The organism is Saccharothrix sp. CB00851, from assembly GCF_001905065.1.
Taxonomy (GTDB): Bacteria; Actinomycetota; Actinomycetes; order Mycobacteriales; family Pseudonocardiaceae; genus Actinosynnema.
In genome coordinates this window covers 56,043-113,713 of record NZ_LWLC01000018.1, presented here as the reverse complement: position 1 = coordinate 113,713, position 57,671 = coordinate 56,043, and the positions used below count along the sequence as shown (strand labels likewise).

At 71.2% G+C, this 57,671-nt stretch carries 48 protein-coding genes (2 of these 48 cut by a window edge); 9 read left to right on the top strand and 39 right to left on the bottom strand.

What is annotated here, in order from left to right; all coding sequences use genetic code 11:
• The 8 genes from pglZ to A6A25_RS19080 all read right to left on the bottom strand — a co-directional run.
• A protein-coding gene (pglZ, locus tag A6A25_RS19120; RefSeq protein WP_073891945.1) for a BREX-2 system phosphatase PglZ crosses the window boundary here: on the bottom strand, positions 1–1,524 show its 5' portion. 1,119 nt of this gene lie to the left of the window's left edge; 1,524 of the gene's 2,643 nt are visible here — the first part of the coding sequence; the start codon lies at positions 1,522–1,524; the stop codon falls past the left edge of the window.
• Positions 1,521–5,207 carry a hypothetical protein gene (locus A6A25_RS19115; RefSeq protein WP_073891944.1) on the bottom strand — a complete coding sequence of 1,229 codons (3,687 nt, stop codon included), beginning with the start codon at positions 5,205–5,207 and terminating at the stop codon, positions 1,521–1,523. The genes pglZ and A6A25_RS19115 overlap by 4 nt, the downstream gene beginning before the upstream one ends.
• Positions 5,208–5,374: 167 nt before the next feature.
• Entirely contained in the window at positions 5,375–6,349 is a 975-nt protein-coding gene (locus A6A25_RS19110; protein WP_143193256.1) for a hypothetical protein, read from the bottom strand.
• A gap of 95 nt (positions 6,350–6,444) precedes the next feature.
• Positions 6,445–7,209 (bottom strand): hypothetical protein, encoded by a 765-nt coding sequence (locus A6A25_RS19105; protein ID WP_073891941.1) that lies wholly within the window; start codon positions 7,207–7,209, stop codon positions 6,445–6,447.
• Positions 7,210–7,536: 327 nt separating this feature from the next.
• The gene (locus A6A25_RS19095) at positions 7,537–8,139 is read right to left on the bottom strand and encodes a YbaB/EbfC family nucleoid-associated protein (protein WP_083668460.1); all 603 of its coding nucleotides are present in this window, start codon (positions 8,137–8,139) and stop codon (positions 7,537–7,539) included.
• 215 nt (positions 8,140–8,354) lie between these two features.
• Positions 8,355–9,380 carry a hypothetical protein gene (locus A6A25_RS19090; RefSeq protein WP_143193254.1) on the bottom strand — a complete coding sequence of 342 codons (1,026 nt, stop codon included), beginning with the start codon at positions 9,378–9,380 and terminating at the stop codon, positions 8,355–8,357.
• Positions 9,381–9,728: 348 nt separating this feature from the next.
• Complete coding sequence (locus tag A6A25_RS19085; protein WP_073891937.1) at positions 9,729–9,905, bottom strand: DUF397 domain-containing protein; 177 nt, start codon at positions 9,903–9,905, stop codon at positions 9,729–9,731.
• Positions 9,906–9,917: 12 nt separating this feature from the next.
• On the bottom strand, positions 9,918–10,874 hold the full coding sequence (locus A6A25_RS19080; RefSeq protein WP_158073760.1) for a helix-turn-helix domain-containing protein: 957 nt from the start codon (positions 10,872–10,874) through the stop codon (positions 9,918–9,920).
• 15 nt (positions 10,875–10,889) lie between these two features.
• Between A6A25_RS19080 and A6A25_RS19075 the strand changes: the two genes are divergently transcribed.
• On the top strand, positions 10,890–11,189 hold the full coding sequence (locus A6A25_RS19075; RefSeq protein WP_143193252.1) for a hypothetical protein: 300 nt from the start codon (positions 10,890–10,892) through the stop codon (positions 11,187–11,189).
• A gap of 79 nt (positions 11,190–11,268) precedes the next feature.
• Here A6A25_RS19075 and A6A25_RS19070 read toward each other — a convergent pair whose 3' ends face one another.
• From A6A25_RS19070 to A6A25_RS19025, 10 genes are all read right to left on the bottom strand, one after another.
• Positions 11,269–12,048 (bottom strand): ESX secretion-associated protein EspG, encoded by a 780-nt coding sequence (locus A6A25_RS19070; protein ID WP_073891932.1) that lies wholly within the window; start codon positions 12,046–12,048, stop codon positions 11,269–11,271.
• Complete coding sequence (locus A6A25_RS19065; protein ID WP_073891931.1) at positions 12,045–13,337, bottom strand: PPE family protein; 1,293 nt, start codon at positions 13,335–13,337, stop codon at positions 12,045–12,047. Before A6A25_RS19065 ends, A6A25_RS19070 begins: the two co-directional genes overlap by 4 nt.
• A gap of 12 nt (positions 13,338–13,349) precedes the next feature.
• Positions 13,350–13,913: a DUF3558 domain-containing protein gene (locus A6A25_RS19060; RefSeq protein WP_083668459.1), complete on the bottom strand. Its 564-nt coding sequence runs from the start codon at positions 13,911–13,913 to the stop codon at positions 13,350–13,352.
• Positions 13,914–13,917: 4 nt separating this feature from the next.
• Positions 13,918–14,280 (bottom strand): PE domain-containing protein, encoded by a 363-nt coding sequence (locus A6A25_RS42295; RefSeq protein WP_158073759.1) that lies wholly within the window; start codon positions 14,278–14,280, stop codon positions 13,918–13,920.
• Positions 14,281–14,384: 104 nt separating this feature from the next.
• Positions 14,385–18,602 carry a BREX system serine/threonine kinase PglW gene (gene pglW, locus A6A25_RS19050; RefSeq protein WP_073891926.1) on the bottom strand — a complete coding sequence of 1,406 codons (4,218 nt, stop codon included), beginning with the start codon at positions 18,600–18,602 and terminating at the stop codon, positions 14,385–14,387.
• Between the two features lie 90 nt (positions 18,603–18,692).
• Positions 18,693–20,099, bottom strand: coding sequence for a plasmid pRiA4b ORF-3 family protein (locus tag A6A25_RS42290; protein ID WP_198932764.1), 1,407 nt, complete (start codon positions 20,097–20,099; stop codon positions 18,693–18,695).
• A 77-nt stretch (positions 20,100–20,176) separates the two neighbouring features.
• Entirely contained in the window at positions 20,177–22,288 is a 2,112-nt protein-coding gene (locus A6A25_RS19040; protein WP_073891925.1) for a 3-hydroxyacyl-CoA dehydrogenase NAD-binding domain-containing protein, read from the bottom strand.
• Positions 22,285–23,505 carry a thiolase family protein gene (locus A6A25_RS19035; RefSeq protein WP_073891923.1) on the bottom strand — a complete coding sequence of 407 codons (1,221 nt, stop codon included), beginning with the start codon at positions 23,503–23,505 and terminating at the stop codon, positions 22,285–22,287. Before A6A25_RS19035 ends, A6A25_RS19040 begins: the two co-directional genes overlap by 4 nt.
• A gap of 83 nt (positions 23,506–23,588) precedes the next feature.
• Entirely contained in the window at positions 23,589–23,981 is a 393-nt protein-coding gene (locus A6A25_RS19030) for an ABA4-like family protein (protein ID WP_241828788.1), read from the bottom strand.
• Positions 23,982–24,033: 52 nt separating this feature from the next.
• Positions 24,034–24,930, bottom strand: coding sequence for a hypothetical protein (locus A6A25_RS19025; protein ID WP_073891922.1), 897 nt, complete (start codon positions 24,928–24,930; stop codon positions 24,034–24,036).
• A gap of 91 nt (positions 24,931–25,021) precedes the next feature.
• On the opposite strand from A6A25_RS19025, the gene A6A25_RS19020 reads away from it, so the two are divergent.
• Positions 25,022–25,669, top strand: coding sequence for a MerR family transcriptional regulator (locus A6A25_RS19020; protein WP_073891920.1), 648 nt, complete (start codon positions 25,022–25,024; stop codon positions 25,667–25,669).
• Positions 25,670–25,887: 218 nt separating this feature from the next.
• On the opposite strand, the gene A6A25_RS19015 is transcribed toward A6A25_RS19020, so the two are convergent.
• Positions 25,888–27,132, bottom strand: a complete 1,245-nt coding sequence (locus A6A25_RS19015) for a ribonuclease D (RefSeq protein ID WP_073891919.1) — start codon at positions 27,130–27,132, stop codon at positions 25,888–25,890.
• A 67-nt stretch (positions 27,133–27,199) separates the two neighbouring features.
• Entirely contained in the window at positions 27,200–27,916 is a 717-nt protein-coding gene (locus A6A25_RS19010) for a response regulator (RefSeq protein WP_053718177.1), read from the bottom strand.
• Between the two features lie 254 nt (positions 27,917–28,170).
• On the opposite strand from A6A25_RS19010, the gene A6A25_RS19005 reads away from it, so the two are divergent.
• Positions 28,171–29,334 (top strand): dipeptidase, encoded by a 1,164-nt coding sequence (locus tag A6A25_RS19005; RefSeq protein ID WP_073891917.1) that lies wholly within the window; start codon positions 28,171–28,173, stop codon positions 29,332–29,334.
• Between the two features lie 240 nt (positions 29,335–29,574).
• On the opposite strand, the gene A6A25_RS19000 is transcribed toward A6A25_RS19005, so the two are convergent.
• Entirely contained in the window at positions 29,575–30,111 is a 537-nt protein-coding gene (locus A6A25_RS19000; RefSeq protein ID WP_073891916.1) for a DUF3000 domain-containing protein, read from the bottom strand.
• A 98-nt stretch (positions 30,112–30,209) separates the two neighbouring features.
• On the opposite strand from A6A25_RS19000, the gene hemE reads away from it, so the two are divergent.
• From hemE to hemQ, 3 genes are read left to right on the top strand one after another with little or no spacing between them, the layout of a single operon-like run.
• Positions 30,210–31,262: a uroporphyrinogen decarboxylase gene (gene hemE, locus A6A25_RS18995; protein WP_073891914.1), complete on the top strand. Its 1,053-nt coding sequence runs from the start codon at positions 30,210–30,212 to the stop codon at positions 31,260–31,262.
• Complete coding sequence (hemG, locus tag A6A25_RS18990) at positions 31,259–32,671, top strand: protoporphyrinogen oxidase (RefSeq protein WP_073891913.1); 1,413 nt, start codon at positions 31,259–31,261, stop codon at positions 32,669–32,671. The genes hemE and hemG overlap by 4 nt, the downstream gene beginning before the upstream one ends.
• Before the next feature lie 16 nt (positions 32,672–32,687).
• Entirely contained in the window at positions 32,688–33,380 is a 693-nt protein-coding gene (gene hemQ, locus A6A25_RS18985; RefSeq protein WP_073891912.1) for a hydrogen peroxide-dependent heme synthase, read from the top strand.
• Here hemQ and A6A25_RS18980 read toward each other — a convergent pair.
• Genes A6A25_RS18980 through A6A25_RS44095 form a run of 3 tightly spaced genes read right to left on the bottom strand, consistent with a single transcriptional unit; the run spans position 33,364 to position 35,128 of the window.
• Complete coding sequence (locus tag A6A25_RS18980) at positions 33,364–33,957, bottom strand: hypothetical protein (RefSeq protein WP_073891910.1); 594 nt, start codon at positions 33,955–33,957, stop codon at positions 33,364–33,366. The two genes, hemQ and A6A25_RS18980, sit on opposite strands and share 17 nt — an antisense overlap.
• Positions 33,957–34,781, bottom strand: coding sequence for a WXG100 family type VII secretion target (locus tag A6A25_RS18975; protein ID WP_073891909.1), 825 nt, complete (start codon positions 34,779–34,781; stop codon positions 33,957–33,959). Before A6A25_RS18975 ends, A6A25_RS18980 begins: the two co-directional genes overlap by 1 nt.
• Complete coding sequence (locus tag A6A25_RS44095) at positions 34,778–35,128, bottom strand: hypothetical protein (protein ID WP_073891907.1); 351 nt, start codon at positions 35,126–35,128, stop codon at positions 34,778–34,780. The genes A6A25_RS18975 and A6A25_RS44095 overlap by 4 nt, the downstream gene beginning before the upstream one ends.
• A 127-nt stretch (positions 35,129–35,255) precedes the next feature.
• Between A6A25_RS44095 and A6A25_RS44090 the strand changes: the two genes are divergently transcribed.
• Positions 35,256–35,816: a YbaB/EbfC family nucleoid-associated protein gene (locus A6A25_RS44090; protein WP_073891906.1), complete on the top strand. Its 561-nt coding sequence runs from the start codon at positions 35,256–35,258 to the stop codon at positions 35,814–35,816.
• Between the two features lie 52 nt (positions 35,817–35,868).
• Here the strand turns inward: A6A25_RS44090 and A6A25_RS18960 are convergent, their stop codons facing one another.
• The 12 genes from A6A25_RS18960 to A6A25_RS18905 all read right to left on the bottom strand — a co-directional run bounded on the left by A6A25_RS18960 (position 35,869) and on the right by A6A25_RS18905 (position 52,811).
• On the bottom strand, positions 35,869–39,087 hold the full coding sequence (locus A6A25_RS18960; RefSeq protein ID WP_083668454.1) for a S8 family serine peptidase: 3,219 nt from the start codon (positions 39,085–39,087) through the stop codon (positions 35,869–35,871).
• A gap of 94 nt (positions 39,088–39,181) precedes the next feature.
• A complete protein-coding gene (locus tag A6A25_RS18955; protein WP_241828787.1) occupies positions 39,182–42,382 on the bottom strand; it encodes a S8 family serine peptidase in 3,201 nt (1,066 codons plus the stop codon).
• 279 nt (positions 42,383–42,661) lie between these two features.
• On the bottom strand, positions 42,662–45,883 hold the full coding sequence (locus A6A25_RS18950) for a S8 family serine peptidase (protein WP_073891903.1): 3,222 nt from the start codon (positions 45,881–45,883) through the stop codon (positions 42,662–42,664).
• 190 nt (positions 45,884–46,073) lie between these two features.
• A complete protein-coding gene (locus A6A25_RS18945; RefSeq protein ID WP_143193251.1) occupies positions 46,074–46,610 on the bottom strand; it encodes a hypothetical protein in 537 nt (178 codons plus the stop codon).
• Complete coding sequence (locus A6A25_RS18940; protein ID WP_073891901.1) at positions 46,592–46,936, bottom strand: hypothetical protein; 345 nt, start codon at positions 46,934–46,936, stop codon at positions 46,592–46,594. The genes A6A25_RS18945 and A6A25_RS18940 overlap by 19 nt, the downstream gene beginning before the upstream one ends.
• Positions 46,933–47,730: a DUF692 domain-containing protein gene (locus A6A25_RS18935; RefSeq protein WP_073891900.1), complete on the bottom strand. Its 798-nt coding sequence runs from the start codon at positions 47,728–47,730 to the stop codon at positions 46,933–46,935. Before A6A25_RS18935 ends, A6A25_RS18940 begins: the two co-directional genes overlap by 4 nt.
• Before the next feature lie 300 nt (positions 47,731–48,030).
• Positions 48,031–48,861: a TIGR04222 domain-containing membrane protein gene (locus tag A6A25_RS18930; RefSeq protein WP_073891898.1), complete on the bottom strand. Its 831-nt coding sequence runs from the start codon at positions 48,859–48,861 to the stop codon at positions 48,031–48,033.
• On the bottom strand, positions 48,800–49,738 hold the full coding sequence (locus A6A25_RS18925; protein ID WP_073891897.1) for a TIGR04222 domain-containing membrane protein: 939 nt from the start codon (positions 49,736–49,738) through the stop codon (positions 48,800–48,802). Before A6A25_RS18925 ends, A6A25_RS18930 begins: the two co-directional genes overlap by 62 nt.
• A gap of 114 nt (positions 49,739–49,852) precedes the next feature.
• A complete protein-coding gene (locus A6A25_RS46365; RefSeq protein ID WP_073891895.1) occupies positions 49,853–50,758 on the bottom strand; it encodes a TIGR04222 domain-containing membrane protein in 906 nt (301 codons plus the stop codon).
• A 259-nt stretch (positions 50,759–51,017) separates the two neighbouring features.
• Positions 51,018–51,455 (bottom strand): peptide-methionine (R)-S-oxide reductase MsrB, encoded by a 438-nt coding sequence (gene msrB, locus A6A25_RS18915; RefSeq protein WP_073891893.1) that lies wholly within the window; start codon positions 51,453–51,455, stop codon positions 51,018–51,020.
• 57 nt (positions 51,456–51,512) lie between these two features.
• On the bottom strand, positions 51,513–51,827 hold the full coding sequence (locus A6A25_RS18910; protein WP_073891892.1) for a hypothetical protein: 315 nt from the start codon (positions 51,825–51,827) through the stop codon (positions 51,513–51,515).
• 39 nt (positions 51,828–51,866) lie between these two features.
• Positions 51,867–52,811 carry an asparaginase gene (locus A6A25_RS18905; protein ID WP_073891890.1) on the bottom strand — a complete coding sequence of 315 codons (945 nt, stop codon included), beginning with the start codon at positions 52,809–52,811 and terminating at the stop codon, positions 51,867–51,869.
• Between the two features lie 74 nt (positions 52,812–52,885).
• On the opposite strand from A6A25_RS18905, the gene A6A25_RS18900 reads away from it, so the two are divergent.
• Positions 52,886–53,530, top strand: a complete 645-nt coding sequence (locus A6A25_RS18900; RefSeq protein ID WP_073891889.1) for a GntR family transcriptional regulator — start codon at positions 52,886–52,888, stop codon at positions 53,528–53,530.
• Between the two features lie 589 nt (positions 53,531–54,119).
• Here A6A25_RS18900 and A6A25_RS18895 read toward each other — a convergent pair.
• Together A6A25_RS18895 and A6A25_RS18890 are read right to left on the bottom strand one after the other, a co-directional pair.
• The gene (locus A6A25_RS18895; protein ID WP_073891887.1) at positions 54,120–55,289 is read right to left on the bottom strand and encodes an acyl-CoA dehydrogenase family protein; all 1,170 of its coding nucleotides are present in this window, start codon (positions 55,287–55,289) and stop codon (positions 54,120–54,122) included.
• Between the two features lie 19 nt (positions 55,290–55,308).
• Complete coding sequence (locus A6A25_RS18890; protein ID WP_073891886.1) at positions 55,309–56,460, bottom strand: acyl-CoA dehydrogenase family protein; 1,152 nt, start codon at positions 56,458–56,460, stop codon at positions 55,309–55,311.
• A 77-nt stretch (positions 56,461–56,537) separates the two neighbouring features.
• Here A6A25_RS18890 and A6A25_RS18885 point away from each other — a divergent pair, with 77 nt between their 5' ends.
• On the top strand, positions 56,538–57,152 hold the full coding sequence (locus tag A6A25_RS18885) for a TetR/AcrR family transcriptional regulator (RefSeq protein WP_073891884.1): 615 nt from the start codon (positions 56,538–56,540) through the stop codon (positions 57,150–57,152).
• On the opposite strand, the gene A6A25_RS18880 is transcribed toward A6A25_RS18885, so the two are convergent.
• Positions 57,121–57,671 carry the 3' portion of an ESX secretion-associated protein EspG gene (locus tag A6A25_RS18880; protein ID WP_073891883.1) on the bottom strand. 184 nt of this gene lie beyond the right edge of the window, so 551 of the gene's 735 nt are visible here — the last part of the coding sequence; the start codon falls outside the window, past its right edge; the stop codon is at positions 57,121–57,123. The genes A6A25_RS18885 and A6A25_RS18880 overlap by 32 nt on opposite strands.

Sequence of the window (57,671 nt, the reverse complement as noted above, 5' to 3'; positions counted from 1 at the left end):
GTCGGGTGACCGCACCACCTCGGTCCAGCCGAGACGCGGGTTGTCCTCGACCGAACCGGCGATCTCGGCCGCCGCCGCGCCCGACATGCCGTCGACCACGGCCAGCAGCACCTTGTGCTTGCGGGCGAGCGGTCCGACGACGTCGCGCAGGAGGGTCTCGACGGCGACCACGCCGTCCGGGCGGGTGTAGGCCGCTTCGGGCAGGGCTCGCGCGAACTGCCGGTCCAGTTCTGCGCGTCGGGCTCCCGCGCGCTTGGCGATCCGGCCGAGAGCCTTGGCCACCACCGTGTTCGACGAGCCCCGGCGCACCTGGGTGAGCTCGCCGTCGACCCACGCCAGGTCGCGGGCGTGGCGGCGCAGCCCGTCCGGCACCGTGGTGATGTCGTGCGGTGAGCTGTCGAGCCAGCGGCGCAGCCGAACCGCCGCGCGCAACCTGCGGACCTGTGGTCGTTGGTCGCCTGTGGCGTGGTGCTCCTCGACGGCGAGCAGGTCGGCTTCGTCCAGCGTGGTCGCCGCGCGTTCCATGCGCGAGACGAGCCCGCTGGGCAGCAGTCGGCTGTGGTGCGCCAGCTCCACGGCGTTCAGCTGAGCCAGCAGCGCGTCCGCTTGGCGGACCTGCTGCCAGGCCCGCTGCGTGTCGGAGCGGGAGACGAGTTCCACGGCGGCCGACGCCGCGACCCCCAGGTCGGCGCGGGACGGCTCGTCCGACCCGAACCGCGAGTGCGCGAACGCGCCGAACGCCCGTGCTGCGGTCACGTCGTCCTCGGGAGCACGGGTCAGGACGTCGGCGACGAGGAGTTCGGGGACCACGTCGTCACGACCGGCGGCCAATCGCAGCACCACGTCGGCGGCGCGGCCCAGGCGTTCCACCAGGTGCTCGGTGATGCCCCGGCGTTCGTCGGCGCCGAGTTCGCGCCACCGCGTGACGGTCGCCATGTCGTCCACGGCGGTGATCAACGCGCTGAGGTCCAGCGTCGCGGGGTCCACCGCCAACCGGTTCCGCACGACGTGGCGCAGCGCCACGTCGCGGCCGAACGACAGCCCGGTCGTGTTCGGCAGACCTCCGCCACGGGCCAGTTCCACCAAGGCGTCGACCAGCCAGGTGTTGTCCCGGCCGCGCAGTCGCGGGTCGAGCTGCCTGGTTCGCAGCAGGTCCTGCAGCAGGGTGTACTTGCTCACCTCGTGCAGGTGCTCCCGGTGCAGCCGCGCCACCACCGCGTCGCCGAGTTCCTCCTCGTCGCAGTCGGTCAGCACGACCAGCACTTCGTAGGTCGAGCCGTCCGCCGGCGGCAGAGCCAGCGCGGACAGCACGGACAGCACCGACGGGCAGGCGACGTAGCGGACGGGGTGCCCACGTACTTCGCCTTCGGCCGGTCCGTGCCACACCGGTTCGTGTCGCGTCCGCACACCGATCACGACTCGTCCGGGGTTCGCGTTGGCCGCCGAATCCAGCTTCTCGACGATGTCGGTCACCCGGCTGACGACGGCGTTCTCGATCGCGGAGTCGAGGCCGGTCGCGGTCATCCGCCCTCCACGACGCGGTACGTGACCTCGATGGTCGCGTCGGGGTGCTCTTCGCCGAACTTCCGCAGTTCGCTGAGGACGTCACCGAGCCTGCCCCTGGCCTGGCGCGTACCGGGCGTGGGCTTCGGCGCCGGCGGGGGAGTGGTGCCCCCAGGCGGCTGCGGGGTGGGCTTGGCCGGCCGGAAAAGCGCGATCAAGCGGCGCTTCGCCTGGTCGAGCGCCTTCCGCAAGGGGACGGCGTGCTCATTGGCGTTCGCACCCACGCGTAGCTCGGCCATCACCTCTGAGGCGGCGGGGTCATCGAGCATGTCGAGGATGTCCCAGTCGGCGGTCCGCAACGCGCCCGCCATCTCGCCCGCGGACTCCAGCGACTTGCTGACCAGCATCGGTGTGACTTCGCCGAGGTCGGCGTCCGCGAGTGCCTCGACCAGCTTGGTCGGGTCGTGCACCGCGTGCAGCCCGGTCACCAGGTCGCGCGCGACGACGGCCACCCGGTAACGGCCGTGGGGCGCGTCGAGGTCCAGGCCGAGACGGGCCGCGTGCTGGTCGAGCACCTCCACCAGCTCCACGGCGGGCAGACGCACTTGGTCCACCTTGGCCCGCACGGCTCGCGAGAACTTCGCCACGGCACGCGGGGAGATCACGGCCGTCCGCAGAGACCTGCCGGTGAGGGCGTCCGCGAGCCGGCAGGCAGCCTCCCACTGCTCGGCCGAGGGCAGGGCCTGCCGGTAGAGCACCATGTCGTCGGCGAGGTCCTTCGGCGTCTCCGGCGGGTCCATCCGCACATCGCCGCGCATCCACGCCCGGTGGGTCAGCTCGGCGAACACGGCGATCACCAGGTTCTCGACCACGCGTTCCATGCCCAGGTGCCGCAGCCAGCCACGCACGGTCCGCACGGTCAACTCGCCGTCGCCATGCTCCTGGGCGGCGCGCCGGTCCAACTCGTCGGCCCAGTACCGGCCCAGCACGAACGGTCCGTTGTGCTCCTCGCCGAGCCGGAGCGGGTGTGCGATCCGCCGCAGCGCCTCGCGGTCGCCTCGGTCCACCTCGATGCGGCCCTCTGGCGCGTCGGCGGCCTGCCTGACGAGCGTGAGCGTCGTGCGGAGGTCGGCGTCGCGGACGACGTCGCCCTTGCGCTGCGGGTCGAAGTCGGGGTGGTCCGGGTAGGTTGCGGCGTAGAGCTGGTCCACCAGGGAGCGCAAGGCCTCCGCGAACGACCGACCGGCATCGATCTTGGGGTTGACCGTCGCGTCCAGGCTGACCAGGTGGTCGTTCCAGTCCTGGACGATCTCCTCCTTCGGGCGGCTGATCAGCCCGTAGGCGTTCTTCAACGCGTCACGCAGCTCGGTGCGCAGCGAGCTCTGGAGGTTGCCCAGCAGGTCCTGCGCCCGCCTGCGGTCCTCGGGTCCGATCGTGCGGGTGTGCTCCTCGAGCCTGGCCCGGTCGCCGAGCAGGTAGTTGACCTTGATCAGCCTGCCGAGCTTGTCGAGCACGTCGGAGGTGAAGAATCCCGGCAACCACGCCACGGCCGGGCGGTTGCCCCCCAGCGCCCGCAGTTCGAGCACACGGATGCGGTCCTGCGCCGCGGACTGGTTGTCGGGGTCGAACGGGTAGTCGAGCATCAACCGCCAGCGGCCGTCCACGGACGGTTCGAACAGGTCGTCGCGCAGCTCCTGGCGGTCCCGGACGTTGCCGTACACGATTTCGAGGGTGCGCCTGCTGCCCCGCCACACCACCGGGTGGTCGACCGGGGTCGTGCCCGTGTCGGTCACTTTGAGTTCGGAGAACAGCAACTCGCGGACCAGCTTGCGGCGCGCGGGCTGCTGGTCGAGCGAGACGACCCGGTCGAGGATCGCGTTGACGTTCACCCCGACCAGGTTGAGCCGCACGCTCGGGTCGCTGCCCTCGCCGAGTTGCAGTTCGGCGACGCGGCTGGCCCAGCTGCGCAGGCGGCGGACGACTTCGCCGACCTCTTGGCCCGGGATGAGCGCGGTGATGGTGCCGTGGTTGAGCGCGGCGAGCCGGCGGGCGGTGAGGTCGCGCAGCGCCTCCACGTCCGGCGCGAGCGCTGCCAGCAGCAGCGTCTTGACCAGGCGGTCGTCGCTGCGGAAGGCACGCAGCACGGCCTCGTCCGCGTCCGCCTGACCCGCGACCTGCTCCTCGCGCAGGTTGCGGTCGCGCAGCAGCATCGGCCGGAGTGTGCGCTGGTAGAGGGTGCGGGCTTCCTCGAATTCGTGCTTGAGCTGCTCGGTGAACGGCTGGTCGGCGCCGTCGGCGACCGCGTCGAACAGGTCGCCCAGCGGCACGAGCTGACCCAGGCGGAAGTCCTCGCGCCGGTCCACCAGGATCTGGCGCATCAGCAGCAGCGCGGTGCGTTCCCGCTGCAACGCCGACGACACGTGGACCAGCGTGTCCATGAACGCCGGGCTGAACGGGTAGGTCCGCTCGAACGAGCCGCCGTCACCCGAGCCGATCAGCACGTCCCGCACGGAGCCCGGCAGCGCGAACGTCCGCTGGAACGCCTGTCGCATCTGCTCTTCTTTGCCCGGCAGCGGCTTGAGGACGCGTTCCTGGGCGATCAGCGGCAGGTTGCGGTCTTCGAGCGTGATGCGCTCGATACGGCCGTCCCAGTGGTTGAGCCGGTCGTGGAACGACTGGAGTTCGGCACCAGTGCGCTCGGCACCGATGCCGAGTTCCCGCAGGTCGCGCTGACGCGCGATGAAGCTGATGATCGGCGCGGGCCGGTGCGCGTCACCCGCCTCGACCAGCTTGGCGACCTTCTCCGTCTCCCGGCTGATGAACGCCTGGTCGCCGATCTTGCCCGCCAGCCACAGCACCAGCTCGTCCAGGAACAGCACGATGCCGTCGTAACCGAGCTCCTTCGCGTGCCGGCTGATCTCGGACAAGCCCTGGTCGAGCGGCTTGAACGCGCTGGCCGAGCCCCGCACCGAGTCGACGTAGTTCGGGAAGTACGCCTCGATGACCTTGGTGATCAGGTCGTCGGACGCAGGGCTGCCGATCGGGGCGGCGAACCCCTCGTCCAGCTTCTCCGGGGTCATCGCCTGGCCGAGGTCGCCCCAACCGGTGTCGTCCTCGTTGGGGAACCCGGCGAGGAACCGCTCGTCACCGAGCTTCTCCCGCAGCCTCCGCGCGTCCTCCAGCAACCCCTGGGCGCGGTAGACCTGCGGGATCTTCTTGCCGGGCTCGTGGCGGCGGATGTGCTCCACGTAGCCGCCGAGGATGGCCGCCTCCAGGCTCTCCGACCCGGTCAGGTGGTAGGGGACCAGCAGGAAGCGCTTGGCGCCGAGCCAGGGATGCCGCGTGGTGACCTCGGCCAGGTCGGCCCGGTCCAGCGCGCCGGGGTGGCCGTCGAGCAGGGCGTGAAGCACCGCCATGAAGTGGCTCTTGCCGGAGCCGAACGAGCCGTGCAGGTAGGCGGCCTTCGAGCTGTGCTCGTCCAGTGCCGACTTGATCAGCCCGAGTGCCTCGCCGAACGCCACCCGCAGCTGGGGTGTGACGACGTAGTTGTTCAGCGCCTGGTCGCGCTTGGTGTCGACGCCCTCGGTCAACTTGAGGACGAAGTCGCCCCGGTGGACGCCCGTCGGGATGTCGATCAGTTCCCGGAGCAGCGGCGCGGTGCTCGGCCCGGCGGTGGTCACGCTGGAGAACCCCCTGGTTCGCATTCTGTCGAAACCGACGGTAGCCGCCCCACCGTAGTCGGCCGGATCGCCGCCGGTCAGCCCACCCGGACCAGGCTCGCACGGCGGAGAGGGCGGCCCTGATTGTCGCTATAGGACCGAAGGCCTTCGGCGTTTCAGGTGTCACCCGTTCAGCTCAACGTCGACGTTGGTCATCGTGCGGGGATCGGCGGTGTGAACAGTCGCCGGCCGGTGAAGTACGCGACATCGGTCAGCACCCCTGGCATGACCATGAGCGACAGCACCGCCCACACAGCCGGCGAGTAGCGGACGGCCTCGCCGGTGGCCGTCGCGAGTCCGAGCACCAGGCCGACACCGGAGAACACCGTGCAGAACAGGCCGAATCCCCAGATCACGCCGAGGGACTTGCGCGTCGTCAGCGCCCCGTCCAGGTCCAGGTGCTCGCCGGTCACACACCTGCGTCCACCGCGCACAACGGTGGCCGCGACGAACACCTGCACCAGGCCGATGACCGCGAAGGCCCAGCTCTGGACGCTCAGCGCAGGGTAGAGCGGGGGGAGCTGATAACCGGTCACCACGGCGATCGTGGGTAGCAGGGCACCGGCGGTCAGCAACGCGGCGCCGAGCCGGCCGCACGCCACGCGGACCTCGCGCACCCGCGCCGCCGAGATCCACACGTGACGCTGTGGTGGCGGGTGGGGCGCGGTCGGAGCCGCCGTCACGCCCAGGTGGGCGAGAGGTGGCACCGGTGTCAGGAGCCGGCGGCCCACGAAGAACAGGACACCGCCCAGCACCGCAGGTGAAGCCAACAGGAACAGGTACGCCACGACACCGATCGTGAAGCGCACTTCCGGGTGGTACGGGTCGTCCGATTCCGCCGCGACGGTGACGAGCAGCAGCAGGCAGGAGAAGGACGAGAAGACGATGGAGGTGACCCACATCGCGGCCAACGCCCGCCGGGTCCTCCGGGCGCCGTCGACGTGGAGGTAACCGCCCCGGAGGTAGGGCCGCGCTCCGACCAGGCTCAGCGCGGAGAAGAACGCGGCGAGCACCGAGGTGCCACCGTTGATCCACACCACCTTGCCGAAGAAGTGGTAGGCGATCGGCAGGCGCAGGCCGAGCAGCACGACCGCCGTCCCGAGCACGAGGCTCAGGACGGCGAACAACCGGCCCGTCGAACCGCAGGCGGCGTGGACGTGCCGAGCGCCAGGTTCCGAGATCCACACGTGCGGCGACGGCGGCGGACCGGCCGGCGGGTGGATCACGATCCCGGCCGCCAGTCCGACCCGTCGCCATCGGTGGCGCTGGCGTCCCTCATCGCCCGGGTGTCGGGCATCACCCACTCCGAACCGAGGTCGTGGATCTTCTGCATGATCGTCGTCTGCTCGGTCTCGATGGTGTTGACCTGCGACTGCATGGCGAGCACGGCGGTAGTGAGGAGAGTGAGGGCCACACCGCAGGCCCCGCTCAGCGCGGCGATGCCCACCGGGATGCCCACCACTGAGGCCGCGGTCAAGATCGCCCCGACCGCTCCGACCCCGAAGGAGATGACGGCGAACAGCATTGTGGTTTGGAAGGCCTCGATCGCGTTCGCCAGAGCAGTGAGGGAGCTGCGCATCTGGTTGGCGATGTCCTTGACCGCGTTCAACCCGGCCGCCTGAGCGGGAACCACGGAGTGGTAGGCGCGGGCCGCGCGTCCTTCCCACTCCACAGTCGTCCGGAGCTTGTCGATCGCTACGGTGCCCGCGATGTCGCCCAGCACGTTGCCGACCTGGGCGACCCACTGCTCGCCCACCTGCTTGAGCCGGTCCGGGTCGCCCCACTGATCGATCAGGTGGCCGACGTGGTCCCAGAGTTCCGCCACCTTCTCCGCCAGCAGCCGCATGCCCTGGACGATGGGGTCGATCATGTTCTCCAGCGGGGGCGGCACCCACCTGAGGACGCTCTCGACCTGATCGAAGAACGCCTTCGCCTCCTGCTGGGCGTCCTGCCTCTTCTGCTCCACCTGCTGCGCGAGCGGGTTCACCGCACTCCCCCCTCGTTGTTGATGCGGTCCATCGCCAACCGGTTGGCTTCTTCTTCGCTCTCGTAGGTGTTCGCAGCTGCGTGCAGGCTCTCGCCAAGCCGCGGAACGCCTGGATCGCCTGGATCGCCTGGGCGAGCATGTCCTCCAGCGCGAGCCGCGCGTTGTTATACGTGCGGTGCAAACCTCGGTCGGACGCCCATTCGGACATGTCGGTGTCGGTGACCACGAGCCCACCGATCGCGGAACGAGGGTTCTCCAGGTTTTCCGAGGCCGTGACCCACAGGGCGGCGTCGGAGCGCATGGCTTCGAGCGCGACGGAGATGTCGGTCATGGCAGCAACCCCACTCGGCGTAGCAGCGTGTTCGGATCGCTCACCAGTGCGGTGAGCTCGGCGATGGCCGGGCTCTGCGGCCCTCGTGCCAGGTCAGCGGGAGCGCTGCGGGCTCGCAGTGCCCGGAGCACTTCCAGGAGTTCCTGCTCCAACTCGCTGGTGCGGGCCGTGTGGGCCCAGGCCGGGTCGACGGCGATGTCGAGCACCTGTCCGCTTTGTGCGGTGCCGCGCACGTGCCCGCCTCGGCTCTCGCCGGTCACCGGCCGGGCGACCACCTCGGTGACCTGTCGCTTGAAGTGCTCCAAGTCGGAGGTGACGGCGTCCATGAGGCGTGTCGCCTCTGCGAGCGTGATGCGCGGACCGTCCGGCGGCGGGACCGGCGGTGCGGGTGGTTCTTCGGCCACTGGCCGCTCGACCTGCTTGGCCAGTGCCTGCATGGTTGCCGCGTTCATCGCGGACGTGACGGTCGAGCCCAGTGCCCTGGGATCGACGGCCTGCTTCCACTGCGATGCCAGCGTCACCGACAGCACGTCGGCCGAGTCGTCGACCGTCACGGTCACGACGCCGCCGGAATCGCTCCCCCGCAGGACGTCGGCCACGTCGGCAGCAGCTTCCTGCGTCCGACGTGGCCGGTGGTCCTCTTCGTCACCTTCTTCGAACCCGAATGTGAATGTCTCGCCCACGTCGCCCCTGCGATCCGTAGTCACTCGGCTCCGGACTGTAGCGGGGTGGCGAGGTGCGGCGCAGGCGAACCCGGAACTACGAGCCGGCGGGCACTTCGAAGCGCGTGCCCGCTTTTGAGTGGCGGCTCTGCTCAGCGGCCGTGCCAAACCAGGCGCATGTACCGGCGGCGCTCGTCGGAAGCGTGTTCCGCAGTGAACAGGTCATCGGTGGTTCGGTAGACGCAGTCAATCCCCAGTCGGTGCAGCAGAGCGACGCCGTCGGTGTCAGGACGCTCCGGGAAGAGGGCTACGAGGCGGGTGACTGGCTCCGGGCTGTCCACCGCATAGTCGAGCAGTTGAGCGACAGCCTCGCGCACCTTCCCGTGTGTGGCCAGACTCTTCGCCTCGATGACCACGACATCCGCGTCGTCGTGGTAGTACAGGTCGGCCCGCTTGCCACTCGGCGTGACGAAACTGTGCATCTCGACGTCAGAGCGAAAAGCCTGATAGTTGGCGACCAGTCGAGCCTCGACCCGCTCGTACGCGGTCTGCCGCTCCGCGATCCGGTGCCAAACGACGTCCACGTGGGTTCGTTCGACGGGAATCACGCGGGTGTCGAGCCCGACCAAGTCGGCGGTAGCGTTGAGTCGGGCGCTCAACTCCGCCTCCACGGTGCCCGGGTTGAGGTCGAAAGCGGTGATCAGGCGCGACGACCGGGGCTCCTCGACGACGCGCTGCCCGTACACGTAGTCGCCGGCGGTGAATCCTTCGATGCCCCAGAGGTCAGCGATCGGGTAGTCGGTGAGTCGGACGTTGAGGACGCTGTACACGTTGGTGAAGCTCGAATCATTGGCGTGTTGGTTCCAGAGGAGGTCCGCCAAAGGCTCGTTGCGGAACAGATGTCCGATTTCGCCGGTTGCCTTGATCTTCTTCTCGCCGACGAACAGCACGACGCCACCAGCGCGTAGCCGTTCCATGGGCTTGTCGTGACGGGGGATCGCACCCCAGAAATGCGCCTCACCGGAAGGATGCAACTCCTCCAGCCGGGCCAAATCATCCTCGGACAGAAGCGAGCGGTAGGGCTCCCGTGTGAAGGCGATGGAACCCACGAGCGTTTCGTGGAAGCGCTTCCTCGTGTCGGGATTGCCGTAGCAAGGGGCAAGAAGAGCGAGCGTCATGGACGGTTCCCCACCGGTCGTCACCTGATCGTGTGGGGTTGACCTTAGGTCCCGGCCTTCGTGCTGTCACCATTATGGGTGAGGACGACCTTGAGTGCGCGGCTCTCGGTCGCCGCCGTCGTGGCACTTCGAGTTCTGGAAGCCGACCGCGAGATCAGGGTGGTCGTCCGGCGAACGTCCAGTCGAACTTTGATCCCGACCTGCTCGCGCAGGTCCTCATCAATCGTCAGTACCCGCCTTGCAGGTCAGTCAACAGTCGAGCGCGATCAAGGGAGGGCGACGTCACGAGGAGTCAGGTAGGGGAGCGGGGCGGGGTGGTCGGGACGGCGCGACCACCCCGCTCGCGACTCAGTTGTTCTTCAGCGAGCGCACGAAGGCTTGGAACGAGTCCGCGCTCACGCTGAATCCGCCCGCTTCCGGGCACTTCGAGTCACGCAACCCCACGGCATCCGTCCCCACCGCGACCTCGACGCAGTCGCTGTCGTTGCCACTGTGGCTGCTCTTCCGCCACGTCGACGCGATCACCCGCGCTCCACCTCACTCCTGATCAAGGTCGTGCGCGATGGACGTCATCAACCGGACCGAGTCCTCCTCGTCCAGCGCCACGGCCGCCAGCTTCTCCGCCGTCAGCCTATAGAGCGCGACCCGCGCGGGATCATCCAAGAACAGGCCCGTCGTGCGGTCCTCGATGTGGACGATCGGCTTGTCGTTGGCGAAGTCGAGGATGACGAACTGGCCGAGCAGACCGGCATGGCCGACCACGCTCGACGGGATGACGCGGATGGTGACGTTCGAGCGGTCGGTCAGGTCGATGAGGTGCCTGAGCTGCCGCGCCATCACTTTCGGGCCGCCGATGGGAAGTCGCAGCGCCGCTTCGGTCAGGATCAGGTTCAGCTCCGGCGGCCTGCGGCGAGCCAAGATGGCTTGTCGGGCCATGCGGCGGCCGACGCGGACCTCGATGCTCGGCTCTTCCTCGTCGACCTGGATGGCCGAGATGATCGCGTAGGCGTACTCGGGGGTCTGCGCAAGACCGGGGATCAGCATCAACTGGAAACTTGTTATGACGGTCGCCCGGGTCTCGAAGTTCATGTACGTCCGGCTCTGCACGGTCGGATTGCTGGCCTCGACCAGCCCCGAGCCGTCGCCACCGCGTGCCCGGTCCAGCAGGCGGTTGCGCTCCGGGCCGATCACGCCGATGACGGCCAGGATCGCGGAGACCTCCTCTGCCGTCGGTTCGCGCTTGCCGTTCTCCAACCGGCTGATGGTGCTCGCCGAGACGCCGAGCCCGTCGCCCACGTCTTGCAGCGTGAGCTTGGCGGCGGTGCGAAGACGTTCGAGTTCGAAGCCGATTCCCCTGGTGGTGACACCGGCCATGGGTTTTGCCACGATGTTCTCCTTGCGAGGTGTGCAAACATCGAAGCAGAAAAGTGCTCTGAGCTGGGAAAAGTCACCCGATCGAACGACCCTTTCTCCTTGCTGAGCGTATCGTTCCACTGCAATCCTCGCCGCATGACCACTGTTGAGGAAGATCGAGTGCTACGGCGGCACCTGGCGGCCGTCCTGGTCGGCGTGCTCTACAACTCTGACCGGAAGTCGTTGCAGATGGCTCGGGCGGAGACGCATCGATTGGTCGGCGCGGTGACCACGTGCCTGGGCACGCACCCGCTCGACAAGGCCGGCCGATGCACTGTGTGCGAGTCGTCGGAGTGTGTGCTGCGCAGCGATCTCCGGCTGGCCCTGATGCCGTTCGACGGTGTCGGCGAGGAGAGCGTCCTCGACATCGCCGGGATCGAGCGGAAGAAGCTGTGACGCCGGAGAAACCCGTCGAGGACATGACGATGGCGGAGCTCCTGACCAACCAGGTCGATCAGGAGTCCGTCGAGTCCGATCAGCCGGTCACACCCAGCAGCTCCGACACGGCGTGAACGAGCGGCTGCGGGTCGGCCGGGCTCAGGGTGGACCACTCCCGCCCGTCGCCGGACGGCCGGCGAGTGAACTGCCACCGCCCTTCCGTGGTGTCGTAGAACGACACCGCGTAGGGGCCGCGCTTCCTCGGCCCCGGCCGGCCGTGCAGGGTCGGCCGGACCGCCGCGCCGAACTGGCCCATGCGCACGACGTTGCCGAGCACCGAGCCGACCTTCTGCGCGTCGGACCGGTGCAGGCCCGCGTCCCGCAGGGCGTTCTCCAGGCGGGTGGCGGATTCACCTGCGGCAGCCGCCGCACGTTCCAGGTCGGCGGCGAGGAGGCTGATCGACCGGGAGCGGGGCGTCGGGTGCGGGGGCAGCAGCGACACCATCGACGCGGCGAGCGCGGTTTCGTCTATGCGGCCCACCGTCAACGCCTCCGCGGTCAGGACGGCCGACACGGCGTGCCCGCGCCGGGCCGCCGCGACAGCCCTGACCCGCGGGCCGGAGTCCAGCCGCAGCCGGGCGTCGACCTCGCGTTCGGGGCGGGCCAACAGCTCCAGCGAGCCGGCGAGGCGGGCGTCCAGCTCACCCCGATCGGCCAGGCCGCGTGCCTCCAGCGAGCGCCACGCGTCGTTGAACAGCGCGCGGCGCTCGTCCATCGTCGCGCCGTGGGAGGGGATCGTCAGGATCGTCGGGTATTCGCCCAGCTTCAGGTGGTCCCAGCACAGCTCGAACTCCAGCCGGGACAACGTGACTCTCACTGGCGGTCGTCCCCGATCACCGGAGGCGCCACCAACGGACCGGAGTCGACGCCCCACACGTCTTCCAGTTCCTCCAGGTAGGGCGCGGCCTTGTGCTCGATGTCGTCCTCGCCCTGGCCGCCCTGCGGTGCGCCGGCCATGCCGCCCATCATCGGGCTGCCCGCCGCGCCCCTCGCGCCGGGCGTGCCCTGGGCGGCGGCGCGGGTGGCGTGCTGGTCGCCGGCGACGCTGGAGGAGGAGCCGGGGCCGAACGGCTGGCCGCCGTGACCGGGCATCCCCGGCTGGCCGGGCAGACCGCCGCCGAACCGGGGCGCGCCGCCGGGAGCGCCGGTCGGACCGCCGCCGAAGCCCCTCGGCACGCCCTGGCCGGGCCCTTGACCGGGAGGGTTGCCGCCGGACGGGTTGCGCCGGTCGTAGGGGTTGGGGAGCGGGTTCGGTCGGATCATGCCGGGCGGAGGCACCGCGAGCGGTGGCTGCGGCGGTGCGGGCGTGTAGGGCGGGGGAGCGATCGGCGTGGGCGTGGGGCGTGGGGCGAGGTCCTGCGGTGTCCCGACTCCCGAGGTGTTGGTGTCGCCGCCGATGGGAGCGACGACCGGAGGAGGGCTCACCGGCTGCTGTTGCGGTGTCGACGTGGTCCGACTCGGGTCAGTGGAGGCGGGCGTGCTCCACTGGCCGTCGGAGAACCGCTGCGAGTACTGGCGCTGTGCCTCGGACTGCTCGAACTGGGGCTCGGCGACCTGAGTGGTGATCTGCGGCGGCGGCGCGAACGTGCCCAGGCTGTTCACGGCCGAGGACGCGCCGTCGCGGTAGCCGTTCATCACCCGGACCGCTTCGCGCTTGGCGTCGTTCGCCTGCTGCTCCTGGACGTCCTGGTCGGTCTGGCCGCCGACCAGGTGCGTGAAACCGGCCGGGATGCCGAGGAAGTCGTCGTTCGCGGTGGAGGTGACCTGCACCGGCTCGGGCATCGTCGTCTTCGCGCCGCTGTAGTAGGAGGTCTGTGCGGAGAACGAGTCGTGCGTCTCGACGCCGGCGACACGGGCGTCCTCGGCCCACTGCACCAGCGGAGCCGTGCTGCCCGCGAACTGCTCACCCGCCGCGCCGACCCAGACCGCCCCCGCGTCCCGGACCGCCGACTCCAACTCGCTCTTCGCGTTGCCCATCACCGCGCGGAAGCTGTTCCACGCGTCGTCCACGGCTTGGGCGGCCGAGTGGCCCGGACCGCCGTGAATCTTGTCGTAGAGCTGCTGGTGCGACTGCGCGTCGAAGTTGTGGTTACCTATCCCGCTCAACGTTGTTCCCCCTTACTTCAACAAGTTCTGCATGGCCGCTTCCGCGAGCTTCCGTGCCCCGTCACACGGCTCGGGAAAGCGATCTTCGAAACCGAGGCCAACTGAAAAGGCCACCGCGAGGTACTGGTCGTCCGCAGTGTCGATCATGAGGTCACAGCGGTCGGGGCTGTTCGGGATCGGAACCGTGATGGCAGGGAAGCCAGCGACCGGATCGACTTCCTCAGGTTGTCCGGTGCGTTTGCCGTCGGTCCAGGTTTCGATTCCCTCGTGGAGCACTGGGACTAGGATGTTCGATGCGCCTGTCACGGTCCAAGTGCATCCGGTGGCCTTTAGCGCACTGACTTCCAAAGGACGGCCTGCGCGATCGATCTTCAGGGCCGCAAGCTGCTCGGACCTGAGGAGACTGCACGGCTCTTTGCCGTCCAACGTGACGGGTTGGGGACGTGTGACGGCTGCCGCCGTCGTGGTGACCGGCGCACTGACCGTGGTCGTCGTCTGCGGGGTCGCTGTGCCTCCGGTGCTGCACGCGCCGGTCATGAGAAGTACACAGGCCACCGCCAGCAGGGTTGTGCGCATCGCTTCAGAGGCCCCCGGTCTGCTGGATATTGGTCTTGTTCGTGTCTTCCGCCAAACCGTAGGTGCGTGCGGCCTGGTCGAGTTGTTCGATGTTCAGGTTCAGCTCTCTGATGAAGTGCCTGGCTACTTCGATAGCGGTGTCCGCGTTCTCGCGGAAGACCGAGGCGGCGTCCTCGGACACATCGTCCTCGGCCAGCGGGCTTCCGAGGAGGTTGTACCCCTCAAGGTCCACGAAGGCCTGGATGGTGTCGCGGACGGCTTCGTAGCGGGCCTTCAGTGCCAGGATTTGGCCCGGCTCGACCTGCATGGTGACCGGTCCGGCGGGTGCCGGTGCGCCGGCTCCGCCACCACTTGCCATGAACGGCATGAGTCTCCCCTTCTCCTGCCTTGACCACGGTCTGCAGGTGAGACGTCGCTCTCCGTGTCCAGGTTCCCACATGGCGCAGCCGCCGAGCGGTGGAACCGGGCAACTCAGCCCACGAGCGACTGAAGTATCCCGGCAGGGGGCCACGGAGACCGGGCGATGATCCATTCTTCCGGCGTGTTCACTCGGATGAAGTAGTCGTTGATGCGAGGAACCGTCGTCTCATCGCCGGCCGGACACAGCAGCACCAAGGCATTGGGGCCGGCCGGCCCGTCGCTGACCGCACCGTACCGGGCTCGCTTGGCGAGGCGGTCCAGCAGCGCCTGTCCGGCCGGGTATCGCCCGAGTGGGGTAAGGCTGTCCAGTGCCAACACGGGCTGTCGCGTCCACTCCCGCTCCAGCGCTGCGCACGCCTGCTCCACCACCCGGTGCAGGTTCAGTTGGTCCCTGCTGCCGGGGTCGGCGGCGTCGGCGCGGAGCACGCGGTCGAAGTCGGGGATGCGGTGCTCCCTGGCGACGTTGCGCAAAGCGGCCACGAACGCGGCCGTCACGTCCACCACCGGCACGCCCAGCGCGGCCTCCACCGCGGCCCGCGCCTGCGCCCAGCGCTTGCGGCGCACGGTGATGATCCGCACGCCGCCGCGCTGCGCCGCATCCACCAAGCGGGCATCCACGTCGCTGGCGGCGGTGCCGGAGACGATCGGGTGGTGGCTCAGCGACCCCGTCGAGGACGGCACCCGTGTCACGCCGGTCGTCTCGGGTGTGCGCGGGCGGTAGAGTTCGCCGTCCCAGGTCACCGGGAACCCGGCCTCGGTCAGCAATTCCGCCAGTTCCCGGCCGGTCGGCAGGCGGTCGAGGCCGGGGAACCGGTTGTCCAGCCGCTGCTGCACGCCGTCGGCGGTCAGGCCGCCCTCGGGCATCCCCGCGCCCGCCTGCGCCAGCCGGAGCGCCCGCACCGGGGGCAGACTCCGCGGGTACAGCTCCAGGCGGAGGTTGGCCAGCACCGTGCCCGAGCCCGCTGCCGCCAGCCTGACCAGGCGCTTCTCGTCGAACACCTCACCGGTCCGCTCCGCGCAGGCCGCCAGCTCGCGCACCACGGCGGTCGGGGTCGGCAGCGGGTCCTGGGCGGCCAGCTCACCAGCCTTGTCGGCCAACCGCTCGGCCAGGTCCAGCAACGACTCGTCGGACGGCGTGTCCACCGGGTCGCCCGAGCCGACCTGCAGCGCCAGCAACACCCGCTCGTGGTGGCGGCGCAACGACAACCGCGGCTCGTCGCGCTGCCAGTCCGCCTCGTAGGCGGCGCGCAGCACCGCGTAGGCGTAGGCCATGCGCACCGCGTGCGACTCCACGTCCGAGCAGCCGTGCTGGGCCAGCAGGTGCTCGGCCAACTCCTCGGCGGCGGCGACCCGGCGGAACGACACCAGCGTGTCGATCACCTCGCTGAGCACGGTGTCGAGCACGTCGAGGTTCGACCACGCCCGGCGACGCGCGGATAGAACCTGGCTGATCCGCCCCTGGGTGAGGTTGGTGTCCTTGGCGACCACGACGCTCGTGGGCCACCGGGTCTCCGGCAGCACGCCGTTCTCGTCGGGCAGACCGAGGAGCAGGCGGCTGATCGCGGCCTGGGTGTCGTTGCGGCGCTTGGCCTTCGGCAGGAGCGTCGCGACGATCGCGTCCAGCGGCAGGCGCGAGCCGGTGACGTCGGACGGCAGGTGTCCAGTCGTGATCAGGCCTGGCTCGGTCACGAGCCTGGTCCGCCACGCGGCGATGCGGTCGAGCAACTCGGTCCGCGTCTTGCGGCTCAGCCCACGGGCCTTGCGCACGTCGTTGATCCGCAGGTCGAGCAGGTCACCGACGGTGTCGGCCCCGAGCCGGTTCGCCACCGCGACTGCCCGCAGCGTCAGGCCGGCCGCGTTGAGCGCGGTGCCCAAGGTCGCCCGCTCGGCCGCTTCCTCGCGCAACTCCTCCGGGTCTTCGGAACCCGAGGATGACACAGCCGCCGGTGCGGTCTCGTCCAGCGCGGTGAACACCCGCTGCCACGCCTCGCGCATCTGTGCGGCGGAGGCGAACCGCTTGTCGGCGTCACGGTGCAGCGCCTTGCCGAAGAACTCGCGCAACGGCTCCCGCAGCCCGGCCTCGAACAGCTCGGACGCCAGCGTCACCGGCTCGTTGTGGAACCGGGGGTTCGTGCCGTCCTCACCCCACGACGGCAACTCCAGGCTGGCCATCTCGTGCAGCGTCACGGCCGCCGCGTAGCGCTCGGCGTGCAGGTCGTACACCGGACGGCGGTCGCTGCCCAGGAACGGGTCGATGTACCCGCGGGTGCCCGCGGTCACGTCGTTGAGCGGGGTGCCGGCCAGCGAGAAGTCGAACAGCACCAGTCCCTGCCCGTACTTCGGGTGGCTGCGCAGGCCCAGGTTGTCCGGCTTGATGTCGCGGTGCAGCACGCCCTTGCGCTCCAGGTAGGACAGGGCGTCGAGCAGCTGGTCGCCCAGGAGCTGGAGCTTGTCGGGCAGCAGCGCGCCCTCGTCGCGCAGGATGTGGGCCAGCGACCGGTCGCCCGCGTAGTCGATCTCGATCGCATGCCTGCTGCCCAGCGGGAACAGGCTGCGCCTGCGCACGACGATGTGCTCGTGCCGCAAGTCCTCCAAGGCTGCGGCCTCGTCGGCGAGCCGGTCCACCGCGTCGGCGGACCGCGAAACCTTCAGGACCGTGTCGGTGTTGTCGTGCTCGACCAGGAACGCCCGCGCGGTGGCACCGGTGCCCAGGACACGCTGCACCACGTAGTCGGAGTCGGCGAGCCGCTCGCCAGACGCCGCGTCCCAGGGGTCGACGCGGTCGCCGACAGGCTCGCCGAACCGCTGGAACGCGGTCAACTCCTCCACGAACTGCTCGACGTCGGCGAACCGGTCCCGGACCACCGGGTCGGTGGCCAGCGCGACCACCGCGTCGAGGTCGTCGGGGATGCTGTCGTCCACCGCTCGCGGGTGCAGGCCGCCGTGCCGGGCCAGCTGGTCGAGCAGTTCGGAACGGGTGCCGGCGGGCGGCTGGCCGGTCAGCACCAGGTAGGCGATCGCGCCGACGCCGAACACGTCGATGGCGACGGTGCCGTCCGGGTCGTCGGTGAAGTCCGGTGCCAGGTACGGCGCGGCGGCGGCCTCAACGTGGGCGACCGCGCCCGTGCTGGGCCGCAGCCGGTGCACCGTCGAGGAGCCCGACAGGCCGCGTGCCGCCACCTGCCACTCGCCCACCTGCAACTGCGGTTTCGTCCAGTCGCCCGCGGTCGGCAGGACGATCACCGCGCGGGGCGACAGGGCACGGTGCACCAGCCGCCGCTCGTGCGCGTAGTGCACCGCTTCGGCGAGCTGGCGCACCATGTCCAACCGGGTGGGCAGGTCAAGGTCGGCGTGGTGTTGGGCCATGTAGTGGTCGAGCCGCAGCGCCTCCTTGGGCTGCTCGATCAGCAGCGCGGGACCCGCCTCGTGGTCGACCAGGTCCACCGGGCCGAGTAAACCGGGGTGGCGGATGCCCTGGCAGGCGCGGAACTCGCGCTCGGCGGCGGCGCGGATGGAACGCTGCTTGTCCGAGTCGCCTTCGCGTTCGTAGAGGTAGATCCGGACCCTGCGGTACTCGTCGGGCATGTCCTCGCGGGACGCGTGGTGGTCCTGCCACGTGGGCCCAGTGTCGTACGGGCTGGGCTCGATCTGCCACGGCCCGACCGTGATGCTGCGCCGGGTCGGGTGGATGCCCACCCGCTGCAGCAGGCGCGGCAGCGCGCGGAAGAAGTCCGGGCTCAGCGGCGTCCGGCTGATCGGGCCGGTGAGCAGGTCGGAACCGATCTTGGGCAGCGTCTTGCCGCCTTCGGGACCGTAGACGCCGTGGCGCTGGGAGTCGTCGAGCCGGACTTCCAGCCCGGGCTCGGACAGGAACACCGCGGCCGACAGGTACGGAATGGCGAGCCGATCCTGCCGCGCGGCCTGGACGAGCAGGGCTTTCAGCTCCTTGGCCTTCTGGTCCGCGAGCGGCAGCGGGTTGTCGAACGTGCGCGGGTGGCGGCTGTTCGGTCGGTGCTGCACCCACGTGGCGTGTCGGTTCTCCAACCGGCCCTTCAGGCTCTTGATCTCGACCAGGTACAGGCCGCCAGGGGTGGCGACCAGCAGGTCGACCTCACGGATGTGCCCGTGGGAGGAGATGAAGGTGAAGTTCGACCACGCCTCGTACGGGTGCCGGTCGGGCAGCAGCTCGCGCACCTGCCGCAGCGCCGCCCGCTCCCGCCGGAACGCGGACTGCGTGATCTCGTGCCACCTGCTCGACTGCTCGTCCACCCCGCACCCTTCGACTCGACGCCCCATCATCCTCGATCGCGCGACCGGCGGGCACGTGTTACCCGCCGGACCGGCACGACGGAGTGAACGTCATGGCTTGATCGGCACCTTCGCCTGGCGCGAGAGGTAGTCGTTCACCTCGTCGGCGTCGAAGGCGGCCGGGTCGAAGTCGGTGGCGGAGTCCAGGTCCAGCCACTCCAGTCGCTCCGCGTGCTCTGGGTGCTTCGGGTCGGCCAGCACGTCGCACAGGTGCGCGTAGCCCCAGATGCCGCCGCTGTCCTCCGGCGGTGCGGCACGGCGGCCGGTGAGGCAGCGGGGGTAGGCGACACCCGGCTCGGCCTGCACGACGTCCTCCACCACGATGTCGTGGTCCCAGGCGTCCCCGAAGTCGTACAGGTAGCCGATGCGGTCCTTGGGGTCGCGCGCCACGTCGGCCAAGGTCACGGTGGCAGCGTCGCCGTGGCCCAGATCCTGGTCGGGCATCCCGTACTCGCCCTGCGGCGTGTCGAAGACCCAGAGGTGGTAGTCCTCCCAGCCGAACAAGTCCTGGATGGTCTGGTGCAGTCGCACCAGCGGCGTGGACGACAGCACCTCCACCCGGCGCCAGATCGGCGGCTTCGACCCGCGCAGGGTGACCTTCAGCCGGTGCACGCTGGTGTCGAGAGCGGTCGGCGGCGCCTCCGGGAGCAGTTCCAGCCGCTGCTCCAACAGTGCCAGGGTCCTCGTCACGTCCTCCACCTGATCCGGCTCGACCGGGCACGGCTCGCGTTCGAGCGCGTCCGCCGCGATCCTGCGCGCCTGTTCGGGCGTGTACTCGCGAAACGGGAAGCCCAGCTCCGCGGCCGCGTGGGCGTACCCGGCCCGGATCCTCTTGGGCTGGTCGCTGACGAAGCAGTCCTTGAGGCCGCCGAGGTCGTGGTCGATCAACAGGACGAGGACGTGCGACTTGCGGCCGTACGAGAACGTCAGCGCCAACCCCTCTTGAGCGCCGCGCGGGTCCGCGTAGCCGAAGCAAGCGTCAACGGTCGGCTTGCCCACTGTCCTCGCCCACTTCGGGTCGCGCAGCCCGCTCGCGACGAGGCGGTCGGCGGCCTGGGACGCGATCGGCCGCACCTCCGGCGGCGCGAGCACCGCGAACGCCCTGGCCAGCGCGAGGGCTTCCGGCCTGCCCGTGGCCTCCGCGTCGGAGATCATGGCGGCCACCATGTCCGGGAAGTCCTCCGGATCGGTGCTCTCGGCCATCGCGCCCAGGAACTCGGAAGCGGCCAGTTCGGCGTCCAGCGGTCCGCGATCCGGCTCCAGCAGCGGTGAGAAGCCGTCGAGGAACGCCATCGCCAGTTCGGCCACCGGCTGCACGAAACCGGCGGTGGTCAGGCGCTCCAACGCGTCGGGCACGTCACGAGCGGCGTCGACCAGCCGCAGCACCTCATCGGGGGCTCCTTGGTCAGCGAGCATCGCGCGGAGGTCGGACAGAGTGGGCTCGACATCGTTCGACACCCACATCATCGTGCCACCCACGCGAAAAGCACCGCGCCCCGGCTGCGGGAGCAACCGGGGCGCGGGGGTCTGGTGGGTCAGGCAGGCACGGAGGCGATGCCGGGCGCGAGGAAGCGCTTGCCCGTCACCTTCTCCGAGATGCCCGAACGGTCCAGGTAGGGGGTGATGCCGCCCAGCCAGAACGGCCAGCCGGCGCCCAGGATCATGCACAGGTCGATGTCCTGCGCCTCCGCCACCACGCCCTCGTCGAGCATGATCCGGATCTCCTCGGCCAACGCCTCCAGCGCACGCGCGAAGACCTCGTCACCGGTCAGTGGCTGGTCGCCGAACGACCACAGCGCCTGCACCTCGGGGTCGACGGTCTGCTTGCCCGTCGAGTCCCACTGGTACACAGCGGTCTTGCCGGCGGCCACGAACTTCTTCATGTTCTCCGACACGCCGAAGCGGTCGGGGAAGGCCGCGTGCATGGTCTCGGCCACGTGCAGCGCCACGGCGGGGCCGACGAGCTGCAGCAGGATCAGCGGCGACATCGGCAGGCCCAGTGGCTCGGTGGCCTTGTCCGCCACCTCGAACGGGGTGCCCTCGTCGATCGACTTCACGACCTCGCCCATGAACCGCGTCAGCAGCCGGTTCACCACGAACGCGGGCGCGTCCTTCACCAGCACCGAGGACTTCTTCAGCTGCTTGCCCACCGCGAACGCGGTCGCCAGCGTCGCGTCGTCGGTCTGCCCGGCCCGCACGATCTCGAGCAGCGGCATGATCGCGACCGGGTTGAAGAAGTGGAAGCCCACGACCCGCTCGGGGTGCTTGAGGCCCGACGCCATCTCGGTGATCGACAGCGACGACGTGTTGGTCGCCAGCACCGCCTCGGCCGAGACGAACTCCTCGACCTCGGCGAACACCTTCTGCTTCACGCCCAGGTCCTCGAACACGGCCTCGATGACGAAGTCCGCGTCCGAGAACGCCGCCTTGTCCAGGGATCCGGTCACCAGCGCCTTGAGCCGGTTCGCCTTGTCCGCCGACACCCGCCCCTTGCCGAGCAGCTTGTCGACCTCGGCGTGCACGTACCCGACGCCCTTGTCCACCCGCGCCTGGTCGATGTCGGTGAGCACCACCGGCACCTCCAGCCGCCGCGCGAACAGCAGCGCCATCTGCGACGCCATCAGGCCCGCGCCGACGATGCCGACCTTGGTGACCTTGCGCGCCAACGACTTGTCCGGCGCACCCGCCGGCCGCTTGGCCCGCTTCTGCACCAGGTTGAACGAGTACAGCCCGGCCCGCAGCTCGTCGCTCATCACGACGTCCGCCAGCGCCTCGGTCTCCGCCGCGTACCCGGCGTCCAAGTCGTTGGCACGGGCCAGCTCCAGCAGCTCCAGAGCCTTCAGCGCACCCGGTGCCGCACCCTTGGTCTTGCCCTCGACGATCGCGCGGGCCCGCGCCACGGCGGCGTCCCAGCCCGCACCGCGGTCGATCTCACGGCGAGCCGGCACGACATCGCCGCGCACCACGGAAGACAGCCACAGCAGCGACTGCTCCAGGTAGTCCGCCGAGTCGAACAGCACGTCCGCGATGCCCAGGTCCAGCGCCTGCTTGGGGTTGAGCATCTTGTTCTGGTTCAACGCGTTCTCGAAGATCACGGTGACCGCGTCGTTCGGGCCGATCAGGTTCGGCAGCAGCTGCGTGCCGCCCCAACCCGGGAACAGGCCGAGGAACACCTCGGGCAGCGCGATGGCCGCCGCGTTGGACGCCAGCGTCCGGTAGTGGCACGACAGCGCCAGCTCCAGGCCGCCGCCCATCACCGCGCCGTTGACGAACGCGAAGGTCGGCACCTTCGACTCGGTGAACTTGCGGAACACGTCGTGCCCGAGCCGGCCGATCGTCACGGCCTGCTCGCGCCGCGACGCGCCCTCGACGGCCGTCAGGTCCGCGCCCACGGCGAACACGAACGGCTTGCCGGTCACCGCGATCGCGACCGGGGACGCCGCCGCGGCCTCGTCGAACGCGGCACTCAGGCTCACCAGCGACTGCGGGCCGAACGTGGACGGCCGGGTGTGGTCGTGGCCGTTGTCGATGGTGATGAGGGCGACCTGGCCGTCCAGGCCCGGCACCGTGACGAGCTTGGTGCGGGCGTGGGTCACGACCTCGTCGGGGAACAGGGCCTTGGCCTCGTCAGCGGTCAACGCGGTCACTTCGACTCTCCGTTCCAGTGCGGGTTCTCCCAGATGACGGTCCCGCCCATGCCGATGCCGATGCACATGGTGGTGATGCCGTAGCGCACGTCGGGGCGCTCGGCGAACTGCCGCGACAACTGGGTCATCAAGCGCACGCCCGAGGACGCCAGCGGGTGGCCGGTGGCGATCGCGCCACCCCACTGGTTGACCCGCGGGTCGTCGTCGGCGATGCCGAAGTGGTCGAGGAAGGCGAGCACCTGCACGGCGAACGCCTCGTTGATCTCGAACAGGCCGATGTCGTCGATGGTCAGGCCCGCGCGCTTGAGGGCCTTCTCCGTCGCCGGGACCGGGCCGATGCCCATGACCTCGGGCTCGACGCCCAGGAACGAGTAGCCGACCAGCCTCATGCCGACCGGCAGGCCCAGCTCGCGCGCGGTCTCCTCCTCGGCCAGGATGCAGCCGGTCGCGCCGTCGTTCAGGCCCGCCGCGTTGCCCGCGGTGACCCGGCCGTGCGGGCGGAACGGCGTCTTCAGCTTGGCCAGGTCCTCGACCGTGGTGCCGGGACGGGGCGGCTCGTCGGCCGTGGCCAGGTCCCAGCCGTGCTCCGCCGAACGGGTCGCGACCGGCACCAGCTCCGGGCCGATCTTGCCGTTCTTCACCGCGTCGGCGTACTTGGCCTGCGACGCCGCCGCGTACGCGTCCGTGCGCTCCTTGGTGATGTGCGGGAACCGGTCGTGCAGGTTCTCCGCCGTCGAGCCCATGACGAGCGCGGACGGGTCCACGATCTTGTCGGACAGGAACCGCGGGTTCGGGTCGACGCCCTCGCCCATCGGGTGGCGGCCCATGTGCTCGACACCGCCCGCGATCACCACGTCGTACGCGCCGAACGCGATGCCGCTGGCCGACGTCGTCACGGCCGTCATCGCACCCGCGCACATGCGGTCGATGGCGTAGCCGGGCACCGACTTGGGCAGGCCCGCCAGCAGCGCCGCGGTGCGGCCGATGGTCAGGCCCTGGTCGCCGATCTGCGTGGTGGCGGCGATGGCCACCTCGTCGACCCGCTCCGGCGGCAGTTCGGGGTGGCGGCGCAGCAGCTCGCGGATCACCTTGACGACCAGGTCGTCGGCACGGGTCTCCGCGAAGATTCCCTTGGGGCCGGCCTTGCCGAACGGCGTGCGCACGCCGTCCACGAAGACCACGTTTCGAACGCGTGCCGGCGCTACTGGTGCGGCCACGGCGTCTCCTCCGCTTGTGGTGACGATTCGCCCGAGCGGTCGGGCGCGACTCCTACCGATCGGTAACCCAACTCTAGCCCCTGTTACTGGCCGGTAACCACCGAGGTCGCCCTGTCTGATCGGTCACAGAACGCCCGGATGGCCAGGAACAGTCCGAACCCGAACGGGGACAGGACGATCGTGAGCACCAGCAGTGGGCCCATGAGCAGCGGGTGCAGCCCCAAGCGGCGGCTCTCCCGGTACATCCACGCGCCGATCAGCAGGTCCCAGGCGATCACCTGTGCCCAGACCGCCGAGGCGCCCCAGGCGGTGGCCAGGAACTCCCTGAGCGTGTCCAGGTCCGGACTGCTCATCGTGGCCCACAACTCGGGCAGGTGCGCGGCGACCAGGACCGTGTAGACGACCAGTGGCGGCACCGCGATCAGCGGGGACGACACGACCCGGGCCGTCAGCGGTGACTTGGGGGCGAAGATCATCAGGCTCAGAACGGGATGGTGAGCCAGAACGTGATCTCGAACAGGAACCCGGTCATGCGTGCACGATCTCCTTCGGCGTGGTGGTGGCGCGCAGGGTCCTCGCGACCACCGCGGCGGTCCAGGTGAGCACGGCCAGCGCGCCGAGTGCGGTGAGCAGGTCCGGGCGCAGCAACGGCTGCCCGCGCAGCGCCTGCCACGTGACCAGGGTCATCAGGCCCGCGTAGCCGATCGCGAGGCCCCACACCGTCGCCCTGGTCGCACGCCCGCGCAGCAGCAGCACGGCCAGCGGGAGGACTTGGAGGGCGTGGATGCCGACGAAGTGCGGGATCCGCAGGTCGCCGCCCGTGGTGCTCCAGCCCGTCAGCGCCGTGTACGGGCCGCCGTCGGGCACGCCGACGCTGTGCGCGCCCACGATCCCGGCGTCGTCGTCCTGGCCGGGCGCGGGGGAGGTCATCAGGGTGCCGAGGGCGAGGCCGACCAGGGACAGGGTGAGGCCGAGTCGGATCGAGAGACCCGTCGCGCGGTTCTCGAACCGGGTGAAGGCCAGCGCCACCGCGATCACCGCGTGCATGATCCAGAGAGTGAGGATGCTGTAGGTCATGACGTCCCACAGCAGCTCGTCGAACGGCGTGGCGAGGTTGAAGTGGCTCCGCCGGCCGCGCACGACCTGTCCCACGATGACGACCATCTCGATGGTGCCGGCGAGCGCGATGACCGTGCCCGCCCACCGGCCGACCCGGCGCAGGCGGGTGGTGAGGGTCAGCATCCAGGCGAGCGTGACGCCGTACAGGGCGAGGGAGAGCGCGAATTTGAACGGCTTGAACCAGATCGGGGACCCGACCAGAATCCGGTCGTCGAAGATCAGCCCTCCGAGTGACACCACGGTGAGGGCGGCCATGAGCAGGGAGAACAGCATCAGGGGCGGGTGCCAGCGCAGGAAGCGGGTCATGGACGACTCCTAGGATGGATAGCAGTACTTTCTACTATCGGATAGCTACAGTATCCATGCTGAGGATCGTCTCAGGAAGGGGTTCTGCGCGATGCGCATCGCCGAGTTGAGCCGTCGCAGCGGCGTGCCCGTGGCGACGATCAAGTACTACCTGCGGGAAGGGCTGCTCCCGGCCGGTGAGCTGACCAGCCCGAACCAGGCCAGGTACTCCGACGAGCACCTGCACCGGCTGCGGCTCGTGCGGGCGATGGTGGAGCTGGGCGGGCTGTCGATCGCGGCCGTGCGCGAGGTGCTGGGCGCGTTGGACGACCCGGAGAAGTCCCTGCACAAGGCGATGGGCACGATCTCGGCGGCGGTGGCGCCACCGGACCTCGGCAGTGACGACGAGGTCGCGCACGAGCAGGTGCGGGCGTTCCTGGAGCGGCAGGGGTGGGTGTGCCGTCCGACGTCGTACGCGTACAAGGCGCTGGTGGGCGTGCTGGCGACGGCGCGGGAGGTCGGGCACGAGGGGTTCGCGGACCTGCTCGACGGGTACGCCGACGCCGCCCGGCCGCTGGCCGAGGCCGACCTGCGTTACGTGCTCGGCGCGGGGTCCAAGGACGAGGCTTTGGAAGGCGTCGTCGTGGGGACCGTGCTGGGTGACGCGGCCATGGCCGCCGTACGCGCCCTGGCCCGCCGCGAACTGTCCGGCGCCCGCAAAGCCGAGGAAACCCCCTCCGAACCGTGCTCCGACCCCTAAACCCCCCGCGCGTGTCCTACCTCCAGAACGCGAGAGTCCTACGTTCGGAACGCGAGTGTCCTACGTTCAGAACACCCGAGTTCAACGCTCAGCACAGTCGATCTTGTGCTGAGCGTTCAACTCGGGGTACGCGAACGTTGGACTCTCGCGTTCCCAACGTTGGACTCACGCGTCGCGAACGTAGGACACGCGCGTTCTGAACGTAGGACACGCCCGGGTTAGGTGGGCTGGTGGGCCAGGGCCTCGGAGAGGGTGGTGGCGGTCAGGGCGATCTGCCAGTTGCGGGCGCCGCCCTCGCGCAGTGCGGCGGCCACGCCCTCGGGCGAGATGTCGGCCGGCGGCTGCCAGCACGTGCGCCGCACCAGGTCGGGCAGCAGCAGGTTCTCCACCGGCAGGGTGTTCGCCTCGGCGACGGCCGTCAGAGCGGTCCGTGCGGCTGCCAGGCGGGCCGCGGCGGCCGGGTCCTTGTCCGCCCACCGGTTGGCCGGCGGCGGGCCGTCGTGCTGCTGTGACGGTTCCGGCAGCTCGGTGCGCGTCAGCGCGGCGGCACGTTGCAACGCGCCCAGCCACACGCCGACCATGCGCCGTTGCGCCCGACCGCGGAACACCGGCAGCGCCGACAGCGCGGCCTCGTCGGAGGGGTTGCGCACGGCGGCCTCGACCAGCGCGGAGTCCGGCAGCACCCGACCCGGCGCGATGTCGCGTTCACGGGCCAGCGCGTCCCGCGCCTCCCACAGCGCCCGCACCGCGGCCAGTTGCCGCGGACTGCGGATCCGGTGGATGCCCGACGTCCGGCGCCACGGTTCGGCGCGCGGACGCGGCAGGGGAGCCGTGCGGGCCGCCTCGAACTCCTCGAGCGCCCACTCCAGCTTCCCCTGCCGCTTGAGCTCCTGTTCGAGCACGTCACGCAGCTCGACCAGCAGTTCGACGTCGAGGGCGGCGTAGTTCAGCCAGTCGGTGGGAAGGGGGCGGCGTGACCAGTCGGCCGCACCGTGCCCCTTCTCCAACCGGTAGCCCAACAACCGCTCGACGAGCGTGCCCAGCGCCACCCGCTCGAACCCGGCCAGCCTGCCCGCCAGCTCGGTGTCGAACAGCACGCTCGGACGCAGGCCGAGTTCGGCGAGGCACGGCAGGTCTTGCGACGCCGCGTGCAACACCCACTCGGTCCCGTCCAGCGCCTCGACCAGCGGATCGAGCCGACCGCCGAGGGCGATCGGGTCGACCAGCACGGTCCCGGCGCCTTCCCGGCGCAGTTGCACCAGGTAAGCGCGTTGCGAGTAGCGGTATCCCGAGGCTCGCTCGGTGTCCACCGCAACCGGACCCGTCGCTCCGGCGAGCGCGTCAGCGGCACGCCGGAGCGACGGTGCGTCGGCGACGACAGGTGGAACACCGTCAGCGGGTTCCACCAGCGGCACCGGATCAGCACCGGTTGGTTCGGTTGGCTCGTCGGAGGGTACGTCCACGGCGGAAGACCCTACGACGAACGCACCACTCGCGGGTGTGTTCGGCCGGTTCAGTGTGCCGACCTGGCTAGCGGATCACGCCGGCACGCATGGCCAGCGCGACCATCTGAGCCCGATCCCCGGTGCCCAGCTTGCGCCCGATCCGCGACAGGTGGGACTTCACCGTCAGCGCGGAAAGGCTGAGCGCTTCGCCGATCTCCTTGTTGCTCTGGCCATCGGCGACCAGCTGGAGGACCTCGACCTCACGCGCGGAGAGCTCCCGCGGCGTGTTGTCGGTGCCCGGCACCCTCGTGCCCGCGGCAAGTACGGGCGCGACGCTCGGGTCCGCGTAGACGCCGCCGTCGAGGACCCTGCGCACCCCGTCGGTGACCACCATCGGCGAGGCGGACTTCAGCAGGTACGCCTGGGCGCCTGCCTGGAAGGCCGACCTGACCGCGTAGGGGTCGTCGGAGGACGCGAGGACCACGATGCGGGGCCAGCCCTGGGCACGGAGTTCCGTGACCAGGTCGATGCCGGTGCCATCCGGCAGACCCAGATCGAGGATCGCGAGGTCGCACGGTCCGGTAGCGAGTGCCCGCGCCCGAGCCTCCGCGACCGAAGCCGCCTCATGCACTGTCCCGGCTCCCATCTGGGTGAGCCGAGCCGATATCGCCTCCCTCAGCAGTGGGTGGTCGTCGACCACCAGCACTGAAAAAAGCTCCTCCCGCGGGTGCGGGACCATGTTCGCCGGCAACGTGCCGGCTGGCGTGGTACGAACGGCCTGACCTAAGCCGACGGCAGCCACGTCACTACCTCCCTGGAGTCGGTCGTGCCCCCCGACCGGCACCGGGACTTTCGTCCAATCAGCCGCGCCACTGATCGACCGAAAGTGGTGTCGTCTGGGGCAGCGTAGCCGCCCAAGCGGGTCTACGGGACGATCAATCGGGTATCTATCCCGAATGAGTTGTCACTGATGGCCCCTGTTGTCACACGATCGGCTGACAACTCGATCGGGGGCGTAACGCGAGCGGTTCTCACGACGACATCAAGGAGTTGCGGGTGGCGAGCACCACAGGTCGAGGCCGGGCCGAGGAACTGCTGGCCCGGGTGCCCCTCGTCGACGGGCACAACGACCTGCCGTGGGCGCTGCGCGACTTGGCCGCCACGGGGCAATTCGGTGAAAAGTCAACGGCGGGTGACCCGGTCGCGTCCGTCTCAACCGTCGACTTGACCGTGCGGCAGCCCGCCCTCCAGACCGATCTGGTCCGGGCGCGCGACGGCCGGTTGGGGATGCAGTTCTGGTCCGTCTGGGTTCCCTGCCGGCTGGCGGGCGACGCAGCCGTCACCGCCGTGCTGGAGCAGGTGGAGCTGGTGCACGACCTCGCCGCGCGCTACCCGGCGCACCTGCGCATCGCGACCACCGCCGACGAGGCTGAACGGGCCTTCCGGGACGGGCGGATAGCCTCCCTGATCGGCGCAGAGGGCGGACACAGCATCAACGGGTCGTTGGGCGTGCTGCGCGCGCTGCGGCGGCTCGGCGTGCGGTACATGACGCTCACTCACAACGAGAACACGCCGTGGGCCGATTCGGCGACGGACGAACCCGAGCACGGCGGCCTGACCGACTTCGGGCGTGACGTGGTGCGGGAGATGAACCGCGTCGGGATGCTGGTCGACCTGTCGCACGTCGCGCCGACCACGATGCGGGACGCCCTGGAGGTCTCCACCCGCCCGGTCGTGTTCAGCCACTCCTCGTGCCGCGCGGTCGCCGACCACCCGCGCAACGTGCCGGACGACGTGCTGGCGCGGCTGCGGGACAACGACGGCGTGTGCATGGTGACGTTCGTGCCGCACTTCCTGTCGCAGGCCTACGTCGAGTGGGACGCGCACCTGAAGGCCGCGATGGAGGCGGCGGGCGAGAACCACAACGACCTCGACACCCGCCACCGCTTCCTGGACACCTGGCAGGACGGCGCCCCCACACCTCGCGTGACCATGGACGACGTGCTCGACCACCTTGAACACGCCCGCGAGGTGGCCGGGATCGACCACATCGGGCTCGGCGGCGACTACGACGGGACGCGCAGCCTGCCGGAGGGCATGGAGGACGTCTCCTGCTACCCGGACCTGATCGGCGCCCTGCTGGACCGGGGGTGGAGCGAGGACGACTGCGCCAAGCTGGCGGGCCTCAACGCCCTGCGCGTGCTCCGCGCCAACGACTGACCCGCCCCGCTGCGCAGGGCCCCACCCGGCGACCCGCGTTGGAGCTGCCGAGGCGCGACCCTCGCCGCCGTCCGCGGCTCGGCGATGTGCCCGGCCCGTGCTCACGCAGGCGTCCCCGCCAGGGGACCCCTGTCTTGATTCTGCCGGTCGGCACCGACGAAAGCCGGGGTGGTGGGTGGTGGTTGTGGACAACTTGCGCGGTGATGGATGACTGGCGGTTGGAACGGCTGGCGGGCCGCGTCAGCGGAGGGTGCTCACGCCCACCGGGGGTAGGCCGACGGCGGTGGCCATGAGGTCGAAGAAGGCGGTGCCGTGGGAGGCCAGTTCGGCGTCCCGGGCGGTCCAGGAGGCGCGCAGTTCCAGGTCGTCCGTGCGGGCCGGGCCGGCGATGTCGCCGAACCTCGCGGACGACGTCTGGGTGACGGTGCCGCCCAGGGCCAGGAAGGCCGCGCCGGACGTCTCCAGCGCCTCGACCAGCCACGACCAGCCCACCTCGGGCAGCAGCGGGTCGGCGGCCAGTTCCGCGTCCAGTTCCACCCGCACGTAGGCGACCAGCCGGAACACGCCCGACCACGCCTCGACCCCGTCCGGGTCGTGCAGCAGCACGAGCCGTCCCGTGGACAGCTCGTCGGCGGGCCCGGTCACCTCCGCGGTCAACGCGAAGGACCAAGGCGCCAGCCGCTGGGGCGGGCGCACCTCGGTCAACTCCAGTTCGGGTCGGGTTCGCACCGACCGGAGCGTGGCCACCGCCCGCTGGAACAGTTCGGGCTCCGTCACACCACGGACTGTAGGCCCCTAAACCTCGGAACGTGAGCGCGGCACGCCGGGCCCACCACCGCACGCCCGAAGATGCCGTCCGCCCAACCCATGGGACGATGGCGGACGAGATGAACGACATCACCGAAGCCCCGTTGCTCGTCGCCGCGCGCGGCGGCCGGCCGTCACGCACCCCGGTCTGGTTCATGCGCCAGGCGGGCCGTTCCCTGCCGGAGTACCGCAAGCTGCGCGAAGGCACCGCGATGCTGGACGCCTGCATGGACCCGGGGATGGTCTGCGAGATCACCCTGCAGCCGGTGCGCCGCCACGACGTGGACGGCGCGATCCTGTTCTCCGACATCGTCGTGCCGCTCAAGGCCGCGGGCGTGGACCTGGACATCGTGCCGGGCACCGGGCCGGTGGTGGCCAAGCCGATCGCGACGGAGTCCGACGTCAAGGCCATCCCCGAGCTGCACGAGGAGCAGGTCCGGCCGGTGGTCGACGCGATCGGGCTGCTCAACGCCGAGCTCGGGAACGTGCCGCTGATCGGCTTCGCCGGCGCGCCGTTCACCCTGGCGTCCTACCTGGTCGAGGGCGGCCCGAGCAAGCACCACGAGCGCACCAAGGCGCTCATGCACGGCGACCCGGACCTGTGGCACGCGCTGCTGGACCGGCTGGCCGGCATCACGGCCGAGTTCCTGCGGGTGCAGGTGCGCGCGGGCGTGAAGGCGGTCCAGCTGTTCGACTCGTGGGCGGGTGCGCTGTCCGAGCGCGACTACCGCGAGTTCGTGCTGCCGCACTCGACCAGGGTGTTGCGGAGCGTCAGCGGGGTGCCGCGCATCCACTTCGGCGTCGGGACGGGCGAGCTGCTGCCCGCGATGCGGGAAGCGGGCGCGGACGTGGTGGGCGTCGACTGGCGCACGCCGCTGGACGTGGCCGTGAGGCGTCTCGAAGAGGCCGCGCCGGACCTGCCCAAGCCGGTGGTCCAGGGCAACCTCGACCCGGCGCTGCTGTTCGCGGGCCTGCCCGCGCTGGAACGCGAGATCGAGCGGATCAAGCGCGAGGGCCGCGCCGCCGCCGGGCACATCTTCAACCTCGGCCACGGCGTGCTGCCCGACACCGACCCGGACGTGATCACCCGGGCCGTCGAGCTGGTGCACCGGGTCGCATGAGAACGCCGCGGGTGGCGGTGGTCGGCGGCGGGATCTCCGGCCTCGCCGCCGCGCACCGGTTGCGCGGGCTGCTCGGCCCGCGCGCCGAGATCACCGTGGTCGAGCAGTCGCCGCGGCTGGGCGGCAAGCTGCGCACGGTCGAGCTCGCCGGCCGCGCGTACGACGTGGGCGCGGAGGCGTTCCTGCACCGCCGGCCCGAGGCCACCGAGCTGGCAGCCGAACTCGGCCTCGCCGACCAGGTGGTCCACCCGACGAAGGCGGCGGCGAGCATCCACGCCGCCGGCGACACCCGGCCCATCCCCGGGCACACCCTGATGGGTGTCCCCGCGTCAGTGGACGCCGTGCGCCAGGTGTTGTCGCACGAAGGGCTGCGCCGGGTCGCCGCCGAACCCGACCTGCCGCCGGTCCGGCTGGACGGCGCGGACGTGTCCGTGGGCGCGCTGCTGCGCGAGCGGTTCGGGCCCGAGGTGGGCGACCGCCTGGTCGGGCCGCTGCTCGGCGGTGTCTACGCGGGCCGCACCGACGTGCTCGGGCTGCGCGCGACCATGCCACAACTGGCCGCCGCGCTGGACGCCGGTGCCGGCTCGCTGCTGGCCGCCGCCGCGACCACCCTGCCCGCGCCGCCCCGATCGGGGGTCACCCGCCCGCCGGTCTTCGGCACGCTGCGCGACGGCCTGTCGACGTTGGTGGCCCGGCTGGCGCAGTCGGCCGAGATCAAGCTCGGCCTGCCGGTGCGCGCCCTGGTCCGCCACGGGGACGACTGGCGGCTGGAGATCGGCTCCGCCGCCGCGCCCGAGCACCTGGACGCGGACGGCGTCGTGCTCGCCGTGCCCGCGCCCGCCGCGCGCAAGCTCCTCGCCGACGTCGCGCCCGCCGCGTCCCGCCGGTACGCCGAGGTCGAGCTGGCGTCGATGGCGGTGGTGGCGCTGGCCCTGCCGCCGGGCACCGAGCTGCCCGAGCGGTCCGGTGTGCTGCTGGCCGAGGGCGAACGGGCCGCGGACGGCGTGCCGTTCACCGCGAAGGCGTTCACCTTCTCCAGCCGCAAGTGGGCGCACCTGGCCGGTGAACCCGTGCTGGTGCGCGGCAGCGTCGGCAGGCACGGCGAGGCGCACCTGCTGCAGCGCGACGACGACGAACTGGTCGCCGCCGTCCGCCACGACCTGCGCGAGCTGACCGGCATCACGGCCGAGCCGATCGACACCCTCGTCACCCGCTGGGGCGGCGGCCTGCCCCAGTACGGCGTGGGCCACGTGGACCTCGTGCGGGGCATCGAGGACGCCGTCCGCGCCGTGCCGGGCCTGGCCGTGGCGGGCGCCACGCTGCACGGCGTCGGCATCCCCGCGTGCATCGCGACGGCCGACGCCGCGGCGGCCCGTGTCGCCGCTCACGTCCTGGGCCGCGCCCACTGAGTGAGAGGATTGGGCCATGGCCCGCCTGAACTACACCGAACTCAACGACACCATCCGCTACACCATGTGGTCGGTCTTCCGGGTGGAGCCCGGTCGCCTGCCCGACGACCGCGGTCCGGCCGCGGCCGAGGCGCAGGAGTACCTGGACGGTTTGGAGGCCAAGGGCGTCGTGGTGCGCGGCGTGTACGACGTGGCGGGCCTGCGCGCGGACGCCGACTACATGATCTGGTGGCACGCCGAGGAGATCGAGCAGGTCCAGCAGGCCTACACCGGGTTCCGCCGCACCGCCGTGGGCCGCGCGTCGACCCCGGTGTGGAGCCAGGTCGCGCTGCACCGGCCCGCCGAGTTCAACCGCAGCCACATCCCGGCGTTCCTGGCGGGCGAGGAAGCGCGCAAGTACGTGTGCGTGTACCCGTTCGTGCGGTCCTACGAGTGGTACCTGCTGCCGGAGGAGGACCGCCGCCGCATGCTCGCCGACCACGGCAAGGAGGCGCGGGACTACCCGGACGTGCGGGCGAACACGGTGGCGTCGTTCGCGCTGGGCGACTACGAGTGGATGCTGGCGTTCGAGGCCGACGAGCTGCACCGCATCGTGGACCTCATGCGGCACCTGCGCGGCACCGAGGCGCGCCGCCACGTGCGCGAGGAGATCCCGTTCTACACCGGCACCCGCGTGCCGGCCGCCGAGCTGGTCACGAACCTGCCGTAAGGGCGGCGACGACGCGCTTGGCGCAGGCGCTGCCGACGTGCGCGCCGAACGTGCCGAGCACGATCCACGAACCGTCGGAGAACACGAGGCCGAACCGTCCCCGCGCGAGCAGCCGGGGGCGGTGCCGGGCCGCCACCACGACGCCACGCGGCTCCGCCCACGTCACGCCCATCCGGTCGTCCGCGTTGACGAGAACCACGACCCGCTGCGATGTCACGGCGAAGAAGCTGTGCCCCGTCACGGCCGCTTCCAGCCGCCGGGCCACCGACCCGGCCGGCCCGAAGCACGTGCGACCGCCGATCCAGCTCTCCGGGAACTCGCTCGGCAGGTCCAGCGACGGCGACGCGAACGCCACCCCGCCCACCCCGGCCAGCGCCTTGCCCACCCAGCCCTTCGGCTCCGGCACGGCCTGCCGCACCCGGTCCACGGCACGACCCGCGGGAGTGGTCCAGAAGTCCGGTTCGGCCCCGCCGCGCGCGCCGTAGGCCACGCCGACGGACGTGATCGCGAGCAGGGCCTCACCGGGTGACAACACGCGGCGCACGTCGTCACCCCACACCTTGAGGTCGTCGACCATCAGTCGTCGTCGGTGGCGTAGTTGTAGACGTCCTTGCCCATGTTGACCAGGCCGCCGACCGGTCCGCCGGGCACCGACTCGCCCAGCACCTGGCCGAGCGGGATGCGCACCGGCGCGGTGTAGATCGACTTGGCCACGCCGAGCGCGATGCCTTCCTTGCTGAACGTGCCCGCGGCCTTCTTCAGCGCCTTGATCGCCTTCAGGCCGGCCTTGTACGCCTTGGCCGCGTCGGCGAGCTTGCGCAGCAGGTTCGACAGCTTCATCAGCAGGTCGGCGAGCTTCTTCACGATCTTGAAGACCTTGCCGAGGGTGGCCGCGGCCTTGGCGGCGGCCGCGGCGGCGCCGGCCGCGAGGGACGCGCCGAAGCTGACCACCGACAGCGCGAGGCTCACCAGCAGGTCCGTCACCAGCATCATGATCAGGTCGATGACGAGGTCGATGATCAGGTTCGCCGAGTCGACGCAGCCCTTCGCCGCCTCCACCAGCATCCCCGACGTGTCCTGCACGTTCTGGGCGAGCTGGTCGATCTGCTCCTCGATCTCGGTCAGCCGGCCGTTGAACTTGTCCGCCGCCGGGCCCTGCCACACCCCGGTGACGGCCTGCCGCGCGCTCGCCTCGTCCGACACGATCGCGCGGATGTCGGTGGCCGCCTTCTCCCAGGCGTCGGCCGCGCGGATCAGGTCGTCCGGGTCGCCCGCGACCCAGTCGATGGCCTCCAGGAACGGCGTGAGCAACGGCCGGATGATGCCCTGGACCGGGCCGGGGCAGCCGTTGAGGAACGTCTCGATCTTGTTGTTGACCTCGACGGTCGTGCTGGGACTCATCCGCCCACCTTCGGAATCGTCAGCCCTTCGAGGCCCTGGCCGACGTCTGTGAGGAGTTCTCCGATTCCGCCGTCGACGCCTTTGTAGTCCTCGGCGGTGTCGCGCACGGATTCGGCGATGTCGCGCATGGCCTCGGCGCATTCCTTGAGATCGTTCATCGTCGAAGTCACGCGCTCTTCGTACGACGCGAAGATCTCGCCGCTGGACGGCATCTTGCCGAACGACTCGCGGCCGACCTTCGCGGCCTCCAACTCGGCCATGACCTGGTCGAACCGATCGCCCCGGCGGACCGACGAGCCCGCGAACTCCAGGATGCCATCGAGCTTGACGTCGAACTTCGCCGTCATGCGCCACCTCCAATGCCGATCACTCGGACGGTCGCGATCCCGCTTCGGTTCCGTCGGATCGCGAATTGCGCCGCCGTTCGCGTGCACTAGCCTGCGGCAGACTGTAGTACAGCGGATCGAGGGCGCGATGCGAGAAGATCTCGAACAGAAGCTGGCCCAATTCACCCAGCTCGCGGAGCAGAAGCAGCGGCAGGCCGACGAACTGCAAGGTCAACTGGCGGACCTGCGGGTGACCCGCAAGTCCGGGGACGGGTTGCTGACCGCCACCGTGACGGCGAACGGCCAGCTGGTCGACCTGCGCATCGACGACCGGGCCCTGCGCAACGGCCGCGAGCTGGCGGCGAACCTGCTGAACCTGGTGTTCCAGGCGTCGGCGGAGGCGTCGCGGCAGGTGCAGGCGCTGGCCACCCCGCTGCTGGAGGACAGCTCGATCGACCCGACCCAGCTCGGCCTGGGCCCGACGCCGCCGGTGGTGCCGGGACCGCCTGGCGCGCCCCAGTACCAGCAGCCGCCCCAGTACCAGCAGCAGGAGCCGCCCCAGACGTTCGCGCAGCCGGTGCGGAGCTACCCGCAGCCGCCGCCACCGCAGCCGTTCCAGCAGCAGCCGCCACCGCCCCCCGCGCGCCGTCCGCCGGTGGACGACGATCCGGACGAGGGCGGCTCGATCTTCCGCAAGGACACCTGGTGACCGGCGAGGAGGGGCGCCCGGTCCCGGACGCCCCTCCTCGCCCGGTCAGCGGTCACCCGGTGAGCCGGTAGGCCCGGATCACCGAGTGCTCGAACGTGTTGCCGTTGCTGTCGGACCCCTTGGCGCGCAGTGACGCGTAGCCGCCGGGCTCACCGGTGTTGCGCACGAACGCCGCACCGCCGAGGACGGGGACCGCCGTCCAGGTCTCGCCGTCGTCGAACGAGACCTCGACGTCGACCTCGCGGACGCGTCCGTTGTCCGCGCCCTGCTGCTGGTCGACGGTGAGCGGGATGCGGAGCACGCGGCCCGCCGGTGTGCCGCCGTCCGCGTCGAGTCGGGGCGTGAACCGCACCACCGAGATCGGCAGCCGGTGGATGGCGTCGTCGGGCGTGGTGTCGGAGCGGAACGTCCACGCGCCGGTGACCCGGGTGGTCAGGTCCGAGATGCCCGGCGCCCGGACGACGTCGACCTCCGCCCGGTAGCGGGCCGCACCCGCGGGCACGGTGAACACCGAACTCGGCTCGGCGACCTCGCCGATCTTCGTCCCGTCTCGGTAGAGCGCGGTGCGCGCGCTCTGGAAGGCGGAGCCGCCCAGGTGGTTGTCGGCGTCGTTGAGCAGCGGCACCTGCACGATGAGCTGGTCGCCGAGCCGGCCGAGGTAGTCGAACCGGGACGCGGGCAGGCCCGGCCCGAACACCGGGAAGGCGAACCGCTCGGCACCGCGCCCGCCGGGGCGGTAGGAGCGGTCGGGCGCGGTGTAGCTCGCGACGATGTCGAACTCGCCCCGGGACTGGGTCAGCCGCCAGGTCCACGTGACGTCGGCGGTGGTGACGTAGTCGACGGCCGCGCCACCCGGCCGCACCGGGAACATCACCGACCAGCCGCCGGAACCGGACGGGCCCGCGGGGTTGCCGCCGTGCGCGAACTGGTCGGTGGCCGGACCGGGCCCGAACCGGGTCCGCACCTCGGCCAGCTCGCGCCGGGCCGGCGCCCGGACGAACCCGGTGGGCACGCGGTCCTGCTCGGCCCACGCGAACCGGTAGGAGACGGGCGTGCCGTCGACCGGCCTGCCCTCGTACTGGCTGCCGATCAGGACTTCGAGCTCGGGCAGCGCCGGACCGACCTGGCCGAGGGTGAGGTTCTCCGGTAGCCCTTCGAGGAACGCCGCGCTGAACCCGACCTGACCGCCCTCGTGCCTGCGGTCGAGGCTGATGTCGCCGATGATCGACACCGCGTCCGGGTCGGGCGGGGTGATCTTGACCGGCTCGGCGGTGCGGGCGTCGAACGTGAGCGAGGCGTCCGCCTTGACCGACAGCGAGGGCTGCGGCAGCACGGCGACCCGGAGGTCGGCCGGGTCACCGCTGAGGATGTTGGCGTACACCATGTACTCGCCCCTGGGCAGGCGGGTGGTCACGGTGTTGTCGTTGTCCCGCAGGAACGTGAACGTGTCGTTGTCCACGCCCATCACGACACCCGTGTAGCGGGTGGGCACCCCGCCTTCGGCGTCGAGGAACGTCGCGGTGACCTCGTAGCTCTCGCCCTCGCGGTCGACGCTCACCGGTGTGCGCAGCACGTCGCCCGCGACCACGGCCCCGGAGAACGCGCCGTCCGCGGTGCCGGCCCGGGTGTCGGCGGTGACGCTCACCGTCGCCTCACCGCCGGCCGGAACGGTCACCGCAGCCGGGCTGACGGTGAACATGCCGGCGGGGGCGGGCTCGCCGTCCGGGCCGGTGGCCTCGACCGTCACCGGGAAGGTGACCGGCTCGGTCCCGTTGTTGCGGTAGGTCAGCTCCTTGGTGACGGGGACGTCGTCGTCGTGCGGCCACGCCTGGCGGCCCATGGCCAGGCTGACCGGGTCGGCGGTGACCGTGGCGGTGAGGGCCTTGGCCAGGTCGACGCGGCCGGTGCCCTGGTCGAACGCCGTGAGTGCGGGGTTGTGCTTGGCGGAGGCCATGAGGGCGGCCTTGATCTGGGCGCCCGTCCAGTCGGGGTGCTGCTGGGCGATCAGGGCCGCGGCGCCCGCGACGTGCGGGGTGGCCATGGACGTGCCGGAGAGTGCCACGTGGTGGTCGCCCACCGGGGTGCCGATGGTGCCGGTGGCGGCCTTCGCGGCGACGATGTCCACGCCCGGTGCGGTGACGTCCGGCTTGACCGCGCTGTCGCCGACGCGCGGGCCCCGGCTGGAGAAGTACGCGATGGTGTCGTCCCGGTCCACCGCGCCCACGGTCAACGCCGCGTCCGCGCTGCCGGGTGAGCCGACCGTGCCCGGCCGTGCCGAGTTGCCCGCGGCGATCACGAACAGCGTGCCGCTGCTCGCGGACAGCGTGTTCACGGCTTCTTCCAGCGGGTCGACCTCCGGCGAGTCGGTGCCGCCCAGGCTCAGGTTGACCACGTCGGCGCCCTGGTCGACGGCCCACCGCATGCCGTCGAGGATCCAGGACTCGGCGCAGCCGGAGAGGACGCACACCTTGCCGTCCAGGATCCGTGCGTCCGGCGCGACGCCCTTGTACGTGATCCCGTTGCTCGCGACGGTCGCGGCGACGTGCGTGCCGTGGCCGTCCACGTCGGTGGCGTCGGGGTCGTCGGTGAAGTTCCGCTCCGCGACCTCCTTGCCCGCCAGGTCGGGGTGCGCGCCGTCCACGCCGCCGTCGAGGACCGCGACCTTCACGCCTTCACCGGTGTACCCGGCTTCCCACGCGGTGGGTGCGCCGATCTGGGTGGTGGAGCGGTCGAGGCTCGGTCGGCGCAGGCCGTCCAGCCAGACCTTCTTCACGCCGGGGTCGTGCACCAGGGCCTGGAACGCCGTGGTGGCCTGGGTTTTCGGGGTTTGTGCGGCGACCGCGTCGATGGTGGGCAGGGCGCGGGTGATCCGGACGCTGCCGGTGTGCGGCTGGTCGCCGGTGATGATCAGCGGCACGGTGTCGCGTCGTGCGTCGTCGTAGCCGGACTCGACGAGCCCGGTCACGTCGAACAGGCGCAGGTCGAGCTTCCCGTCGGCGACCGGGGCGAGCGCGTCGTCCGGCACGACGTGCAGGTGGCCGTCGCGGCGGAACGTGTGGAACGTGATCCGCTCGCGGCCGGGACCGGCCTGGAACGAACCGGTCATCGGGCCGTTGAGCAGGACCTTGTCGCCCGTGATGAGGGTGACGGTGGCGCCGGCGCGGCCGCCGACCCGGTCCGGTGTCGCGGCGGCCACCCCCGTGGCCGTGGTGGCGACGAGCCCGGCGACCAACGCGGCCGAGGCGACTCGTCGTGATCTCGTGGTCAACACGGATACCTCCGAACCTCGTGGTGCGCGGCGGAGAAGTGCGAGTCGAACCCGGGAGGGGCACCCGCGGGACGCGAATGCCCCTCCCGGCCGGTGATCAGGCGATCTGGTAAGCCCGGATCACCGTGTGCTCGAACGTGTTGCCGAGGCTGTCCGAGCCCTTGACGCGCAGCGAGGCGTGCCCGGCGGTGTCGGGGTTGCGGACGAGCGCGGTCCGCCCGACCACCGGCGTCTTCGACCACGTCCTGCCGTCGTCGAACGACACCTCGACCACGACCTCGCGCACCCGGCCGTTGGCCGCGCCCTGCTGTTGCGCGACCACGAGCGGCACGCGCAGCACCCGGCCCGCGGGCGCACCGCCGTTCGCGTCCAGCGCCGGGGTGAACCGCACCACCGTCAACGGCAGCGGCGTGACCCGGTCACCCGGCGCGGTGCCCGAGCGGAACGTCCACGCGCCGCTGACCGCGGTGGTGAACTCCGAGACACCCGGCGCGCGCACGGCTTCCGTTTCGAGGCGGAAGCCCGCCGCACCCGGCGGCACGGTGAACCGGCCGCTCCCCGCCTCCGGCACCTCGCCGACGACGGTCCCGTCGCGCAGCAACCTGGTCCGCGCCGAGGACGTGGCCGAGACGCCGGCGTTGCCGTCCCGGTCACCGAACAGCGGCACCGCGAACTCGATCACGTCGCCGCTCCTGGCCAGGTTCGGGTGCATGCCGGTGGGCAGGGACGGCCCGAACACCGGGTTGTTGAGCCGCTGCCGGTAGGTGCGCCCCGGCTGGTGCGTGCGCGCCAGCGCGGCGACTTCGGCCTCGACCTCGTCGTCCTGGAGCTGCACCAGCGACCACGTCCAGCCGATCCCCGGTGCGGTGGTGGCGTAGTCGATCGACGCCCCCGGCGAGGTCACCGAGGCGTCCACGCCGATACCGCCCAGGCCACCGGTCACCCTCGGGAAGCCTGCGAAGCCGTACCGCTTGCCCGCCTGGCCGGGGCCGAACTCCGACCGCACCTCGGCCAGGTCGCGCTTGCCGGGCGCGCGGACGAACCCGGTGGGCACCTTCCCGTGCTCGGCCCACGAGAACCGGTAGGTCACCGGGGTCGTGCCGACGGGTGTGCCGGTGGCCTGCGTGCCCAGCTGCACGGTCAGGTCCGCGGCGGGCACCTCGGGGCCGAGGTGCCCGATCGCCACCCGGTCGCCGAAGCCGCCACCGAACACGACGCCGAGGGCGGTCACCAGCTCGCCGTCCTTCTTGCGCTCGATCAGCACGTCGCCGACCAGCGCCTCGGCCTTCGGGTCGGGGAACGTGACGGAGATCGGTTTCGCGTTGCGCGCGTCCACGGCGACCTCGGTGGTGTCGCGGCCGACGCGCAGGCTCGGCATCGGCAGGATGGCGCTCACCGCCCGGTCGGTCACCACCTCGGCCACGACCAGGTACTCGCCCGCGGGCAGCCGGGCGGTCGCCTTGCCGTCCACGCCGCTCACCAACGCGAACTTGTCGCTGTCCAGGCCGATGACGAACGCGAAGTGGTCGACCGCGGGACGGCCGTGCGCGTCCACGAAGTCGAACGTGACGTCGTAGCTCTCGACCTCGCGGTTCACGCCCACCGGCACGCGCAGCTCGACGCCGCCGCCGGAGGCGACGACCGTGCCGCTGTACGGGCCGTCCACGGTCGCGGCCCTGGTGTCGGCGGTGACGCTCACCGTCGCCTCACCGCCCGCGGGCACGGTGATCGTGCCGGGGCTGACGGTGAACACCCCGGTGGGCGCGGGCGTGCCGCCGGGACCCTTGGCGTCGAGCGCGAGGTTCAAGGTGACCGGCTGCCCGCCGGTGTTGCGGAGGGCGAACTCCTTGGTGGTCGGGGTGTCGTCGTCGTGCGGCCACTCCTGCAGGCCGAGCGCGAGCGACGGCGGGTCGGCGGTGACCTCGGTGGTGAGCGCCTTGGCCAGGTCGACGCGGCCGGTGCCCTGGTCGAACGCCGTCAGCGCCGGATTGTGCTTGGTGGACGCCATGAGGGCGGCCTTGATCTGCGCGCCCGTCCAGTCGGGGTGCTGCTGGGCGATCAACGCGGCCGCGCCCGCGACGTGCGGGGTGGCCATGGACGTCCCGGATACCGCCACGTGCCGGTCACCGACGGGGGTGCCGATGCGGCCGGTGCTGGACTTCGCCGCGACGATGTCCACGCCCGGTGCGGTGATGTCCGGCCGTGGTGCGCCGTCGCCGACGCGCGGGCCGCGGCTGGAGAAGGCCGCGATGCTGTCGTCCCGGTTCACCGCGCCGACGGCGAGTGCCGCGTCCGCGCTGGCCGGCGAGCTCAGCGTCTCCGACCCGCCGGAGTTGCCCGCCGCGACCACGAACAGCGCGCCGGTCTCGGCCGACAGCGTCTCGATCGCCTGCTCCAGCGGGTCGACGTCCGGCGTGTCCGTGCCGCCCAGGCTCATGTTGATCACGTCGGCGCCCTGCTCGGCCGCCCACCGCATACCATCGACGATCCAGGACTCGGCGCACCCGAGCGAGCACACCTTGCCGTCGAGGATCTGCGCGTCCGGCGCGACACCCCGGTACTGGGCGCCCGCACTGGCGACGGTGGCGGCGACGTGCGTGCCGTGGCCCACCAGGTCACTGGTGTCGGGGTCGTCGGTGAAGTTCCGCTCGGCGACCTCCCGTCCCGCCAGGTCCGGGTGCGTCTGGTCGACACCGCTGTCCAGCACGGCGACCTTGATGCCCTTACCGGTGAACCCGGCCTGCCACGCGGTGGGTGCGCCGATCTGGGCGGTGGAGCGGTCCAGGCTCGGCCGGCGCAGGCCGTCCAGCCAGACCTTCCGCACGCCCGGGTCGTTCACCAGGGCTTGGAAGGTGCTCGCCGTGTCGGTTTTCGCGGTCTGCGCGGCCACCGAGTCGATGGTGGGCAGCGCGCGGGTGATCCGGACGCTGCCCGTGCGCGGCTGGTCGCCGGTGATGATCAACGGCACGGTGTCGCGTCGTGCGTCGTCGTAGCCGGACTCGACCAGCCCGGTCACGTCGAACAGGCGCAGGTCCAGCCTGCCGTCGGCGAGCGGGCGGGCCGCGTCGCGCGGCACGACGTGCAGCCGGCCGTCGCGCAGGAAACGGTGGAACGTGATGCCGTCGCGGTCGGGACCCGGCGTGACGGAGAGCAGGGTGCGCCCGGCGACGACGACCCGGTCGCCGGTGATCAGGGTGACGGTGTGCCGCTCGCCGACGGCGTGGTTCGGCGGAGCCTGTTCAGGTGACAGCGGTGACGCGGTCGCCGTCACGGTGCCGGCGGCCAACCCGACCGCCACCAACGCGGCCCCCCAAGCGACGCGGTGCCTTCGTGATCTCGGATTCAACGCAGATACCTCCCGAATCTGGTTGAGCGCGCTGTGGAACGCGCTGACGGGAGGCGCACACGCAATGCGGTAGCACCGAAAGTGAAGTCGCCCCCCGACACCTCGACGCTATCCAGTCGAGGTAGCCGATTCAGCGGCCCAACGTGGTGCATGCGGGCGGCCGTGCGGCTCAACGGGCGTTGCTCGCCGAAAGGGGCGCCCGCGGTCGCGAACGCCCCTCCCGGTCGGCGATCAGACGATCTTGTAGGCCCGGATCACGGTGTGCTCCAGGGCGTTGCCGTCGCTGTCGGTCGCCTTCACCCGCAGCGACCCGTACCCGGCCGCGGCGGGGTTGCTGATCGTGGCGACGCCCGCGGCCACCGGCACCGCCGTCCACGTCGTGCCGTCGTCGAACGACACCTCGACGTCGATCCGGTCGACCCGGCCGTTGGCCGCGCCCTCCTGCTGCTGCACGGTCAGCGGCACCCGCAGCGCCTGCCCCCTCGGCGCCGCGCCGCTCGCGTCCAGCTCAGGCGTGAACCGCACCACCGACAACGGCAGCGGCACATACGCGCCACCGGTCGCCGTGTCCGAGCGGAACGTCCACGCGGCGCTCACCTTCGTGGCGAACTCCGACGTGCCCGCCGCCCGCACCGCGTCGGTCTCCACCCGGTAGGCCGCCGCACCCGCGGGCACCTCGAACAGCCCGTTCGCCGCGTACGCCGTCTCACCGACCTTCGTGCCGTTGCGCAGCAACGTGGTCCGGGCCGACGACACCGCCGCGTTGCCGCCGTTGCCCGCGCGGTCGGTGAACAACGGCACCGCGAAGCTGATCTCGTCACCGCTGCGCGCCAAGTACGGCGACCGGGACTCGGGCAGCGCGGGGGAGAACACCGGGTCGTTGAACCGCTCCTCGTGCGTCCCTCCCCGCTGGTAGGTGCGCTCCGGTGAGGTCAACGTCGCCTCCACCGCGCCGTCCGCGCCGAACTGCAGGAAACCCCACGACCACGCCAGGTCGGCGTTGACCCGGTTGACCGCCTCACCCGGCGACGTCACGTCCGGCAGCCACGCCCAGCCGCCCACACCGCCCGCGGTGATCGGGTTGCCGCCCAGCCCGAACTCGCGGCCTGCCGGTCCCGGCCCGAACTTCGTGCGCACCTCGGCCAGCTCCGCGGCGGCCACGTTGCGCACGAAACCGACCGGCATCTTCCCCTGCTGCGTCCACGCGAACCGGTACGTCACCGGCTTGGCGCCGTCCGGCGTGCCGCGGAACTGCGCGCCGACCAACGCGGTCAGGTCACCGGCCGCCAGCTCCGGGCCGACGTGCGCGATGGACACGTTCGGGCCGAACCCGCCGAGGAACGCCGTGCTCACGCTGGCCTGCCGGTCACCGTGGGTGCGCACCATCGTGACGTCACCCAACGCCTCCGCCGCGCCCGCGTCCGGCGCGGTGATCGTCAACGGCCTGGCCGCGCGGGCGTCCAGCGTCACCGTCGTGTCGGCGGTGACGGACAACCCCGGCCGGGGCAGCAACGCCAGCCGCGTGTCGTCGGTCTGCACGTCGGAGCTGGTGAAGTAGTCGCCCTTCGGCAACCGCAGCGTGAACGAGCCGTCGGCGTCGTAGGGGAACGCGAACGTGCCGTTGCTCAGCCCGATGATCGACGTGTAGTAGTCGGCCGCCGGCGCGCCCGAGCCGTCCACGAAGTCGAACCGGACGTCGTAGCTCTCCACCTCCCGGTTCACGCTGAGCGCGGTGCGCAGCGGCGTCGGACCACCCGTCGCCACCACCGAACCCACGAACAGCCCGTCCACCGTGCCCAGCCGCGTGTCGGCGGTGACCGCGGCCGTCGCCTCACCGCCCGCCGGGACGGTCACCTTCGCCGGCGACACCCCGATCAAGCCCGCCGGCGCGGCACCACCGTCCGGCCCTTTCGCCTCGGTGGCCAGCGACAACGTGATCGGCGCGGTGCCGCCGTTGCGGTAGGTGACCGTCTTCGTGATCGGGGTGTCGTCGCCGTGAGGCCACTTCTGCAAGCCCATCGCCAGGCTCGCCGGCTCCGCGGTGACCGTGGTCGTGCCCGCCTTCGCCACGTCCACCCGCCCCGAACCCTGGTCGAACGCCGTCAGCGCCGGGTTGTTCTCCGCCGACGCCACCAGCGCCGCCTTGATCTGCTCGCCCGACCAGTCCGGGTGCTGCTGCGCGACCAACGCCGCCGCGCCCGCCACGTGCGGCGTCGCCATCGACGTGCCCGACATCGACACGTACCCGTCGCCGGCCGGCGTACCGACCGTGCCGCTGCTCGACCTCGCGGCCACGATGTCCACGCCCGGCGCGGTGATGTCCGGCTTGACCGCGCCGTCACCCACCCGCGGACCCCGGCTGGAGAACGGCGCGATGCCGTCCTGACGGTCCACCGCGCCCACCGTCAACGCCGCGTCCGCGCTGCCCGGCGAGCTGATCGTCTCCGGGCGCGAGTTGTTGCCCGCCGCGACCACGAACAGCACGCCCGTCCGCGCGGACAGCGTGTTCACCGCCTCCTCCAGCGGGTCCAGCTCGGCCGTGTCACCGCCGCCCAGGCTGACGTTCACGATGTCCGCGCCCTGCTCCGCGGCCCACTGCATGCCCGCCACGATCGCCGACTCCGCGCAGCCCGCGGCGACGCACACCTTGCCGTCCAACAGGTCCGCGTCCGGTGCCACGCCCTTGTACCTCGCACCCGAACTCGCGATGGTCGCCGCGACGTGCGTGCCGTGGCCGACGCCGTCGGTGGTGTCCGGGTCGTCGGTGAAGTTGCGCTCCGCCACCTCGTGACCGGCCAGGTCCGGGTGGTCCTGGTCGATCCCGGTGTCCAGCACGGCCACCTTCACGCCCTTGCCGGTGTGCCCGGCCTGCCACGCGGTCGGCGCGCCGATCTGCGCGGTGGAGCGGTCCAGGCTCGGTTGGCGCAACCCGTCCAACCACACCTTGCGCACGCTCGCCCTCGACACGAGCGTGTGCCAGGTGTCCGATGCCTCGGACTTGACCACCTGCGCGGCGTACGAGCCGACCGCGGGCAGCGGGTGACCGATGCGCAGCCCGGCCGTCGCCGGCGCCTGCTCACCGGTCACGATCAGGGGCACGGTGTCCCGGCTGCGATCGTCGTAGCCGGCCTCGATCAGGCCCGTGACGTCGAACAGCCTCGGGTCCAGCTTGCCCTGCGAGACGGCCTTCGCCGCGTCACGCGGCACCACGTGCAGGTGGCCGTCACGCCGGTAGCTGTGGAACACCGTGCGTTCTCGCCCGGGGGCGGCGACCAGGGCGCTCACCTCGTCCCCGAGGAGCACCACCTTGTCGCCGGTGATCAGGGTGACCTCGTGGTGCTCGCCGGTCGACGGGACGTCCCGCGCGCCCGACACCCCGGGACTGCTCGCCGTGACGCCGGCCGCGACGAGCACGGCCCCCCACGCCAGGCCACGCCAACGTTTGCTCTTCACTCTCGAACCTCCCGGTGGGCTGCCGCGCGTGGCGGAACGCGGCCGGAAGGGCTTGCTACCCGCGGTGGCGGCGGATGGACCGGAGCGACGTTGCCCTTGGAACCCCACCGACGCTAGAGGGTTCCGACAGGGCGGACAGCCGCTGATTGGTCGGCAGGTTCTTGACCAATTCAGCGGAGTAAGCGGTTACCTACCGTTCAGTAATGGAGCCGTCGGCACCAACTGAGATACCTGCCTGTGGCCCACCCGCTGGGCAGTCCGGACCGTTGGGGTAGACCATTTCGGGGGTCAGCGCGATATTCCGGTCCACGAGGGAAGAACCGGATTGGTCCAGCAGCCGCAGGGTCACGTCGACCGGTTTCGCGGGCAGTTGGGGCAGATCGGCGAACCCGTGCTTCCCTTCCGTCGGCTCGGAGCGCGCGCTGCACGAGTCGTCCGGTGAGGTGCCGGTGCAGGTCGTCTCGGCGACCCGGCTCGACGGGTACAGCTCCAGCGCGGGGGTTGCACAGGAACCGTCCCAGCAAACCTCGATCGTCCCGGAAACCACCTCGGGGTGCTGCACGTCCACGCTCACGCCGACGCGCGTGCCGATCGCCGTGCACTCGACGCCGTTGCCCGCGTTCACCGTGCCGCAGGCCGTGGCCAGCAACAACACACCCAATGGCCAGGTTCGTCTCCACATGCCTCTCGGACGGAGCACGGGGGCGGTCAGGTTGCGCGTCGCCACCAACGCTTCTTCTTGGGTGGCTGCAGCTCGCCTCTGGCCGCCGCCCACTCGGCGAACCGGGCGGCGTCTTCGCGGAAGCGCGTGCCGACCTCTTTGGGGTGGGAGCGCGCGTAGTCGTCGAACAGGGGCCGGAACCGTTCGCCCAGTTCCGCGGCCACCTCGGGTTGGAGCATCGCCACGATCCCGCGGCGCTTGTTGAGCAGCGCGCGTTTCTCGATGCGCACGCGTTCCCGGTCGAAGCCCTCGGGTACCTCGCCGTCCGCCAGCAGCGCCCGCAACAACTCGGCCTGTGCGGCGGCCAGCCGTTCGCGCTGGGGCCGGGTCACCCGAGCACCGCCCGGATCGCGGCCAGTTCACCGGCGAGTTCGGCGTCGGCCGGGTAGTCGTCGTCGCGTTCGAGCAGGACGCCGGGCGGGTCGACGCGGGAGCGGAGCTGGGCGAGGACGTCGAGGACTTCCGGGAGGACCGCGTGGGCGTGCGTGTCGTGGTAGACGCCCTGGTGCTCTTCGCCGCCGGCGACGTGGACGTAGGCGAGGCGTTCCAGCGGGATCTCGTCGAGGAAGCGGGCGACGTCGGTGCCGAGGTTGCGGGCGTTGGCGTAGAGGTTGGCGACGTCGACCAGCAGGTGGCAGTCCGTGCGGTCGACCAGTTCGGCGAGGAACTGGCCCTCGGTGAGCTCGCCGTCCGGCCAGTCGAGGAGGGCGGCCACGTTCTCCAGGGCGAGCGGGACGGGCAGGTCCTGCTGAGCGGCTTTGACGTTCGCGACCAGGACGTCGAGCGCGTCGCGGGTGCGGGGGAGGGGCATGAGGTGCCCGGAATCCAAACCGCCCGCGTGGACGAAGCAGACGTGATCGCTGACCAACGGGGCGTCGAGGGCTTCGGCCAGTGCGGCCAGGTGCGCGACCCTCTGCGCGTCCACCGGTTCCGCGCCGCCGAGGGACAGCGAGACGGCGTGCGGCAGTACCGGAACGCCTCGTTCACGGAGGAGGAGTACAGACTCCGGCAAGTGCCCGACGTGCAGGTTCTCCGCCACCACCTCGACGAAGTCGACCCCGGGCAACCTCTCCACCGTCAGATCGATCTCCGGCCGCCACCCGATCCCGACACCCAACTTCTCCACGGCTGACACCCACCTTCCCCGGCTAGTATGGAGATCGTCTCCGACCTGACCCTCGACACACCATCGAGTGATCATTGACATCGACACTCGCAAAACGCTGTTATCTTCGACCTCGAACGTCGGTTGGAACAACGAGGAAGCCGGCCCGCCGACCCACCCCGGACGCCACGCCTGAGCGTGATCCACGCGCGCGACCCCGGCTCGGCCCGTGGGTGCCGTAGACGAAGGGGCTCACCGGACGCGGCGGCTGCGTCGGCGCCACAAGGAGCGGCTGCGGCGAGGGCGGGTGGCGTCCGGTGGTCAGTCGCCGCCACCGCCGCCCCCACAGCCTCCTCCGCCGCCGCACGACGAGCCGCCGCTGTCCGAACTGCTGCTGCTGCCGCTCCCGCAGCTGCTGCTGGCACAACTGCCGCACCCGCCGCCGCACGAGGCGCCGCCATCGGAGCCGCTGCGGCGCGACCGTCGCCGCAACGTCGCTGCCGCGGCCGGTGCGATGCCGAGCACCTCCCACACGTGGGTGTTGCGCACGACCTTGCCCAGCAACCCGTAGTAGGCCACCAGCGCGATCCGGTTCGGCGAGATGGCCACCTCCCCCAGCCGCGCCACCACGCGCCGTCCCGGACCGGTCAGCGGACGCGCGAGCCGCCCGAGCACGACCGAGCCCACCACCCCGGCGACCACCGCGCCGAAGGCGAGCCCGAACGGCAGGTCGAGCACACCCGTCCCGATCACCGTCAGCACCACGGCGACCACCAGCAGCCACCGTGCCAGCCGCGCCGCCTTGCGCCGTCCCGGCGGGGTGAGCAGACCCCGGTCGACCAGGTGCAGCCGCAGCGCCCGGGCCTCCGCGCTCCACACCACTGCGGAGATCACGTCGCCCAGCGGCAGCGGCAGCCTGCGCAGCACGTGCGCCTGCAGCGGGGTCCCGCCGTGAGCCGGCCGTCCCACCGCGCTGACCAGGCCCTCGCGGGAGATCCGCACCGCGCCCGCCTCGACCAGCGAGACCACCGCGACCTCGGCCGCCCGGCCCGGACCACCCACCAGGAAACCCTGCTCCTCCGAGCCCGGCTCAGGCGTCGAACCCCCCGGACCCGTCGAACCCGCCGAAGTCGGAGTCCACTGCGTCGCCATCGTCATCGCCCTCCAACCACTGCGCGGCCAGCCATCCACCCGCGAACCACCCACCGGCCACCAGCCACCCGTTGCGCCGCTGCCAGCGTTGCGGTTCGACCACCACGGCACGCCTGCGCCGGGGGAGCGGTGCCTGGGAGGTTTCCGCAGGTGCGATCGGTTCCGCCCGTTCGCCGTCGAACACCGCCGTCTCCGACCGCGCCGACCCCTCACGCGGCACGGGCGGGACGGCGGTGCGCGACGACCCGGAACGGACCAGGCCGTAGCGGGCGGTCACCTCGGCCGGGTCGACCGGGGCGAGGCCCGCCGTGGCCTCCTCGTACGCCCGCGCGCCCCGCCTCGTCAGGACGGGCGGCGGACCCAACAGCAGCAGGACACCGAGCGCGCCGGTGACCGACAGCGCGGTGACCGTCACCCACCCACCCGGACCTGCGAACACGGCGACCACCGCGAGCGCCGCCACCGGCACGATCACCAGCACCGCTCGCGCCAACCGCCGCCGCGGTGACACCAGCAGCCCGCCCGCGACCAGGCGTTGCCCGATCTGCCGAGCCGGTCCGCTGGTGGCCGCGCCGACCACGAGCCCGTCCAGGTCACGCGGCTGCGTGAGCCGGGCGAGCACGACCGCCTGCAACGCGGTGGCCGGCTGCTCCTCACCGGGCACCGCCGCGACCACCGAACCGGACACCCGTGCCCGGTTCTCGGCCACCAACCCCGCCAACGCCACCTCGACCGCCCGCACCGGGCCACCACCGAGGTAGCCGATCTCCTCGAACGACAACGGCCGGTCGGGCACGGCACCGGCGACCCGCTTCCACCGCAGGCCCACCACCACCGCGGCGACGAGCGCCGGGCCGTACCACCACAGGAACGTCATGGCCGCCACCCTAGGAGCCGTCCGGCCGAACCCGGCCGGGATCACGGAAGCGCAAGAACCTCGTCAACCCGGGCCGGCCTCAGCCGTGGCCCGGCCCTGAAACGAGCCCCGGGATCAGCCACCGCCACCACCGCCGCAGCCACCCCCGCCACCACCACAGCTGCTGCCACCGGAGCAACTGCCCCCGCCACCGCAGCCGCCGCCGGTCGTCGCCCCGAACGACCCCGCCGCGGAACCCCCGCTCGACGCCATGCGAGGACGCGGACGTGGACGCGCCGCGGCACGCAACGTCACGTCCGGGTGGCCGTCGAAACCATTGAGAGCGACCAGCTCGGCGGCTTTCGTCGAGCCGGTCCCTCCCCACCCCCCGGTGACCTCGCCTGCGCGAGCCCTGGCCACCGCGTCACGACCCTTCGCGGTGAGCGTCCTCGGAGCCGGCTGCACCAGTCCCCAGATCAGCAAGCCGGTCAACAAGAGCAGCAACGTCAACGGCCACACCGGCACGTTGGCCACCAGTTGACCCACCCAGCGCACCACGCCGACGACGAACAGCGACGCCATCGGCACGACGCCGGTCCGCAACCGCCTTCGCACCACGTCCGGCGCGACCAGGAAGTCCATTTCGGACAGTCGGCGGCCGATCGCGCGCGGCGCGTCGTCCTCCGACACCGACGTGATGAGCAGCGTCAACGTCCGGTAGCGGTAACGCGCGGCGTCGGCGAGCACGGCCCGGTCGACCGGGTGGTCTGCCACGGGAGAGCCGACGATCCGCACGGCGCCGTTGCGGGCGGGCACCAGGGCGCCAGAGTCGATGAGACCGGCCACGGACGCCTCGACGACCCGTCGAGGCCCGCCGGTCAGGTAAGCGATGTCCAGCACGCCGAGCACACCCGCGGGGGAGGCTCCCCGCGTCCCCCGCAGGCGCACTCGGACGTAGACCGCGAAGGCCAGCGACACGGCCAGCGCGATCCAGTACAGCTCAAGGAATTCCGGGCCTGAAAGCCCCCACGGTCGCTCCACGGTCCACCCCCTGTGGGCCTCGGTGGAACCAGGTCCACCAGCTTGGGGGCAATCGTGTGCGCCAGGACACACCCCAGCAAGAGGGCTTTAGCAAGCCTTAGGGTTGGCGAACGGTTGACACCGCGCGCACGGGGTCGGTCAGGAGGACGACGCGCCGTCCACGCCGCCGGAGCCCTCGCCGTCAGTGCCCTTGAAGATGCGCATGATTCCTCCTGGTGTTGGATCGGTCATCATTCGCCGGTAGCGCCCGGTAGCGCCCTCAGTCTGCTCGACCGTCCGGGCTTTCGACCAGACGCAAGCTCACCGAGTTGATGCAGTAGCGCTGATCGGTGGGCGTGTCGTACCCCTCGCCCTCGAACACGTGCCCGAGGTGGCTGTGGCACGTCGCGCACAGCACCTCCGTGCGGACCATGCCGTGGGTGCGGTCCTCGCGGAGGATGACCGCGTCACCGGCCAGCGGCGAGAAGAACGACGGCCAGCCGCAGTGCGACTCGAACTTCGTCTCGCTGCGGAACAACTCGGCCCCGCACGCGCGGCACTCGTAGACGCCCTCGGTCTTCGTGTCGGTGTACTCGCCGACCCACGCCGGTTCGGTGCCCGCGTCGCGCAGCACCGCGTACTCCTTCGGGGTCAGGATCTCCCGCCACTCAACCTCGGAGCGGACCACCTTCGGGGTGGCGCCGACGACAGGTTCCATACCTCCACGTTAGTCGACACCGCGGCGGCCGGGACGACGGCGGAACCCGCCGGTTCGTCAGGAGAAGAACACCCAGACGAGGGTGCCCAGGTAGTACCAGACGCTGATCAGCACGCCCAGCAGGATCAGGCCGACCACGACGACCGCGGTGAGCCGGCGCAGGCCACCGGCGCGATTCGCCGAGTCCGCGAACTGCCCGACACCCGCGACCGTGCCCTCGATGGTGAAGCTGGGTGGCTGCTGCTTCATCCGGCCGAGGTGCTCGGCGAACGCCCTGGTCTCGGGGTCGTCGGGGTCGAGGCCGATCAGTTCGTCGTCGAGGTCGCCCTGCGGGCGATCGTCGGGTGCGTCCGCGGCTCTGGCGCTGGCCATGCGACCCAGCGTATCGGGCGTTTCAAGCCGCTGGGCGGCTCAACTCGCCAACGCGGGTGCCGGTCGGACCGCGCCGACCGGCCGGCCGTGGCCGAGCACGGGGAACGTGGCCAGTTCGTCCGGCGCGGCCACTCCCAGCTTGCGCAACGCGGCCACCACGACCACCGCCCTGGCCCGGCTGGAACCGTCCGCGATCTTGCACGCCACGGCTTCGCCGGTCGGCAGGCCGATCGCGTAGACGCCTTCCGCGCCGTCCTTCGCCACCGCGCCCGGGATCGCCCGCATCAGCTTCGTGACGTCGCGGTCCGTGCCGCCGACCCACTCCGGGTGGCGGTTCATCGCCTGCGCGATCCGCTGCTCCGGACCGTCCTCGGCACGGGCCAGCGTGCTGAACGCCCTGGCCAGGCCGGTGAGGCTGATGCCGAACAGCGGCGCGCCGCAGCCGTCGACGCCTTCCGCGCCGATGCGCTCGCCCGCCAGCTCCTCCAGGGTGTCGCGGATGGCCCGCTGGAGGGGGTGGGTCGGGTCGAGGTAGTCGTGGGTCGACCAGCCGTTGACGACGCAGGTCGCGAGCATGGCGGCGTGCTTGCCCGAGCAGTTCATGTACTCCGGCGCCTTGGCCCGGCCCGCTCGCAGGTGTGCTTTGAGGGCGTCCTCGCCGATGGGCAGGTCGGGGGTGCACTGCAGGGCGGCCTCGGTCAGGCCGTGCGCGTGGAGGATGCGGTGGACGCCGTCGAGGTGGAAGACCTCGCCCGAGTGGCTGGCGCAGGCCAGGGCCAGCAGTTCGTCCTTCAGGTCGAGGCCGTGGCGCAGCATGGCCAACGCCTGGACCGGTTTGTTGGACGAGCGCGGGTAGGTGGTGTCGTGCGGGCGGCCGACGGCGAGCACTTCCCGGCCGGTGCGGTCGAGGGCGACCACGGAGCCGTGGTGCACGGACTCCAGGAACTCGCCACGCCAGACCTCGGCGACCAGTTCGTGTGCCATGCGTCCCTCCACCGGTGTGCTGCCAACTGTCGACAGTTAACATGGGTCGGGTCCTCTCGCGCTAGGAGACGTTCGTGACACCTCCCTTGCATCTGAGCTTGGCCGGTCAGGCGGTGGACGTGCTGCGGGAACTGGTGCTGACCGGCGACATCCCGCCCGGGGCGCGGGTGAACGAGGTGGAGCTGGCCCAGCGGCTGGGCATCTCGCGCGGGCCGCTGCGCGAGGCGATCCGGCACTTGGCGTCCGAAGGGCTGCTGGTGCTGGCGCCGCACCGGGGCGCTTCGGTCCCGACCGCCGATGCGGCCGACGTGCAGGCGCTGTTCGAGCTGCGGACCGCGCTGGAATGCGCGGCGGCCGAGCTGGCGGCGTCCCGGCGGACCGATGCGGACGTCGTGCGGCTGCGTGCCGTGTGCGAGGAGTCGCGGCGGGCGTACTCGGCGGGGGAACGCTTCCCGTACCGGTTGGACCTGGCGTTCCACCAGGCTTTGCTGGACGCGGCGCGCAGTCCCCGGATCGCCGAGCAGGTGAGGTTGGTGCAGCAGCGGGTGGTGTTGCTGCGCAGCGGCCTGCGCGACGACCCGCCGCACCAGCACGCGTCGCTGGACGACCACGACGCTTTGGTCACGGCCGTGGCCGCCGGTGACCCTTTGCGCGCGTCCGACGTGATGCGCAAACACCTGGCCCGCGTCTGCGCCCAGATGCTCACCAGCCTCGCCTGATCCGCCCTGGGGTTATCCACAGCTTCGGAGTTGTCCACAGCCGTTGGCTGGCGGGCTCGAAACGTCGTACCGGTGTGGCAGGGTAAAAGCAGGGGTCCCCTTGGCGGGGACCTCTGCGGAGCGTGGGGTGTGGGGCGCCGGAGGCGCTGAAAGCTTGAAAGATCAAGAGCTTGAAAGATCAAGAGCGTCCTCGCCGGACGGGCAGATCAGCAGGATGACATCCCCCGGTTCTGTGTCGCTCTTGTCCCGTGGGGAACTGCTGTCCCAGCGTGGTCCCGGGTTTCGTGTCATCCCGCCGACCTCCCTCCGGGCTACCACACGCGTCAAGGGGGCGGTTCCAGCCCGACGCGCCGGTCATGCCGGAAGGTGCCCCCTTGACCCGTGCGGTAGGGCAAAGCCAGGTCGGCGGGATGACACGAACCCCTACTTCTGCAAAGCGGCCGCACCCGCCCCGGCGCCGTTCGTCCCCGCGCTTGTCGGCGATCCCCGCACGTGCCACTGGCGGCGGTAGCCCTGCCGCTGATCCCGTAGCCGGCGGCCTGGTGGGACACGGTTCGTGACGTTCCGTTCGGCCGCCGGGTTCGGTGGGTCAGCCGAGTGTTCCGGTCACCTTCGCGTGGCCCTTGAGCAGGTTGCGGGCGATTGTGCGGCGCTGGATCTCGTCGGTGCCCTCGTAGATGCGCAGCAGTCGCAGTTCGCGGTACCAGCGCTCGATCGGCAGTTCGCGCGTGTAGCCCATGCCGCCGTGGATCTGCAGGACCCGGTCCACGATCTCGTTCGCCTTGATGCCGCCGTAGAGCTTCGCCATCGACTGCGCCTGCCGCGAGTCGGCGCCCTGGTCGACCAGCCACGCGGCGTGCAGCACGAGCCAGCGCAGAGCCTCGATCTCGACCGCCGAGTCCGCGATCATCCACTGGATGGCCTGGTACTCGGCGATCGGCTGGCCGAACGTGACCCGCGTCTTGGCCTGCTCGATCGCCATCTCCACCAGCCGCTCGCACGAGCCCAGCGCCCGCGCCGGCAGCAGGTAGCGCCCCTGGCCGATCCACTGCATGGCCAGGTTGAACCCGCGACCGACCTCGCCGAGCACGTTCTCCTCGGGGACGCGCACGTTGTCGAACACGAGCGCCGCCGGACCCCACTGGCCCATGGTCGGGATCGGCTCGGACTTCCAGCCCATGTCCCGGTCGACCAGGAAGCACGTGACGCCGCCGTCCGCGCCCTTCTCCCGGTCGGTCACCGCGAACACCATCACGAAGTCCGCTTCGTTGCCCTGCGTGATGAACGTCTTCTCACCGTTGATCACCCACTCGCTGCCCTCCTTGCGGGCGGACGTGCGGATGGCCTTGGCGTCGGAACCCGCGCCCGGTTCGGTGATCGCGAAGCACGACACGCGCTCACCGGAGATCGTCGGCAGCAGGTAGCGCTGCTTCTGCTCCTCGTTGCCGTGGAACAGGATGTTGTCCGCGTACCCGCCGAACCGGAACGGCACGAACGTGCGGCCCAGCTCGGCCTCCAGCAACGCCGTCATGAGCGCGCCGAGGCCCATGCCGCCGTACTCCTGCGGCGTGAGCACGCCGAAGAAGCCCGCCGCCTTGGCCTTGCCCTGCAGTTCCTTCAGCTCGTCCCGGGTCAGGCCGGGCTGCCCCAGGCGTTCGCGGCGCAGCACCTCCGGCTCCAGCGGCGCCACCTCCTTGCGCACGAAGGTCCGCACCCAGTCGCGGATCTCCTTCTGCTCCTCGTCAAGCGTGAAGTCCATGACGTCCTCCCTCTACCGTCTACGCGAACGCGTTGATGCCGGTCAGCGCCCGGCCGATGAGCAACTTCTGGATCTGGCTGGTGCCCTCGTAGAGGGTCGTGACGCGGGTGTCCCGCAAGTACTTGCCGACCGGGTACTCGTCGATGTAGCCGTACCCGCCGAAGACCTGGATGGCGTTGTTGGCGACGCGCACCGCGGCCTCGCTGGCGTACAGCTTCGCCATGGACGCCTCCGTGCCGAACGGCTCGCCGCGGTCGGCGAGGTCGGCGCAGCGCCACGTGAGCAGGCGTGCCGCGTCGGTCTCCACCGCCATGTCGGCCAGGAGTTCCTGCACGAGCTGGAAACCGGCGATGGGCTTGCCGAACTGCTCGCGTTCCTTGGCGTACTTGACGCTGACCTCCAGCGCGCCACGCGCGGCGCCGACACACCCGGCGGCGACGGACATCCGGCCGCGGTCGAGGGCGGCCATGGCCAGCTTGAAACCCGCGCCCTCGTCGCCGAGGCGGTTGGCGTCGGGCACGCGCACCTGGTCGAGCGTGAGTTCGGCGGTGGCCTGGCCGCGCATGCCGAGCTTGCCGTGGATCTCGGTGGCGGTGAAGCCGGGCGAGTCGGTCGGCACGAGGAACGCCGTGATGCCCTTCGGGCCGGGCCCGCCGGTGCGGGCGAACACCAGCGCCACGTCGGCCCACGTCCCGTTGGTGATGAACACCTTGCGCCCGGTGATCAGCCAGTCGTCGCCGTCGCGGACGGCCTTCGTGGCCAGCGACGCGGCGTCGGAGCCGGTGCCCGGTTCGGTCAGGCCGAAGCAGCCCAGTTCACGGCCGGAGCACAGGCCGGGCAGCCACCGCCGCTTCTGCTCCTCGGTGCCGTGCTTGAAGACGGTCTTGCCGACCAGCCCGAGCGAGACGGAGATGATGCCGCGCACGGCCGAGTCACCGCGGGCGATCTCCTCCAGCACCAGGCAGTACGCCAAGTGGTCGCCGCCCGAGCCGCCGTACGCTTCGTCGATGCCGAGGCCGAGGAACCCGACGTCGCCCAGAGCGGGCACCAGGTCGCGGTCGATGGCCTCGTCCCGGTCCCACCGCGTGGCGTGCGGGACGATCCGTTCCTCGGTGAACCGGTGTGCCAGGTCCTTGAGCTGCCGGTGCTCGTCGGAGATGCGCAGATCCACCGGGGTGACCTCCTAACCGAACGGTGTTAGGTTATCTAACCTAGGCGCGGAATCGACCACAGGCAAGGGGAGCGGACATGCCGAGGAGCCCGATCCTGAGTGCCTCGCGCATCCGGACCGCCGCACTGCACATCATCGACCGGGACGGACTCGACGGCCTGTCGATGCGCAAACTGGCCTCTGAGCTGGGAGTTCAGGCCGCGTCGCTGTACGGGCACGTGAGCACGAAGGACGACCTGCTGCACGAGGTGGCCGCCGGGATCCTGGAGCAGGTCGACGTCTCCGGGTTCGAGGGCGGCGACTGGCGGCACGGCCTGCGCAGCTGTGCCCGTTCCTACCGGGCGGCGCTGGCCGCGCACCCCAACATCGTGCCGTTCCTGGCGTACGGGCCGGCGCACCGCGAGGCGTCGCTGCGCCGGCTGGACGTGGTGCACGGCGGCCTGGTGGCGGCGGGCTGGTCACGGCGCGAGGCGACGATGATCGCGGCGTCGTTGATGTACCTGGTGTTCGGCGCGGCGCTGAGCTCGTTCTCCAGCGGGTTCTCCGAGGACCAGACGTTCTACCGGGACCGCTACCCGAACCTGGACAAGGCCCACCTGCTGCCGTCCGTGGCCCGGGAACTGGACCACGACAGCTTCGAGCTGGCGCTGGAGGCGTTCGTCACCGGGTTGGGTGCGCGAGTGCCTGGCTGAGCCTGCGCATCAGACCGGAGTGGTCAGCAGGCGCGACCGTGAGCCACTCCGTGCCCATGCTCGCGTACCGGCCGCGCGCGGTGTCGATCCACGTCACGGCGGGCAACGCCCCCGCGTTCTCGCGAGTGGCGGCGAAGTGGCCGGTGCCGGTGATCGGCCCGGCCAGCATCTCCTTCAGCGCTCGCACGTCGTCGCTGCCGCTGCCGCTGCGCATGGTCTGCGTGATGCCACTGCCCCGGCTCGGGGCCCGCATCGCCGCCGCCGGCACGGTGACCGGACGACCCGGCCCCGGTGGAGACGGCGGCAGCACGCTCGCCGCCGCGCCCGCCAGGCTCACGTCGCGCAGCACGTCCAGCCGGACCCCATCAGGCCGCTGTACGGCCAGCACCGCGTACCGGCCACGTGCGGTGACCAGGGCGCGCAGGAGGTCACCGGCGACGAGGTCGGGCAGGCCCATGACGGTGATCGATGTCTCCGGCCGGGCGAGCAGCCGCAGCGCGTCCTCCAGTACCGGCTCCG

Coding starts and splice junctions, on each gene's coding strand:
- A6A25_RS19115 (WP_073891944.1), bottom strand. CDS start 5,207: ATGCGAACCAGGGGGTTCTCCAGCGTGACCACCGCCGGGCCGAGCACC.
- A6A25_RS19090 (WP_143193254.1), bottom strand. CDS start 9,380: ATGACGCTCGCTCTTCTTGCCCCTTGCTACGGCAATCCCGACACGAGG.
- A6A25_RS19075 (WP_143193252.1), top strand. CDS start 10,890: ATGACCACTGTTGAGGAAGATCGAGTGCTACGGCGGCACCTGGCGGCC.
- A6A25_RS19060 (WP_083668459.1), bottom strand. CDS start 13,913: ATGCGCACAACCCTGCTGGCGGTGGCCTGTGTACTTCTCATGACCGGC.
- A6A25_RS42295 (WP_158073759.1), bottom strand. CDS start 14,280: ATGCCGTTCATGGCAAGTGGTGGCGGAGCCGGCGCACCGGCACCCGCC.
- A6A25_RS19030 (WP_241828788.1), bottom strand. CDS start 23,981: ATGATCTTCGCCCCCAAGTCACCGCTGACGGCCCGGGTCGTGTCGTCC.
- A6A25_RS19025 (WP_073891922.1), bottom strand. CDS start 24,930: ATGACCCGCTTCCTGCGCTGGCACCCGCCCCTGATGCTGTTCTCCCTG.
- A6A25_RS19020 (WP_073891920.1), top strand. CDS start 25,022: ATGCGCATCGCCGAGTTGAGCCGTCGCAGCGGCGTGCCCGTGGCGACG.
- hemE (WP_073891914.1), top strand. CDS start 30,210: ATGGCGGACGAGATGAACGACATCACCGAAGCCCCGTTGCTCGTCGCC.
- hemG (WP_073891913.1), top strand. CDS start 31,259: ATGAGAACGCCGCGGGTGGCGGTGGTCGGCGGCGGGATCTCCGGCCTC.
- hemQ (WP_073891912.1), top strand. CDS start 32,688: ATGGCCCGCCTGAACTACACCGAACTCAACGACACCATCCGCTACACC.
- A6A25_RS18980 (WP_073891910.1), bottom strand. CDS start 33,957: ATGGTCGACGACCTCAAGGTGTGGGGTGACGACGTGCGCCGCGTGTTG.
- A6A25_RS18975 (WP_073891909.1), bottom strand. CDS start 34,781: ATGAGTCCCAGCACGACCGTCGAGGTCAACAACAAGATCGAGACGTTC.
- A6A25_RS44095 (WP_073891907.1), bottom strand. CDS start 35,128: ATGACGGCGAAGTTCGACGTCAAGCTCGATGGCATCCTGGAGTTCGCG.
- A6A25_RS44090 (WP_073891906.1), top strand. CDS start 35,256: ATGCGAGAAGATCTCGAACAGAAGCTGGCCCAATTCACCCAGCTCGCG.
- A6A25_RS18930 (WP_073891898.1), bottom strand. CDS start 48,861: ATGGCGACGCAGTGGACTCCGACTTCGGCGGGTTCGACGGGTCCGGGG.
- A6A25_RS18925 (WP_073891897.1), bottom strand. CDS start 49,738: ATGACGTTCCTGTGGTGGTACGGCCCGGCGCTCGTCGCCGCGGTGGTG.
- msrB (WP_073891893.1), bottom strand. CDS start 51,455: ATGGAACCTGTCGTCGGCGCCACCCCGAAGGTGGTCCGCTCCGAGGTT.
- A6A25_RS18910 (WP_073891892.1), bottom strand. CDS start 51,827: ATGGCCAGCGCCAGAGCCGCGGACGCACCCGACGATCGCCCGCAGGGC.
- A6A25_RS18905 (WP_073891890.1), bottom strand. CDS start 52,811: ATGGCACACGAACTGGTCGCCGAGGTCTGGCGTGGCGAGTTCCTGGAG.
- A6A25_RS18895 (WP_073891887.1), bottom strand. CDS start 55,289: ATGGACTTCACGCTTGACGAGGAGCAGAAGGAGATCCGCGACTGGGTG.
- A6A25_RS18885 (WP_073891884.1), top strand. CDS start 56,538: ATGCCGAGGAGCCCGATCCTGAGTGCCTCGCGCATCCGGACCGCCGCA.